This is a genomic window from Streptomyces sp. DS1-CR2 (assembly GCF_055760475.1).
On sequence record NZ_CM147085.1, the window covers coordinates 8,693,900 to 8,746,679 of the forward strand.

Annotated in this window: 60 protein-coding genes and 4 pseudogenes (1 of these 64 only partly in view); 25 read left to right on the forward strand and 39 right to left on the reverse strand. The window is 69.1% G+C overall.

Translation table 11 applies throughout. The features are described from left to right. Positions 1-16: 16 nt before the first annotated feature. Positions 17-646 (forward strand): TetR/AcrR family transcriptional regulator, encoded by a 630-nt coding sequence (locus tag ACY0PA_RS40670; protein ID WP_473082356.1) that lies wholly within the window; start codon positions 17-19, stop codon positions 644-646. Positions 647-665: 19 nt separating this feature from the next. On the opposite strand, the gene ACY0PA_RS40675 is transcribed toward ACY0PA_RS40670, so the two are convergent. Next, complete coding sequence (locus ACY0PA_RS40675) at positions 666-1,256, reverse strand: TetR/AcrR family transcriptional regulator (protein ID WP_473082357.1); 591 nt, start codon at positions 1,254-1,256, stop codon at positions 666-668. Between the two features lie 126 nt (positions 1,257-1,382). Between ACY0PA_RS40675 and ACY0PA_RS40680 the strand changes: the two genes are divergently transcribed. After that, complete coding sequence (locus tag ACY0PA_RS40680) at positions 1,383-2,327, forward strand: aldo/keto reductase (protein ID WP_473082358.1); 945 nt, start codon at positions 1,383-1,385, stop codon at positions 2,325-2,327. 142 nt (positions 2,328-2,469) lie between these two features. Here the strand turns inward: ACY0PA_RS40680 and ACY0PA_RS40685 are convergent, their stop codons facing one another. The 3 genes from ACY0PA_RS40685 to ACY0PA_RS40695 all read right to left on the reverse strand — a co-directional run bounded on the left by ACY0PA_RS40685 (position 2,470) and on the right by ACY0PA_RS40695 (position 4,271). After that, positions 2,470-3,567, reverse strand: a complete 1,098-nt coding sequence (locus ACY0PA_RS40685; protein WP_473082359.1) for an HAD family hydrolase — start codon at positions 3,565-3,567, stop codon at positions 2,470-2,472. Between the two features lie 96 nt (positions 3,568-3,663). Next, entirely contained in the window at positions 3,664-3,795 is a 132-nt protein-coding gene (locus tag ACY0PA_RS40690; protein ID WP_473086635.1) for a hypothetical protein, read from the reverse strand. After that, entirely contained in the window at positions 3,741-4,271 is a 531-nt protein-coding gene (locus tag ACY0PA_RS40695) for a GrpB family protein (RefSeq protein ID WP_473082360.1), read from the reverse strand. Before ACY0PA_RS40695 ends, ACY0PA_RS40690 begins: the two co-directional genes overlap by 55 nt. 85 nt (positions 4,272-4,356) lie before the next feature. Between ACY0PA_RS40695 and ACY0PA_RS40700 the strand changes: the two genes are divergently transcribed. Further along, positions 4,357-5,229 carry a class I SAM-dependent methyltransferase gene (locus tag ACY0PA_RS40700; RefSeq protein ID WP_473082361.1) on the forward strand — a complete coding sequence of 291 codons (873 nt, stop codon included), beginning with the start codon at positions 4,357-4,359 and terminating at the stop codon, positions 5,227-5,229. A 6-nt stretch (positions 5,230-5,235) separates the two neighbouring features. Here ACY0PA_RS40700 and ACY0PA_RS40705 read toward each other — a convergent pair whose 3' ends face one another. Continuing rightward, a complete protein-coding gene (locus ACY0PA_RS40705) occupies positions 5,236-5,922 on the reverse strand; it encodes an SDR family oxidoreductase (RefSeq protein WP_473082362.1) in 687 nt (228 codons plus the stop codon). 125 nt (positions 5,923-6,047) lie between these two features. Here ACY0PA_RS40705 and ACY0PA_RS40710 point away from each other — a divergent pair, with 125 nt between their 5' ends. Then, positions 6,048-6,608, forward strand: coding sequence for a TetR/AcrR family transcriptional regulator (locus ACY0PA_RS40710; RefSeq protein WP_473082363.1), 561 nt, complete (start codon positions 6,048-6,050; stop codon positions 6,606-6,608). 17 nt (positions 6,609-6,625) lie between these two features. Here ACY0PA_RS40710 and ACY0PA_RS40715 read toward each other — a convergent pair whose 3' ends face one another. After that, on the reverse strand, positions 6,626-8,578 hold the full coding sequence (locus ACY0PA_RS40715) for an APC family permease (RefSeq protein WP_473082364.1): 1,953 nt from the start codon (positions 8,576-8,578) through the stop codon (positions 6,626-6,628). 345 nt (positions 8,579-8,923) lie between these two features. On the opposite strand from ACY0PA_RS40715, the gene ACY0PA_RS40720 reads away from it, so the two are divergent. Continuing rightward, complete coding sequence (locus tag ACY0PA_RS40720) at positions 8,924-9,688, forward strand: DUF4118 domain-containing protein (RefSeq protein ID WP_473082365.1); 765 nt, start codon at positions 8,924-8,926, stop codon at positions 9,686-9,688. A gap of 21 nt (positions 9,689-9,709) precedes the next feature. Here ACY0PA_RS40720 and ACY0PA_RS40725 read toward each other — a convergent pair whose 3' ends face one another. The 3 genes from ACY0PA_RS40725 to ACY0PA_RS40735 form a co-directional block, all read right to left on the reverse strand. Then, positions 9,710-10,567 carry a class I SAM-dependent methyltransferase gene (locus ACY0PA_RS40725; protein ID WP_473082366.1) on the reverse strand — a complete coding sequence of 286 codons (858 nt, stop codon included), beginning with the start codon at positions 10,565-10,567 and terminating at the stop codon, positions 9,710-9,712. Positions 10,568-10,580: 13 nt separating this feature from the next. Further along, positions 10,581-10,718: a hypothetical protein gene (locus ACY0PA_RS40730; protein WP_473082367.1), complete on the reverse strand. Its 138-nt coding sequence runs from the start codon at positions 10,716-10,718 to the stop codon at positions 10,581-10,583. 322 nt (positions 10,719-11,040) lie between these two features. Next, positions 11,041-11,706, reverse strand: coding sequence for a maleylpyruvate isomerase N-terminal domain-containing protein (locus ACY0PA_RS40735; RefSeq protein ID WP_473082368.1), 666 nt, complete (start codon positions 11,704-11,706; stop codon positions 11,041-11,043). A gap of 518 nt (positions 11,707-12,224) precedes the next feature. Between ACY0PA_RS40735 and ACY0PA_RS40740 the strand changes: the two genes are divergently transcribed. Next, positions 12,225-13,133 carry a serine hydrolase gene (locus ACY0PA_RS40740; RefSeq protein ID WP_473082369.1) on the forward strand — a complete coding sequence of 303 codons (909 nt, stop codon included), beginning with the start codon at positions 12,225-12,227 and terminating at the stop codon, positions 13,131-13,133. A 52-nt stretch (positions 13,134-13,185) separates the two neighbouring features. Here ACY0PA_RS40740 and ACY0PA_RS40745 read toward each other — a convergent pair whose 3' ends face one another. After that, on the reverse strand, positions 13,186-13,536 hold the full coding sequence (locus ACY0PA_RS40745; RefSeq protein ID WP_473082370.1) for a hypothetical protein: 351 nt from the start codon (positions 13,534-13,536) through the stop codon (positions 13,186-13,188). A gap of 311 nt (positions 13,537-13,847) precedes the next feature. Here ACY0PA_RS40745 and ACY0PA_RS40750 point away from each other — a divergent pair, with 311 nt between their 5' ends. Together ACY0PA_RS40750 and ACY0PA_RS40755 are read left to right on the forward strand one after the other, a co-directional pair. Continuing rightward, positions 13,848-14,324, forward strand: coding sequence for a carboxymuconolactone decarboxylase family protein (locus ACY0PA_RS40750; RefSeq protein ID WP_473082371.1), 477 nt, complete (start codon positions 13,848-13,850; stop codon positions 14,322-14,324). Between the two features lie 139 nt (positions 14,325-14,463). Next, positions 14,464-15,267, forward strand: a complete 804-nt coding sequence (locus tag ACY0PA_RS40755; protein ID WP_473082372.1) for a VOC family protein — start codon at positions 14,464-14,466, stop codon at positions 15,265-15,267. 17 nt (positions 15,268-15,284) lie between these two features. Here ACY0PA_RS40755 and ACY0PA_RS40760 read toward each other — a convergent pair whose 3' ends face one another. Continuing rightward, positions 15,285-16,217, reverse strand: a complete 933-nt coding sequence (locus ACY0PA_RS40760) for an NADP-dependent oxidoreductase (protein ID WP_473086588.1) — start codon at positions 16,215-16,217, stop codon at positions 15,285-15,287. 126 nt (positions 16,218-16,343) lie between these two features. Here ACY0PA_RS40760 and ACY0PA_RS40765 point away from each other — a divergent pair, with 126 nt between their 5' ends. Further along, positions 16,344-17,348, forward strand: a complete 1,005-nt coding sequence (locus ACY0PA_RS40765) for a GlxA family transcriptional regulator (RefSeq protein WP_473082373.1) — start codon at positions 16,344-16,346, stop codon at positions 17,346-17,348. Between the two features lie 61 nt (positions 17,349-17,409). Here ACY0PA_RS40765 and ACY0PA_RS40770 read toward each other — a convergent pair. The 6 genes and pseudogenes from ACY0PA_RS40770 to ACY0PA_RS40795 form a co-directional block, all read right to left on the reverse strand. Continuing rightward, a pseudogene (locus ACY0PA_RS40770) lies at positions 17,410-17,837 on the reverse strand (substrate-binding domain-containing protein); the annotation flags it as partial. A 172-nt stretch (positions 17,838-18,009) separates the two neighbouring features. Then, positions 18,010-18,768 carry a dienelactone hydrolase family protein gene (locus ACY0PA_RS40775; RefSeq protein WP_473082374.1) on the reverse strand — a complete coding sequence of 253 codons (759 nt, stop codon included), beginning with the start codon at positions 18,766-18,768 and terminating at the stop codon, positions 18,010-18,012. A 258-nt stretch (positions 18,769-19,026) separates the two neighbouring features. Continuing rightward, a complete protein-coding gene (locus ACY0PA_RS40780; protein WP_473082375.1) occupies positions 19,027-19,710 on the reverse strand; it encodes a GntR family transcriptional regulator in 684 nt (227 codons plus the stop codon). Between the two features lie 64 nt (positions 19,711-19,774). Further along, complete coding sequence (locus tag ACY0PA_RS40785; protein ID WP_473082376.1) at positions 19,775-20,473, reverse strand: alpha/beta fold hydrolase; 699 nt, start codon at positions 20,471-20,473, stop codon at positions 19,775-19,777. A gap of 169 nt (positions 20,474-20,642) precedes the next feature. Beyond that, positions 20,643-21,149, reverse strand: a complete 507-nt coding sequence (locus ACY0PA_RS40790) for a hypothetical protein (protein ID WP_473082377.1) — start codon at positions 21,147-21,149, stop codon at positions 20,643-20,645. A gap of 160 nt (positions 21,150-21,309) precedes the next feature. Next, positions 21,310-21,735 carry a hypothetical protein gene (locus ACY0PA_RS40795; protein ID WP_473082378.1) on the reverse strand — a complete coding sequence of 142 codons (426 nt, stop codon included), beginning with the start codon at positions 21,733-21,735 and terminating at the stop codon, positions 21,310-21,312. Between the two features lie 140 nt (positions 21,736-21,875). On the opposite strand from ACY0PA_RS40795, the gene ACY0PA_RS40800 reads away from it, so the two are divergent. Next, complete coding sequence (locus tag ACY0PA_RS40800) at positions 21,876-22,601, forward strand: class I SAM-dependent methyltransferase (protein WP_473082379.1); 726 nt, start codon at positions 21,876-21,878, stop codon at positions 22,599-22,601. A gap of 67 nt (positions 22,602-22,668) precedes the next feature. Here ACY0PA_RS40800 and ACY0PA_RS40805 read toward each other — a convergent pair whose 3' ends face one another. Then, entirely contained in the window at positions 22,669-22,962 is a 294-nt protein-coding gene (locus tag ACY0PA_RS40805; RefSeq protein WP_473082380.1) for a hypothetical protein, read from the reverse strand. Here ACY0PA_RS40805 and ACY0PA_RS40810 point away from each other — a divergent pair. Beyond that, entirely contained in the window at positions 22,961-23,749 is a 789-nt protein-coding gene (locus ACY0PA_RS40810) for an oxidoreductase (RefSeq protein WP_473082381.1), read from the forward strand. The genes ACY0PA_RS40805 and ACY0PA_RS40810 overlap by 2 nt on opposite strands. Before the next feature lie 77 nt (positions 23,750-23,826). Further along, positions 23,827-24,063: pseudogene (locus ACY0PA_RS40815) on the forward strand (mycothiol transferase); the annotation flags it as partial. Between the two features lie 71 nt (positions 24,064-24,134). Here the strand turns inward: ACY0PA_RS40815 and ACY0PA_RS40820 are convergent. From ACY0PA_RS40820 to ACY0PA_RS40830, 3 genes are all read right to left on the reverse strand, one after another. Beyond that, positions 24,135-24,914, reverse strand: coding sequence for an SDR family NAD(P)-dependent oxidoreductase (locus ACY0PA_RS40820; RefSeq protein WP_473082382.1), 780 nt, complete (start codon positions 24,912-24,914; stop codon positions 24,135-24,137). Between the two features lie 57 nt (positions 24,915-24,971). Continuing rightward, the gene (gene cpt, locus ACY0PA_RS40825) at positions 24,972-25,505 is read right to left on the reverse strand and encodes a chloramphenicol phosphotransferase CPT (RefSeq protein WP_473082383.1); all 534 of its coding nucleotides are present in this window, start codon (positions 25,503-25,505) and stop codon (positions 24,972-24,974) included. A gap of 89 nt (positions 25,506-25,594) precedes the next feature. Continuing rightward, positions 25,595-26,077: a carboxymuconolactone decarboxylase family protein gene (locus ACY0PA_RS40830; protein ID WP_473082384.1), complete on the reverse strand. Its 483-nt coding sequence runs from the start codon at positions 26,075-26,077 to the stop codon at positions 25,595-25,597. Between the two features lie 121 nt (positions 26,078-26,198). On the opposite strand from ACY0PA_RS40830, the gene ACY0PA_RS40835 reads away from it, so the two are divergent. The 3 genes from ACY0PA_RS40835 (at position 26,199) to ACY0PA_RS40845 (ending at position 28,007) form a co-directional block, all read left to right on the forward strand. Beyond that, entirely contained in the window at positions 26,199-26,720 is a 522-nt protein-coding gene (locus ACY0PA_RS40835) for a pirin-like C-terminal cupin domain-containing protein (protein ID WP_473082385.1), read from the forward strand. 19 nt (positions 26,721-26,739) lie between these two features. Beyond that, positions 26,740-27,087 (forward strand): GNAT family N-acetyltransferase, encoded by a 348-nt coding sequence (locus tag ACY0PA_RS40840; RefSeq protein WP_473082386.1) that lies wholly within the window; start codon positions 26,740-26,742, stop codon positions 27,085-27,087. A gap of 263 nt (positions 27,088-27,350) precedes the next feature. Continuing rightward, on the forward strand, positions 27,351-28,007 hold the full coding sequence (locus tag ACY0PA_RS40845; protein WP_473082387.1) for a DUF4232 domain-containing protein: 657 nt from the start codon (positions 27,351-27,353) through the stop codon (positions 28,005-28,007). Between the two features lie 21 nt (positions 28,008-28,028). Here ACY0PA_RS40845 and ACY0PA_RS40850 read toward each other — a convergent pair whose 3' ends face one another. After that, the gene (locus ACY0PA_RS40850) at positions 28,029-28,289 is read right to left on the reverse strand and encodes a helix-turn-helix domain-containing protein (protein WP_473082388.1); all 261 of its coding nucleotides are present in this window, start codon (positions 28,287-28,289) and stop codon (positions 28,029-28,031) included. Positions 28,290-28,413: 124 nt separating this feature from the next. Between ACY0PA_RS40850 and ACY0PA_RS40855 the strand changes: the two are divergent. After that, positions 28,414-28,716 (forward strand): annotated as a pseudogene (locus tag ACY0PA_RS40855) (FAD-dependent oxidoreductase); the annotation flags it as partial. Positions 28,717-28,796: 80 nt separating this feature from the next. Here the strand turns inward: ACY0PA_RS40855 and ACY0PA_RS40860 are convergent. From ACY0PA_RS40860 to ACY0PA_RS40870, 3 genes are all read right to left on the reverse strand, one after another. After that, complete coding sequence (locus tag ACY0PA_RS40860) at positions 28,797-31,109, reverse strand: FdhF/YdeP family oxidoreductase (protein ID WP_473082389.1); 2,313 nt, start codon at positions 31,107-31,109, stop codon at positions 28,797-28,799. Positions 31,110-31,814: 705 nt separating this feature from the next. Then, positions 31,815-32,816, reverse strand: coding sequence for a cytochrome d ubiquinol oxidase subunit II (cydB, locus tag ACY0PA_RS40865; RefSeq protein WP_473082390.1), 1,002 nt, complete (start codon positions 32,814-32,816; stop codon positions 31,815-31,817). Positions 32,817-32,828: 12 nt separating this feature from the next. Then, positions 32,829-34,367: a cytochrome ubiquinol oxidase subunit I gene (locus ACY0PA_RS40870; protein WP_473082391.1), complete on the reverse strand. Its 1,539-nt coding sequence runs from the start codon at positions 34,365-34,367 to the stop codon at positions 32,829-32,831. Positions 34,368-34,567: 200 nt separating this feature from the next. Here ACY0PA_RS40870 and ACY0PA_RS40875 point away from each other — a divergent pair, with 200 nt between their 5' ends. Next, the gene (locus ACY0PA_RS40875; RefSeq protein ID WP_473082392.1) at positions 34,568-34,786 is read left to right on the forward strand and encodes a DUF1918 domain-containing protein; all 219 of its coding nucleotides are present in this window, start codon (positions 34,568-34,570) and stop codon (positions 34,784-34,786) included. An 81-nt stretch (positions 34,787-34,867) separates the two neighbouring features. On the opposite strand, the gene ACY0PA_RS40880 is transcribed toward ACY0PA_RS40875, so the two are convergent. Continuing rightward, a complete protein-coding gene (locus tag ACY0PA_RS40880; protein WP_473082393.1) occupies positions 34,868-36,049 on the reverse strand; it encodes a baeRF3 domain-containing protein in 1,182 nt (393 codons plus the stop codon). A gap of 215 nt (positions 36,050-36,264) precedes the next feature. Between ACY0PA_RS40880 and ACY0PA_RS40885 the strand changes: the two genes are divergently transcribed. Continuing rightward, positions 36,265-36,444 (forward strand): hypothetical protein, encoded by a 180-nt coding sequence (locus ACY0PA_RS40885; RefSeq protein WP_100593497.1) that lies wholly within the window; start codon positions 36,265-36,267, stop codon positions 36,442-36,444. Positions 36,445-36,472: 28 nt separating this feature from the next. Here ACY0PA_RS40885 and ACY0PA_RS40890 read toward each other — a convergent pair whose 3' ends face one another. From ACY0PA_RS40890 to ACY0PA_RS40920, 7 genes and pseudogenes are all read right to left on the reverse strand, one after another. After that, positions 36,473-36,850, reverse strand: coding sequence for an NUDIX hydrolase (locus tag ACY0PA_RS40890; RefSeq protein ID WP_473082394.1), 378 nt, complete (start codon positions 36,848-36,850; stop codon positions 36,473-36,475). A 125-nt stretch (positions 36,851-36,975) separates the two neighbouring features. Continuing rightward, positions 36,976-37,588, reverse strand: a pseudogene (locus ACY0PA_RS40895) (SAM-dependent methyltransferase); the annotation flags it as partial. Between the two features lie 202 nt (positions 37,589-37,790). After that, positions 37,791-37,997: a dihydrofolate reductase family protein gene (locus tag ACY0PA_RS40900; protein WP_473082395.1), complete on the reverse strand. Its 207-nt coding sequence runs from the start codon at positions 37,995-37,997 to the stop codon at positions 37,791-37,793. A gap of 86 nt (positions 37,998-38,083) precedes the next feature. Beyond that, positions 38,084-38,880, reverse strand: a protein-coding gene (locus ACY0PA_RS40905) for an IS5 family transposase (RefSeq protein WP_376692667.1) whose coding sequence is annotated in 2 segments (ribosomal slippage) — positions 38,084-38,545 and positions 38,548-38,880 — 795 coding nt in all. Because the reading frame shifts where the segments join, the coding sequence is not laid out codon by codon here. Between the two features lie 44 nt (positions 38,881-38,924). Then, a complete protein-coding gene (locus ACY0PA_RS40910) occupies positions 38,925-39,425 on the reverse strand; it encodes a hypothetical protein (protein ID WP_473082396.1) in 501 nt (166 codons plus the stop codon). Positions 39,426-39,490: 65 nt separating this feature from the next. After that, complete coding sequence (locus tag ACY0PA_RS40915; protein WP_473086589.1) at positions 39,491-40,279, reverse strand: ArsR/SmtB family transcription factor; 789 nt, start codon at positions 40,277-40,279, stop codon at positions 39,491-39,493. A gap of 112 nt (positions 40,280-40,391) precedes the next feature. Beyond that, positions 40,392-40,838, reverse strand: a complete 447-nt coding sequence (locus tag ACY0PA_RS40920) for an HGxxPAAW family protein (RefSeq protein WP_473082397.1) — start codon at positions 40,836-40,838, stop codon at positions 40,392-40,394. A gap of 100 nt (positions 40,839-40,938) precedes the next feature. On the opposite strand from ACY0PA_RS40920, the gene ACY0PA_RS40925 reads away from it, so the two are divergent. The 4 genes from ACY0PA_RS40925 to ACY0PA_RS40940 all read left to right on the forward strand — a co-directional run bounded on the left by ACY0PA_RS40925 (position 40,939) and on the right by ACY0PA_RS40940 (position 43,534). Further along, on the forward strand, positions 40,939-41,544 hold the full coding sequence (locus ACY0PA_RS40925) for a TetR/AcrR family transcriptional regulator (RefSeq protein ID WP_473082398.1): 606 nt from the start codon (positions 40,939-40,941) through the stop codon (positions 41,542-41,544). A 292-nt stretch (positions 41,545-41,836) separates the two neighbouring features. After that, positions 41,837-42,055: a hypothetical protein gene (locus ACY0PA_RS40930; RefSeq protein WP_473082399.1), complete on the forward strand. Its 219-nt coding sequence runs from the start codon at positions 41,837-41,839 to the stop codon at positions 42,053-42,055. Between the two features lie 32 nt (positions 42,056-42,087). Continuing rightward, entirely contained in the window at positions 42,088-42,588 is a 501-nt protein-coding gene (locus ACY0PA_RS40935) for a methyltransferase domain-containing protein (RefSeq protein ID WP_473082400.1), read from the forward strand. Between the two features lie 205 nt (positions 42,589-42,793). Further along, positions 42,794-43,534, forward strand: a complete 741-nt coding sequence (locus tag ACY0PA_RS40940; RefSeq protein WP_473082401.1) for a carbonic anhydrase — start codon at positions 42,794-42,796, stop codon at positions 43,532-43,534. 113 nt (positions 43,535-43,647) lie between these two features. Here ACY0PA_RS40940 and ACY0PA_RS40945 read toward each other — a convergent pair whose 3' ends face one another. Then, positions 43,648-44,766, reverse strand: coding sequence for an FAD-dependent oxidoreductase (locus ACY0PA_RS40945; RefSeq protein ID WP_473082402.1), 1,119 nt, complete (start codon positions 44,764-44,766; stop codon positions 43,648-43,650). A gap of 145 nt (positions 44,767-44,911) precedes the next feature. Here ACY0PA_RS40945 and ACY0PA_RS40950 point away from each other — a divergent pair, with 145 nt between their 5' ends. After that, a complete protein-coding gene (locus ACY0PA_RS40950; protein ID WP_473082403.1) occupies positions 44,912-45,583 on the forward strand; it encodes a TetR/AcrR family transcriptional regulator in 672 nt (223 codons plus the stop codon). A gap of 122 nt (positions 45,584-45,705) precedes the next feature. Here the strand turns inward: ACY0PA_RS40950 and ACY0PA_RS40955 are convergent, their stop codons facing one another. Continuing rightward, a complete protein-coding gene (locus ACY0PA_RS40955) occupies positions 45,706-45,978 on the reverse strand; it encodes an HPr family phosphocarrier protein (protein ID WP_473082404.1) in 273 nt (90 codons plus the stop codon). Between the two features lie 231 nt (positions 45,979-46,209). Here ACY0PA_RS40955 and ACY0PA_RS40960 point away from each other — a divergent pair, with 231 nt between their 5' ends. Further along, on the forward strand, positions 46,210-47,466 hold the full coding sequence (locus ACY0PA_RS40960; RefSeq protein WP_473082405.1) for an FUSC family protein: 1,257 nt from the start codon (positions 46,210-46,212) through the stop codon (positions 47,464-47,466). 17 nt (positions 47,467-47,483) lie between these two features. Here ACY0PA_RS40960 and ACY0PA_RS40965 read toward each other — a convergent pair whose 3' ends face one another. Next, on the reverse strand, positions 47,484-48,050 hold the full coding sequence (locus ACY0PA_RS40965; RefSeq protein WP_473082406.1) for a TetR family transcriptional regulator: 567 nt from the start codon (positions 48,048-48,050) through the stop codon (positions 47,484-47,486). A 104-nt stretch (positions 48,051-48,154) separates the two neighbouring features. On the opposite strand from ACY0PA_RS40965, the gene ACY0PA_RS40970 reads away from it, so the two are divergent. Then, positions 48,155-49,078, forward strand: coding sequence for an SDR family oxidoreductase (locus ACY0PA_RS40970; RefSeq protein ID WP_473086590.1), 924 nt, complete (start codon positions 48,155-48,157; stop codon positions 49,076-49,078). Between the two features lie 319 nt (positions 49,079-49,397). On the opposite strand, the gene ACY0PA_RS40975 is transcribed toward ACY0PA_RS40970, so the two are convergent. The 3 genes from ACY0PA_RS40975 to ACY0PA_RS40985 form a co-directional block, all read right to left on the reverse strand. Beyond that, positions 49,398-50,651, reverse strand: coding sequence for a wax ester/triacylglycerol synthase domain-containing protein (locus ACY0PA_RS40975; protein ID WP_473086591.1), 1,254 nt, complete (start codon positions 50,649-50,651; stop codon positions 49,398-49,400). A 170-nt stretch (positions 50,652-50,821) separates the two neighbouring features. After that, complete coding sequence (locus ACY0PA_RS40980; protein ID WP_473082407.1) at positions 50,822-52,108, reverse strand: glycosyltransferase; 1,287 nt, start codon at positions 52,106-52,108, stop codon at positions 50,822-50,824. A gap of 114 nt (positions 52,109-52,222) precedes the next feature. Continuing rightward, positions 52,223-52,780, reverse strand: the 3' portion of a protein-coding gene (locus tag ACY0PA_RS40985; RefSeq protein WP_473086592.1) for an alpha/beta fold hydrolase. The gene runs 414 nt beyond the window's last position; only the last 558 of its 972 coding nucleotides appear in the window; its start codon lies beyond the right edge, outside the window — the gene reads right to left on this strand; the stop codon is at positions 52,223-52,225.

A 52,780-nucleotide genomic window follows, 5' to 3' on the forward strand; every position in this document is an offset into this window, starting at 1 on the left:
GGCGGCGAGGGAATCCATGATCTCCAGCGGGACGACAGCAGCGCGCCTCACCGCGAAGGGTGCCGCCACCCGGCTGCGCATCGTCGAGGGCGCGGCCGCCGAGATCAGGGAGCGGGGCGCTGCCACGACCACGCTCGACGACATCCGCGCCCGCACCGCGACCAGCAAGAGCCAGATCTTCCACTACTTCCCGGGCGGCAAGGACGAGCTGCTCCTCGCCGTCGCCGCCCTGGAGGCGGAGCGGATCCTGGAGGACCAGCAGCCCCACCTGGACGACCTCGGCCGCCTTGACACCTGGCAGGCGTGGCGCGCCTGGCGCGACGCGGTCGTCCGGCGCTACGAACGGCAGGGCGTCAACTGCCCCTTGGGCGTGCTCATGACCGAGCTGGGCCGCAGAACTCCCGCCTCGCAGCAGCTGACCGGGCAACTGCTCGCCCAGTGGCAGTCCGCGCTGCGGGACGGCGTGCGGTGCATGCAGGGAAGCGGGCGGATGGACCCCGCGCTGGACGCCGACCGTACGGCGGCCGCCCTGGTCGCCACGGTGCAGGGCGGGGTGAGCGTCCTCATGGCCACCGGCAGCATCGCCCATCTGGAGGCGGCGCTGGACACGACGTTGGAGCTGCTGGGCCGGTTCGACGCGGAGTGACTCACCGGCCCCGTAGCCCCTATGGATGCGCCTTCGGCCGCACGGCGTCGACGACCAGGTCGAGCAGCCGGCCCGTCTGCTCCGGCGTGTCGCTGTTGGCGGCCGTCGACAGAAACGCTCCGAGGACGATCGCGGTGACGTCATCCGGGTCGACGTCCCCGCGCAGCGAGCCCGCTTCCGCTCCCGCGGTCAGGATCGTGCCGATCGCGGCCGTGATCCGTTCGCGCGTGGTCGGCGTCGTGATCCGTCCCGAGGCCCAGCCGGCGCGCAGCGTGTCGATCATCCCGCGCTTCGTCGCCGTGAACTTCGCGTAGTTGTCGAGCCAGGCGCGGAGCGCGACATCGGGCGGGAACTCCTCGAGCAGCGCGGGAGCGCTCGTGGTGACGGCGTCGAGCTCGGCGGCGTAGACGGCCTCGACGAGCGCCTCGCGCGTGGGGAAGTGGCGGTAGAGCGTGCCGATCCCGACGCCTGCCTCGCGGGCGATCCCCTCCAAGGCGACGGAGCCGTCGGCCGCGGCGAAGACTGCCCGCGCGACAGCGACGAGGTTCTCGCGGTTGCGCTGGGCATCGGCGCGCAGGCGGCGCTCGCCGCGCTCGGCAGGCTGAGGCATGTCTGCGGGCGCGCCGGTGGGCGTCGGTTCCGGCGGAGTCAAAGCGGAGGTCCCTCCGGTAGTGGTACGGTCAATAGAGCGGAGGTTCCTCCGCTTAAGCCAATCGTCCCACAGGAGCGACTTCCTATGACGACCGCCGGCACTCCCTCTTCCGACACCACGGCCACGGGCGCGGCACGCCCCGGCGGCCCCGGACGGCTCGCGGGCCGCACAGTCTCGCGCATCGGCTTCGGAGCGATGCAGCTCGAGCGCCTGCGCGACGACCGCCGCGCCGGACTTGCCCTCCTGCGCCGAGCCGTCGAGCTCGGCATCGACCACGTCGACACCGCCCACTTCTACGGCAATGCCTTCGTCAACGGGCTTCTGCGCGAAGCGCTCCGCCCCGAGGACGGCGTACTCGTCGTGAGCAAGGTCGGCGCTGACCCCGATCCGGGCGGTCGCATCCCCCTGCGCCCCGCGCAGCGGCCCGAAGAGCTCCGGGCGAGCGTCGAGGACAACCTCACATCCCTGGGTGTCGACCAGGTCCCTGTGGTGAACCTGCGGCGGCTCGACTCCGGACCCGGGCTCCGGGCCGAGGGCGACCAGGTGGTCGACATCGACGACCAGCTCGCGGCCATGACCGCGATGCGCGACGAGGGCATGATCGGCGCGATCGGACTGAGCAGCGTGACGGCCGAGGGCCTGCGCCGGGCGATCCCGGCGGGCATCGTGTGCGTGCAGAACGCGTACAGCCTCGTGGCGCGCGACGACGAGACCATGGTGGAAATCTGCGCCGCCGAGGGAATCGCCTGGGTGCCGTACTTCCCGCTCGGCAGCGCGCTCCCCGGCATGCCGAAGGTGACGGAGGAGCCTGCGGTCCTGGCCGCCGCGCAGTCCCTCGGCAGGACGCCGTCGCAGGTCGGTCTGGCCTGGCTGCTCCAGCACTCCCCGAACACGCTGCTCATCCCGGGGACCGCGGACCCCGATCATCTCGAGGCCAACATCGCGGCGGGCGCGATCGCACTCGACGAGGCGACGGTCGCCTCCCTCGACGCCGTTCCGTCGCGCTCGGCGGACGTACCCCTCGGCTGACCGACGCGCGCGCCGTCATAGGCCCACCGGACACGTGGGTCGAACTGCCGCAGCGCGACTACTGGAAGACATGACGCAGGGACCTCCCCGCCCGTCTCCCACCTGTGACCGACTGCTGTGACCGACCGCGTCTCGGCAGGCGTCAGCGGATCTGCTCCGGCGTCACCGTCAGCCACTGCTTGTCCGCCGTGACCTTCTGGCCGAGCTCCTTCTGCCGTTTCGCGCCCGCGGCCTTCATGCCGTCGATCTCCTTCATGTAGCTGTCCTTGCGGTTGACCCACACGCGCACGCCGCCGTGCTCCACGTCCGTCGACCGCAGCAGCATCGGGCCGTCGCTCTTCGGGGTGTCGCCCGCGGCCAGGATGGGCTTCTGCCAGGCGTCGATGTACGTGCTGATCGCGGCGGGCTTGCCCTCGTACCAGGTGGCCGGCGCCCAGAGGGTGGGCGTCAGTTCATGGCCGACGAGCTTCGCCTGGTCGTAGTGGCCGGCTGCGATCTCCTTGCGGGAGCTGGTCACTTCACCCGTCTTGCGGTCCTTGAGCAGGGCGGAGACGCCGAGTACGTTCTCGGGCCGGACGCTGTAGCCGTACTTGGGGTCGGCGAGCACCATCCGTACGAGGTCCTCACTCGCGGCGCTCACCACGTACACCTTGATGCCGTGCATGCCCAGCGTGCGGTAGAGCTCCTGCATGCCCGTCGAGAACTGCGGCGGCTTCACCCCGCCCGGCAGCGGCTTGTCGTAGGCCAGCAACTCGTCGATGTAGCCCTTGAGTTGCTTCAGCGTGAACCCGGAGAAGATCTGCGCGGCCCAGGGGTACGAGACCTGGTCGTCGATGTCGCACAGACGGGCGTAGTACTCGGTCAGCGTCTCCTTGTGCGTGGCCGTGTCCTTGAAAGGAATGATCTTCAAGGACGGGTCCATGGTGTCGCGCGTCAGGACGCCCTTCATCTCCAGGAAGGGGAGCAGGGCCTCTTCGAGGTCGTTGCGGTACGTGGTGTTGTCCGCGTCGAAGACCGCGTACGCACCCTGGTGGTCATGCGCGGCGATGACCTTGGCCAGCTTCTTCGCCACGGGCGCCGGCCAGTGCTTGAGCTCCGCCGTCACCGAACGCTGCTGTGCGCCGTCCGCCGCCGTGGCCTCGGTGTCCGGCCACAGGGCGCCCGCGGCGACCACCGCGCCGGTGAGGGCCCCCGCCGCGCCGAGGAGGACGAGCTTCTTGCGCATCAGGTGTCTGTTCACGGCGCGCAATGCTAGGGCGAAGCGCGCGGATTACCCATGATCGAAATCATGGAGTGGGGAGGCGGGGCAGGGGTAGGCGCCGCCCGCTACCCGTCATCACTCGGACGCCGTCGGGGTCTGCGGCGGCGGGACGGTCCAGGTGGTGTCCGTCGCCCACCGCTCGGCCGCGGCCATCAGGATCTCGGTGGCGGTCGCCTTGATCTGCCCGTGGTCGAACAGGTCGGGCACGCTCGCCGCCGGCCTCTGCTTGAACGCTCCCCATGCCCGCCGCGCCGGCTCGTCGGCTCGTCGGCTCGCAGATAGTCGCGGAACGGGAGCGCGTAGCGGGCGTTGGGCCCGGTGCTCTCCCCGAGATGGACGTTGCAGGGCCTGGCGCTGACGGGCGGTGCGAAGACGAGCTTGCGGCACGGGATCCCGCCGGAGACTTCTGTGCGCTTCCATGGCTCGGGCCGACACCGGAAGCCAATGGCCGGGAGCAGGGCGACATCGCGCGCCTGGTCGATCGAAAGCACTCGGATCTGGACGTCGATACAGTCCTTGGCTGCCGGCCCCGGCACCGAGGTGGACCCCACGTGATCGATATCCGCCGGCACCCCACCCATGGCCGCACGCAACCGCCGGGCCAACCGCTCGAACTCCAGCGGCCACTGCGGCCGGTAGCCGACGACTGCCAAGGGGCTGACGACCTCATCGGGAAACGGCATGCGACGAGACGCTACCGGCAGCCGGCCGTGGAATCATCGGCTCGCAGGACATGTACGTGAACTCTATGACAGGCGGTGGGTGGGGATGGGTGGTCGATGGGAGTGGGACGACACCCTGTTCGCAGGCACCGCTCGCTACTACCGGATGGGGCGATTGCCGTACGCCCCCGGGCTGGCGGACACACTCGCCGAGGTTCTGGGGCTTGACGGGCGCGGGAGGCTCATCGATGTCGGATGCGGACCAGGCGTCATCGCCCTGAGCCTGGCGCACCTGTTCAGCGAGATCGTCGGCGTGGACCCGGACCGCGGGATGATCGCCGAAGCCACGCGAGAAGCCGACGATCAGGGTGTGGCCGGGAAGACGCGGTGGGTCCAGGCCAGGGCCGAGGATCTGCCGGCAGGCCTCGGCACGTTCGACGTGGCGACCTTCGCCCAGTCCTTCCACTGGATGGACCGCGACCGGGTCGCGGCCATCATCAGGGGCATGCTCCGGCCTGGCGGGGTCCTCGCGCACATCTCCGACCTGAAGACGCAGAGGGAGACGGACACGCGCGCCGTCGATACGCTTCCGCACCCGGCGGTGCCCTGTTCGGCCATCGACGAACTGGTGAAGAAGTATCTCGGACCGGTCCGCCGGGCCGGTCGGGGCGTGCTGCCGCACGGGACACCGGGCGGCGAGGCCGCAGTGCTCACGCGGGCGGGATTTTCCGGACCGCAGCGCCACGTCGTGCCAGGCGGACAGCCATGGGAACGCACCGCTGACAACGTGGTCGCAGGCGTGTTCTCGATGTCGTTCTCGGCCCCGCACCTGTTCGGCACGCGCCTCGACGCCTTCGAGAGGGACCTACGCCAACTGCTGCGGGATGTCTCCCCGTCGGGCCGGTTCTCGGAGCGTCAGCCGGGCACAGAGATCTTCATCTGGCGCAATGACCCCAGCTCGGCCATGGCTGGGAGGTAATCGGCCTCATGCCGGATTCAGTGCGGTGGCCAGGCTCCGCTTGACCTGTCGGGTGACTTCGTCGGCGAGGATTTCGGGGAGGCCGTCCGACACGGCGTTGAGGGCCGAAGCCGCCACATCAGCGGGGTCGACCTTCTGGTCGGCGGGGACGCCGGCTGCCATGTCGGTGTCCATGTACGCCACGTGCAGAGCAGTGACCGCGATGCCGCGGGGGGCCAGTTCCTCCCGTACCGCGTTCGTCTGCGCCCAGGTGGCGGCCTTGGCCGCCGCGTAGGAGCCGAGACCGGCCGGGTGCAGCCAGGACAGCGCGGAGAGCACGTTCAGTACCGCGCCTCCGCCATTGCCCTCGATGACCGGGGCGAACGCCCGCGTCAGGGCGAGAGGCCCGAAGAAGTTCGTCTCCAGCTCGAGGCGTACGGCGTCCAGTTCGCCGGTGATGAGGGTGGTGCCGGTGGAGATCCCGGCGTTGTTCACGAGCAGGGTCGCGTCGGAGGCGATGCGAGCCGCCTCCCGGATCGACCCCGCGTCGGTCACGTCCAGGCGGAGCGGGGTGGCGCCCGCCAGGTCCACGCTCTCGGGGTGCCGCGCCGCCGCGTACACCTTCGCTCCCCGCTGGACGAGCTGCTCGGCCAGATGGCGGCCAAGCCCTCGGTTGGCCCCGGTGACGACTGCTACCGCGCCTTTGAGTTCCATGTCTGCTCCCAGTGATTCGGAGGCCCGGTGTCCGGGTTCCGCCAAGTAGATTACGAGCGCAATCTAAACAGGGTCTAGGATAGATGGCAATCGACATCCAATGGGGAGATATAGGGAGGTGGCCCATGGGTCGCGTATCGCAGGCGCAGGCGCTGGAGAACCGTGAGCGCGTCGTGGAGCACGCCTCCCGGCTGTTCCGGGAGAAGGGGACGCACGTCAGCGTTGCCGAGCTCATGAAGGCGTCCGGCCTGACCCATGGCGGTTTCTACAAGCAGTTCGCCTCCAAGGAGGCGCTCGTGGACGAAGCCACCGCCCACGCGTTCGACGAGCTCACTCGGCGTCGCGCGGACGGCCTCGAGCAAAGTGACGGGCAGCGCGATGCCGCGCAGCAGGCGTTGATCGACGTCTATCTCTCCGTCGCGCACCGCGACAACTCGGCGGACGGCTGTCCCGCCGCCGCACTCGCCACGGATATGGCACGCGGGTCGGGTGACCGTGAGGCCCGCCGCGTGTACAGCGAGGGAGTCGGCGACTTCGCCAACTGGCTGGCCACCGAGGACCAGGACGGCATGGCCCGGCTCTGCACGATGGTCGGCGCGCTCGTCCTGGCCCGCGCCACCAGGGAATTCCCGATCTCACAGGAGATCCTCACCGCCGCGCGCGAAGCGCTGACGGCAACCGACTGACGGGAGCGCCGGGGAGTTCAGCCCACGTGGACATGGGGCCGGCGGACGGGGTCGGGTTCGGCTTCGCGCAGGACCTCGCGGGTGACGGGGGCCACCTCGCCCTGGCCGAAGAGGAAGAAGCGCAGGAAGTTGGCGAGCGGATTGCCCTCGGTCCACTCGAAGTAGATGTGGGGAACCCGGCCGGTGGTGTCGCGGATGTGCAGGAGCAGCGCGGCCAGGGCGTTGGGGATCGAGGAGCCCTCCAGGGCCAGAACCCGGTAGCGGCCGTGCAGCACCTCGCCGCGCACGTTCAGGTCCCCCTCGAACTCCGACGGGTCGAGCACGGTGACCTCGACGAAGACGAAGTCCTCGTGTGCCGGGACGTCGTTGTCGTGGCGGATCTGGTCGATCTTCGCGCGGTACTCGGCGATGTCGCGGGTCTCGGGCTCGTTCGCGATGAACCTGACCTTGCGGCTGGCGATGTCCCGTACGAAACGCTCGGCCATGGAGTCGAACGTGACGTGGGTGACGCGCAGTTCGAAGGCGCGGGCCAGCCGGGAGAGGAGAGAGACGAGGATGATGCCGGCGATGAAACAGGCACCGATCTTCACACCGTCGGGGCGCTCGATGACGTTCACGACGGTGGTGTAGAGAAACACCGCCGAGATGACGGCGAAGCCGATCGTCCAGTGGCGCTGGCGGGCCTTTCGAGCGGCGATGGTGACGGCGATGGCGGCTGAGCAGATCAGGACGAGGACACCGGTGGCGTAGGCACCGCCCTGGGCGTCGACGTCGGCGTTGAAGATCCAGGTCACCAGGAACGCGACCAGGGTGAAGACGATCACCATCGGACGTACGGCGCGGGCCCAGTGCGGCGCCATGCCGTAGCGCGGCAGGTAGCGGGGCATCAGGTTGAGGAGCCCGGCCATCGCGGAGGCGCCCGCGAACCACAGGATCGCGATGGTGGAGATGTCATAGACCGTGCCGAAGGCGCTGCCGAGGTACTCGTGAGCCAGATACGCGAGCGCCCGGCCGTTGGCCTGGCCGCCGGACTCGAACTCCTTCTCCGGGATGAGCAGTGTGGTGATGAAGCTCGTGCAGACGAGGAACACACTCATGATCACGGCGGCCGTGGTCAGCAGCTTCTTGGCGCCCCGGATACGGCCCTTCGGCCGCTCCTCGGTGTCGGTGGGGTCGCCCTTTACGTGAGGCATGACCGCCACGCCGGTCTCGAAGCCGGAGAGGCCGAGCGCGAGCTTGGGGAAGACCAGCAGGGCAACCCCGATCATGGCGAACGCGTTGCCGTGTTCGGCGGTGAGTGCCGTGGACCAGTCGGTGATCACATGCTCCTTCGTGATCACGTGCCAGACGCCGGTCACCACCACCACGACGTTGAGCGAGAGATAGATGCCGACCAGGACGACGGCGACGCCGATCGCCTCGAGGAACCCTTTGAGGAATACCGCGCCGAGCAGGGCCACCAGTACAAGCGTGATGACCATTTGTTTGTTGTGCAGGGTGTCGGTCAGATGGGGGTTCTCGACGAGGTGGGTGGAGGCGTCCGCCGCCGACAGGGTGATGGTGATGAGGAAGTCGGTCGCGGCGAAGCCGAGCAGGGTGAGGACGAACAGCTTGCCCTTCCAGAAGGACAGCAGCCGCTCCAGCATCGCGATCGAGCCCTCGCCGTGCGGGCTCTCCTCCGCGACCCGGCGGTACACGGGCAGCGCACCCACAAGAGTGACGATCACCAGCACGATGGTCGCCACCGGCGACAGCAGACCGGCCGCGAGAGCCGCGATGCCGGGCTGGTAGCCGAGGGTGGAGAAGTAGTCGACGCCGGTCAGACACATCACGCGCCACCAGGCCTGCCCCTTGTGGGACGGCTCGGCGGCGGCGTCCGCCCCGTGCGGAGCGGTCTTCGCCATGTCGGACAGGCCCTCGAGCATCCACGCGCGCAGGCGACTCGTACGCGGCCCGTGGGTGGTGGCCATCGGTGTACTCCTGACGTGCTGCCCAGCCCGGGGTCCCGGCCATCACACGGACACCCGGACCGACGTCCACAGCTCGCGAGACCCGGGCCCACGCCCGGCTCCGCGCTGAGAGGAACGGCGCCGCTCGTCCGTGCCGCCCATTGTCACCAGCGGCCGGGGGATCGGCACGGCGACGGAGCGCATCCGGCGGAGGCTCCGGCCGGGGCGATGGACGGTGCCCACGCCGCGCAGCACACTTGAAAGGAAGGCAGGTCACGCGGCTGCCCCCGGGGTTCGCGGGGCGGGCGGAGCACCCCCGTGATACGTAGATCTGGGGGCGGTGCCCGAGAGCTGGAGGCGACACGTATGACCGGCAATCCGCTGACCGGCTACCCCGTGCGGGACCGGATCGCACTGGCCGCCGGCCTGGTCTGCCCCTTCCTCGTCGCGCTCGTGCTGGTGCCGTTCCGTACGGACCTCTCGTCCACCAACGCGGCCCTGATCCTGGTTGTGGTGGTCGTCGCCGTGGCGGCCGTCGGCAGCCGACTGGCCGGCGCCGTCGCCGCGCTCTCGGCGGCGGCCTGGTTCGACTTCCTCCTCACCCGCCCGTACCAACGGTTCAGCATCACCGACTCCGGCGACGTCGAGACGGCGGTGCTGCTCCTGGTCGTCGGGCTGATCGTGTCGCAGCTCGCGGCCCGCGCGCGCCGGCTGAAGGTGGTCACGGTGACCGACGCGGCGTACCTCGCGCGGATCCACGGAACCGCCGACCTCGCCCAGTCCTCCACCTCCGCGGACGCGGTCGTCGGCCATGTACGCGAACAGCTGACGGAGCTGCTCGGACTGCGCGGCTGCCGATTCGAGTACGGCACGCTCATGGGGCGGCCGCCGCGCCTGGAACAGGACGGCACCGTGGTGGTGGGCCGCAGGCGCTGGGACGTCGACAGCGGGGGCTGGCCGGACGGCGAGATCGAACTGCGTGCGTACGGCAACGGCCGCTACCTCGGCCGCTACATGCTCACGCCTGGGCCCGGCCGCGTCCCGCCACTCCAGGCGCGCCTCGTCGCTGTGACGCTCGCCGATCAGACGGGTGTGGCGCTGGACATCACGCCCCCGGCGACGGGCGGCTGAGGGGCGTGGGCCGCGGGGGTGTCAGGTCGTGGCCACCAGCAGATCCTCGCCGCTCGACGGGCGGAGACCGTCCGTCCGGTCGGTGAAGTAGCGGTCGGCCAGGGTGGTTCCCGCTACGTGCCGGACATCCTTGAAGCCGGCGTCGTGGGCCAGCTCCAGCATCTCCTTCGGGGTGTAGAAGCTGATGAACGGAGTTCCGGCTGCCTGCGCCTGCGGCTTGGTCGCCTCAAGTGCGGGGCGGTCGGCATCGTCGATGAGTTCGGCCGGCAACATGAACGTCATGGCGAGCGTCGACCCGGGGGCCAGCCCGGCGAGCCGGCGCAGGGTCGCCGCGGTGGCGTCCTTGGTGAGGTACATGGTGACGCCGGTGCACACGACGACCGCCGGGCGGGCGGAATCGAAACCGGCGTCCGACAGCTGCTCCCACCAGTCCCCGCCCGCCTCGAAGTCGACCGGCGTCAGCCGCAGCCAGTCGGGGACCCCGTAGCCGAGCTCGATCAGGCGCCGCCGCTTCCAGGACTGGGTCGCCGGCTGATCGATCTCGAAGACCCGCAGGCGTCCCGCGACGTCGGGCCGGCGCTGGGCGAACGTGTCGAGCCCGGCGCCCAGGACGACGTACTGCGTGATGCCGTCGTCGATCCGCTCGTCGATCAGGTCCTCGATGAATCGAGCGCGGGACACGATGGCCGCCCGGAATCCGCTGGTGGCGTGCGGGTCCATGTCCGGGCGGTCCTGCCATCCGGCTTCAGGGGCCGCCAGTTCCAGACCGACCTCGTCCTCGAACACGTGCGGTGGCGCGTCGATCCGCACATGCAACGCCCGCCAGAGGGCAACCCGTACGGCGCTGCTGTCCGGCACTTCGTTCCGCTCGGCTGCCACGTTGTCCCGCTCCTCACGGCCAGTACTTGTCGATACGACACCAGTATCCGAAGGTAATGCTGACCGTGACCGTGGCGCTGCGGATTCGGGCCATCGCCGAATGCGTCGCCGTGGCGCTGGGCACCTTCGCGCGCCGGGTCCTGCCGGCCATGGCGGTCACCCTCGCCGGATTCGCCGCCCTACGCATCGCCATCGAAACGCTCGGCCGATCCCACTACATGCCCGCCAAGACCCTCAACTACGGCCTGGTGAGTACCCCGGGGGCCGGACTCCGCGTCCAGCGACCGGATTCACGGCCAGGGGCTGCGCGCGGCGGCGCCGGGAAGCTCGTGAGGGAGAACGCCCAGGTGGGGTGCCCGCCTCCAACGAGGGTAAGGGCGGAGCGAGTTCGTGCCGCCAACGCTGGCGGGATTCGGACGTCGCGCTGCCGCGACGTCATGTCGCTCGCGCCCCGCCTCGTGGACAGAGCCCGCTCAGCCGATGACGAGCGGGAGCCTCGCGGCGAAGTCGCCCAGCGCGGCCTTCTCCTCGTCGGTCGGTGTGCGACGTCCGGTGCCGACCAGGAGCGCGTCCTTGTCGGAGAACGAGGCGGGGAACGGGGCCCCCGCGATCTTCTCCAGCGTCGCGCGAACCGCCGTGAGGGCCTCGGCGGGCGGCCCAGTGGGAGGCTGGGCGGCCGACGGAAGGTGGGCGATCAGGTCGAGGTGATGCAAGGTCCATTCGAGGACGTACGCGGACAGGAAGTCGCCGACGGTCAGCACCTCGTCGCGGGTGCTGACGCGGGCGGCGGGATCGGCGAGCTGGGCGGCGCGGCCCGCCGCGGAACCGACATCGTCGAAGTGGAACTTGAGCCACCGCGGCTCGCCGTAGGCGGCGGCCAGCCGGGGGATCAGCGCGTCGAGCGGGTCCTCGCCGGTCGGGGGTTCGACGATGCCCCAGTACGTGACGGCGTCCACGGTCGGTTCGGATTCCGCCGGCGTGACCAGGGTGATCAGGACGTCCTGGGCGCCGATGACCAGGTGGCACACGAGATCCCGCACGAGCCAGCCCGTACAGCCGGAGGGCCGCTCGAAGTCTTCGTCCGGGACTTCGGCGACGGCGGTGCGCAACGCCGCCCAGGAGCGTGAGAAGAGGTCCACCGCTGCACGGTATTGCGGGCCAGGAAGGGCGGACAAGCGTATTCGGGCGGGTGGTGCGTGTCGTCTTCGTGCGGGCGGTGCGTGTGCGGCCTGTTCAACCGCCCGTGCCGGTACGGCCTGTTCGACCACCCACAGGACGCGCTCTATGCGGCTCCCCTGCGCTCCCTCTTTGTCGATTGCCGCCCCTTTCGTCAATTCATCCATGAACAACATCACACGCCGCTAAAACGCCCATAGCGTGCATATCTACTCATCTTTCGCCCGGCCGCCGCCTCCGTCCCTGTAGCGTCGCCGTCATTCGGGATCGGGGCCATTCATCGGACGGCCGGCCGTCCGATGGGCGCGCGACGAAGCGCTGCTCACCGAGTGTGACGGACGGACTGTCCGCACCGGCAGGCGCGAAGCCCTGGTGTGGGCATCGGCCGTAGCCCCGACCTCGTCGCAGGACGTGGACCTCGCCGCTGACGGTCAGCACCGCTGCCGATGCGACCGCCGACACAGAGCAGGACGGAACATCCATGCTGGGAACGCACCTGCCGCTGCCGCGGCGCGCAAAGCAGGGACTTGCCGCGGCCTTGGCCGCCGGCTCGGCGCTCACCGCCTTCATGGCCGCCACCCCTGCACAGGCGAGTACCGCGGGTACGAGTACTGCCGCCACGAGCGTCGGAGGCTCCCCGGTGACGTGCACCTCGCACCAGTCCGGACTGGCGGACCGCCTGGAGCGCGACATAGCTACCGCTCTCCACGGGCACGGCAAGGCCTCGGCGCTCGCGCTCTACGACCGGACCACGGACACGTCGTGCGCGTTCCGGGCCGACACGGCCTTCGACTCGGCGAGCGTGGTGAAGGTCACGATTCTTGGAGCCCTGCTGCGCCAGGTCGTCGACGAGAACCGTCACCTGACCTCACGCGAGGTCGACCTGACCACCGCCATGATCACCAAGTCGGACAACGCCGCCACGAACGCCCTCTGGCACCAGGTCGGCCATGACGGCATCCAGCACTTCCTGAACCTGGCCGGAATGCGGGACACCGTGCCCGGCCCGAAGGGCACGTGGGGTCGCACCCGGATCACGGCGGGCGACCAGGTGAAGCTGCTCCGCTTGCTGACCTCGGACAACAGCGTTCTCGGCACGCGCTCCCGGAGCTACGCCCTGCGGCTCATGAACCGTGTCGTCCCGGATCAGCGGTGGGGGACGCCGGCCGGGGCGCCTAAGACGGCGACCGTTCACGTCAAGAACGGCTGGCTGGCGCGTTCGACCAACGGCTGGCGCGTGCACAGCGTCGGCGTGTTCACCGGCGGCGGTCACGACTACGGGATGGCCGTGCTCTCCCACGACAACCGCACCATGGAGAACGGCGTCGCGACCGTCGAGCGCGCGGCCCGCGCCATCAACCGCGACCTGAACCTGCCGAAGGCTTCGTAGCAGCTTCCCGCCCCGCCCCGCCCCGCCTGCTTCGTGCGCGCGCCGGCCGGACTCACATCCGGCGAAGTGCCGCCTCGACGCTGTCGCCGCCGTTCGTGTTGAACGCGACCGCGGCCTGGGGCGCATGGAGGCGGATCAGGTTCATGATCTCTTCAAAGAGCGGAAGTAGCTGCTCCGCCTTGCGGATCCCACCGCCGACGACCACCACGTCCCACGGGCGCTCCGTCAGCGCCGCAACGAGGACGGACTCGGCGGAATCGCCGAACACGACCAGCGCCATGGCCGCATCGATGCCGTGCTCGCCGAACCGGTCCAACTCCTCGTCAAGACCCTTGCGAAGGGCTCCCGCATCGACACCGGGAATCGCCTCCGGGTCGTAACCAACAACAAGTGCAGAGGGCATAGGGCCAAGCTACCGGGATCCGGCCGAGCGCGGTCTGCCGGACGGCGCTCGGCATCCGCTGACAACGGCGGCGCCCGGTATCGCTTTCTCTTCCCCCTCCTTCTCCTTCCCTCCCCGTGATCAGCGCTCCCGTCATGCGATACCTGGGCCGGACGTGCAGACTGCCTAACGGGACGCCGAGGGCGGGGCTCTCACCGCCGGCGCCCGGGCCTGGAAGGGCTGTGTGGCGCGCGTCACATCTGGACTCGTCACATCGTGCCGAGCCGCTCCGTCAGAGGGATGTAACCATCGGCACGAACTAGGAGCTCGCCATGGAAGAAGCCCGCCTGAACCTCTTCGCCAACCACGTCGGGGCCAAGGTCCTGAAGCACATCAACTCGGGCGCCAAGGTGGTGACGGACTCGACGCTTCCGGCTGCCACACAGGAGCTGGTGAAGATCCGCGCCAGCCAGATCAACGGCTGCAGTTTCTGCACCGACATGCACACCAAGGACGCCACGGCGGCCGGGGAGGACCAGACGCGCCTCAACATGGTCGCGGCGTGGCGCGAGGCGAAGGTGTTCAGCGATGCCGAGCGCGCCGCCCTGGAGCTGACCGAGCAGGGCACCCGTATCGCCGACGCGAGTGGCGGTGTCTCGGACGAGGCCTGGGCAAACGCGGCCAAGTACTACGACGAGGACCAGCTCACCGCGCTGGTGTCCCTCATCGCCCTGATCAACGCCTACAACCGCGTGAACGTCCTCGTTCAGCAGCCCGCCGGCGACTACCAGCCCGGCCAGTTCGGGTAACCGGCACCAGCGCAGGTCGCAGCCGCAGGTCGCAGGCACCGCCTGCGGCCTGCGGAGACCGTGCGCCGAGCGGCGATTGTCAGTGCGGGCTGCCATGCTGCGTTGCATCGGGATTCGTCAGTACACGAAAGGCGTGATCATGCTTTCGACGACGTACGTACCGGGCGCGCCGAACTGGCTCGACCTCGGTGTGCCGGACGTGGACGCGGCCGCCGCGTTCTACGGCGGAGTGTTCGGCTGGACCTTCCGGTCCGCCGGACTCGAGGGGGGCGGCTACGGGTTCTTCCAGCTCGACGGCAAGGACGTGGCCGCCGCCGGTCCGCTGACCGAGGAGGGCGCCTCCCCTTCCTGGACGATCTACTTCCACACCCCCGACGCGGACGGTGTCGCCAAGGCGGTGGAGACGGCCGGGGGCACGGTCCGCGTCCCCCCGGGCGATGTCTTCACCTCGGGGCGGATGGCTGCCTTCACCGATCCGGCCGGCGCGCAGTTCGCCGTCTGGCAGCCCGGTGACGTCGAGGGACTTGAGACGGTCATGCAGCCCAACGCCCTGTGCTGGACCGAGCTCTACACGACCGACGCCGGCGCGGCCAAGGACTTCTACCGCGACGTGTTCTCCTGGCAGTACCAGGACATGCCGTCGGGCGAGGGCGGCCCCGAGTACACCGTCGTCGCCCCGGCCGGTTCCGCGGACGTGGGCGAGGCCGGCCACGGCGGCTTCATGCAGCTCCAGCAGGAGAACCTCGACGCCGGGTCCGGCGCCGAGTGGCACCCGTACTTCGGCGTCGAGGACTGCGACGCGACCTACGCGGCTACCACCGAGCGCGGTGCCACGACGCTCTTCCCGCCCATGGACGTGCCCGGTGTCGGCCGCATGGCCATGGTCAAGGACCCGTTCGGCGCCACCTTCGCCCTCATCAAGGGTGACCCGACCATGGGCTGACCGAGGAGCGGACGTGATCAGCGCACGACGAGGACCAGCTTGCCGGTCGTCCGGCCGGTCTCGCCCAGCTCGTGTGCCTTGGCGGCCTCGGCGAGCGGGAAGGTGTCGGCGATCGTCGCGCGGAGCTTCCCCGTGGCGATCAGGTCGGCGATCGCGTTCATTCCGGCGTGATCGGCTTCCACGAGCATCTCCACGCCCCGCACGCCGAGCCGCTCGGCCTCCTCGGCCAGCTCCGTGGTGCCGGTCGGGAGGATGGAGACCAGCAGACCGCCCGGGCGCAGCGTGGGCAGGGAGCGGCTGCGGTAGTCATCGCCGATGGTGTCCAGGACGACGTCCACGTCGCGGACTGCCTCGGTGAAGTCGGTCGTGCGGTAGTCGATCAGTTCGTCGGCGCCCAGACCGCGTACGAAGTCGTGCTTGGCCGCGCTAGCCGTGGCGATCACGTACGCGCCGCGCGCCTTGGCGATCTGCACGGCGAGATGGCCGACGCCGCCGGCCGCCGCATGGATCAGGACGCGCTGCCCCGGCTGCACCTGAGCGGTGTCGACCAGGGCCTGCCAGGCGGTCAGCGCGGCGAGCGGAATGGCGCCCGCCTGCACGTGGTCGACCTCGGACGGCTTGTGCGCGAAGGCGCGGGCGGGCGCGGTGACGTACTCGGCGTGCGAGCCCACGCCGTGCGGGTAGGGCAGCATGCCGAACACCTCGTCGCCGGGCTTGAACAGGGTCACACCGAGACCCGTCTCCTCGACGACGCCGGACACGTCCCAGCCCAGGACGAACGGCGGTTCGCCGAGGAAGATGCCGTGCGCCCGGTGCTTCCAGTCGGTCGGGTTGACGCCTGCGGCATGGACCCTGATCAGGATCTCGCTCAGTCCCGGTGCCGGCCGCTCGCGCTCGACCTCTTTCAGTACCTCGGGGGCGCCGAGGGCGTCCTGGCTGACGGCCCGCATGGTGGGGGCGGCGGGCGTGGTGGATGGGGTGGGTGCGGTGGTCTCTGAAGTGCTCACGGCTCCAGCGTGCCGTGGCCGACCGCCCGAGAAAATGGCATGACTGCCACCATTCGATAGGATCGTGCCATGAGTGGTGGATGCGGTTGCAGGGGCAGTGGTGTCGGTGACGCCAGGGACGTCAGTGGCTCGCACAGGGTTGTGGTGCTGGCGCTCGACGGAGTCCACCCGTTCGAGCTGGGCATCCCGCGGCGGATCTTCGGCGCCGCGGACGGCCGGTACGAGATCCGCACCTGCAGCGTCGACGGCGGCCCCGTGCGCACGGACGCCGATTTCCTGATCACCGTCGAGCACGGCCCCGAAGCGCTGGGCGAGGCGGACACCGTGGTGATCCCGCCGGTCGACGAGTACCCGCCCAACGGCACCACGCTCCCGGGCCCGGTGGCCGACGCGCTCGCGCACATCCCGCCCGGCACCCGCATCGTGTCCATCTGCACCGGCGCCTTCGTCCTCGCGGCGGCCGGGCTGCTCGACGGCCGTCGGGCCACCACGCACTGGGTCCTGGCCGACCGCTTCCGGCGTCTCTTCCCGCAGGTGAAGCTCGACCCCGATGTGCTCTTCGTCGAGGACGGCGACATCCTCACCTCGGCCGGCGCGGGCGCCGGCGTGGACGTCTGCCTCCACGTCGTACGACAGGACTTCGGCGCCGAGGTGGCCAACCAGGTGGCGCGGAGGTGTGTGGTGCCGCCCTGGCGCGAAGGGGGTCAGGCGCAGTACATCGAGCAGCCCGTTCCCGAGGCGTCCGTCGCCGGTACGGCAGCCACCAGGGAGTGGGCACTCGACCACCTCGACCTGCCGCTGACGCTGGCCGAGCTCGCGGACCATGCGCAGATGAGCCTGCGTACGTTCGCCCGGCGGTTCCGGGACGAGGCCGGGATGAGCCCGGGCCGGTGGCTCACCCAGCAGCGGGTTGCGAGGGCGCGTCACCTGCTGGAGTCCAGCGATCTGCCGGTGGACCGGATCGCCGGCGAAGTGGGCTTCGCGACGGCCGCGTCACTGCGGCAGCATCTGCACGCCGCGATCGGCGTCTCGCCGCTGGCATACCGGCGCACGTTCCAGGCGGCGACGCGCTAGGGAAGCGGGACGGTCGCGGCCTCGAAGACGGCGCACGCATACGTGGTGGCGGCCCGGTTCGTCAGCCATTACGCGGCGGGCCGCTCGTCCCTCGTGCCACCGGCTTCGGATCGAGTACCGCCTCCGTCGGCGTCAACTCACCGTTCTCCAGGCGCTCCACGGCGAAGCGGACCGCGTGTGCGGCCATGAGGAGGGCGTCCTGGCGGACGGTCGTGAGGCCGATGGGCATCAGGTGGGAGAGATGGCTGTCGTCGTAGCCGACGACCGACACCTCGCCGGGAACGTCCACCCCCGTTCGCGCGAAGGTCATCAACAGGCGCATGGCGCAAGGTCGTTGGCGGCCAGGACCGCCGTCGGAAGTGCGGTGCCGCTGTCGCGTTCCGCCACGAGTTGGCGCCCCGCGGCAAGGCCTGACTCCTCCGTGTGGTTGCCGGGGATCACACGGATCTCGCTCCCCAGGCCGTGGCGGCGCATCACTGGCGTCACCGCTGTCACCGACATCGACGCGGAGCACGCCGCGCAGGCCGCGGCCGGTGTCGGCGCCCGGGTCCACGCGGACGGCGCCGCCCTCATAGCCGCCGACGCCGTCGACGCCGTCCTCGTCACCTCCTGGGGCCCCACGTCTCGTGAGAGGCGATCGGCCCAGCTGCTTGACGCTGAATCAGAGGTTGCGGCCCAGCAGGTCGAGCAGCGCGACCCAGTGCCGTTCCGCGGCCTCGGTGTCGAAGCGGTTGGTGTCCGCCATGGTGAAGCCGTGGTGGGCGCCCGTATAGACATCGGAGTGGTGGCGGACGCCTGCCGCGGAGAGCGCCTTGTCGAGGCGTTCGATCTGCTCGGGTGGCATGGACGGGTCCTGGTCGGCGTGACCGAAGTAGAGCTCCGCGGTGATCCGGCCGGCGAGGAGGTGGGGGCTCGTGGGGTCGTCGGTGGCCAGCCCAGCGCCGTGGAACCCGGCCGCCGCCGCGACCCTCTCGGGATGGCTGCCCGCGGTGACCAGGGCCAGGCGGGCGCCCAGGCAGTAACCGGTGACGCCGACGGGTCCGGCGGCGGCCGCGGGGCAGTCGGCCAGACAGGACAGGTAGGCAGCGGAGTCGCGTGCCACCGCGTCCGCGGTCAAGTCGCCCATGAGGGGGATGATCTGCTCGAACAGTGCCGGTCGCTCGGCGTCGCTGATGAAGCCGGGCAGCGCCACGACCGGCGCCCGGCCGTGACGGTAGAACACGTTGGGGACGAGCACGGTGTAGCCGTCCGCCGCGAGCCGGTCGGCCATCGCCCCGAGTTGAGGGCGCAGCCCGAAGGCATCCATGTAGAGCAGGACGGCCGGGTGGGAGGCGTCGTCGTCGGGGTGAGTCAGGTAGGCGTCGGCGGTGCCGTCCCCGATGGGAATCTCGACAGTGGTGCTGCGTGTGGCGGTGGTCATGACGTGCAGTCTCTCAGCGAGCGGCGTGGGGGATGTCCCTGAGGCCGAGTCGGTGCCAGTCGTTGCCCGAAAGGAAGTGCAAGTCCGGGCCACGGCCGATCACTTGTGTGTACTTCGGCGGGGGGTCACCGTTCGTTCGGCAGCACGATCTGGTACTCGGCTGTGATGCGGAGCTCTTCACTGTCGCGTTGGTACGAGGCTGATCCGATGCCGCGGGTCTGCGGTTCAGGACGCATTGGCTGGGCCACGGCACGCCACCTAGGTGCGCAGCTGAGCGTAGGAGGGGCCGGGCCCGGGCTGTGGCCAGCGGGGGCCGTTGGCGATCGCGCGCCGGCTGCTCTCCAGATGCTCGACGACGAGTTCCTCGACGAGTGCGACATTGCGGTCCTCGATGGCGCCGTAGAGCGCCTCGTGTTCCAACGCCACTGCCAGAAGGTCGTCGTGCTGGCCAAGGAGCCACCGCATCCGGCTGCGCAAGGTGACTTCGAGCTCGCTCAGCAACTCGTTGGCCGCCAACGACGTCACCGTCTCGTGGAAGTCGGCCGCCGCGCGCCGGGCGCGCACGGCGTCGCCTGCCCGGGCGGCGGACAGCTCCTCGTCCAGCTTCGTCCGCAGTTGCTCGAGCCCGGCACGGTCACGTCGTTGCGCTGCGAGACGGAAGGTCATCACCTCAAGGGCCTCGCGGACCTCGTTCAGATCCGCGATGTCCGTAGGTGTGAACTCCCTGACGACCGCCCACGTCCGCGGTCGCGGCGTGACCAGACCCTCGGCGACGAGCACACGCAGGGCATCGCGCACGGGTACGCGGCTCACACCTATCTGCGCCGCCAGCTCACGCTCGACGAGCTTGCTGCCGGGCTTGCGCACACCGTCGAGAATGTCGTCCCGGAGCTGCCGCGTAACCCGCTCCGACTCCGGCTCGAACTCCCCAGAACCTGCCATACCCCGAGTCTCGCACGGCAGCGGAAACCGTTTGGTGTGCGGTCGGGGTGCTGTGGACGGATCGTCAAGGTGTGCGGGCGAGCTCGATGAGGTGCTGTGCCGTGGCTTCGGGGGCGATGATCTGGTGGAGGTGTTCGCCCGGCAGGTGTGCCACGCGCCAGCCGCGTTCGCGGGCTTCGGCGGCGGCATCCTCGTACTGCGGGGCGAACAGCAGGTAGGAACACGGGTGGTCCTCCCACCCGTCCGGGACCGGGATGCGCTGCTCGTAGTAGGACAGCGGCAGGGTGGGCTGTTCCTCGACGACGGTCTGACGCATCGTCGGATCCGAGAACATGGGTGCCACGTCGGCCTCGTCCCACCAGTCGGTCCAGCGCGGCAGTCTGCCGTTCACGGCCATGGGGGTGAGGAGCTCCAGCAACTCCGGTGGTGCGACAGGAGTTGGTCCGATACGGGCCGGCAGCGCGGCATCGACGAAGATCGAGCCGGCCACCGGATGGTCGAGCGCCGCGCGGATCACGGGGAGGAACAAGCCCGCGTTGCTGTGTGCCACCAACGTGACCGGGCTGCCGTCCGGAACGTGCCGGAGGTCGTCGCGGACGGCGCTGACGACGCGAGGCCAGAAAGGCGGGGCACCGCTGCCGACGTGCAGGAGGGACGGCACCCGCACCTGGCGCCCTATCGCCTTGAGGTGCTCGGCTACAGGGCGCCAGGTGGACGGACCCACGGAGGGACTGTGTACGAGAACGAAGACCGGCTGCTGCATGCGACGATTCTGCCGCCCATGCGACACGGGACGTGAGGTGTTGGCCGAGAGCAGAAGACCTCATGTCGGCCCGGTGCACCGGCGACGCAGCTCATCCATCGGCCGCGAGTGGCAGGTCAACGCGAGCGAACGCGGTACGGGGCCCGCCTGAGAGTGAAGTGATGTGCCGTCAGGCATACGTCCAGCGCCAGGCGTTGGAGCTGTACACGCACCTGATGCGCGTGCCGCCCTCGTTGGTGGTGACGGCGCCGTGATCGCTGTTGCGGCAGAACTGGCCGGCCGAATAGCAGTTGCCCGCGTTGGAGACGATCGAGCAGGTGCCGGTGGTGTCCTGGCTGCCGCTTCCGCTGCCTGTATCGCTGCCGGTATCGCTTCCGGTGTCGGCGGCAGGCCGGGCGGTCTTGGTGACGGTGACCGTGGGGCGCGGCTTCGCCTTGGCCTTGATGGTTTCCGTGACGGTCGGCGCGGGCTCCGGCGTGGCGGTCACGGTGGCGGTGACGGTCGGCGCGGGCTTGGCCTCGGCGGCGACGGGCTGCTGATCGCCGTTCCCGGCGCCCACTATGAGCGCGCCGGTGAGAAGCAGACCTGATCCGCCCAGCCACACCCGCTTGCGCTTCCGCAGAGGCCGGGTGTCAACCGGGCGCGGCGCGGGCGGCGTTGTGTACGCGTTGGTCATGTTGTCCCCCCTGAGGTGTTACAGGTGGGGTGAGGCTATTACGTCGACGGACTGTGTGAAGGAAATATGAACAACAGGTGATTGATTTGTGACTTGGTGGATGAGGCCGTCGTGCACGGGTCCATGTCGACTCACAGCCAAGGCATCCGTGGACTGAGCGCTAACGACTCCCCAGCGCGGTTCGGGGATGGAGCCGGGTGATGGCGGCCGTTGCCGCGAGGGCGAGTGTGACGCCGACGGCGGCGGCGACGGTCGTGGCCCAGGCCGGGTCGAGGGAGTCGGACAGAAGGGCTTCGGTGAGCCGGCTCCCGCCGTACAGGAGGGCCACTGCCGCGAGTGCGGCCGACCAACGGTGCCGCACGCCCGTGATGATGTCGTCGATGACGTTCAGGACGACGATCACCGTCATGATGTCGGCGCCGCCGTACTCCTCGTACCAGCCGGCCGCGGTGACCGCCGTCCCGACGGCGATCGACGCCAGCCAGATCCCTGTCAGGCGCGCGTACGACGTGGGTTGATGCCGTTCTGTACCGCGCGGAAGCCAGAAGAACCGCGTGATGTGCTGTGCGACCGTGTATTTCCCCATGGTCCGCGTCCCCGTTCCCCCGTTACCGGCTCCTGCCGGCGTTCTGTGGTTGGACACATGAGGGCGGGCCGCGGTTGTGCCGATCGAACTGGCCGGAAGCTGTCGGGGGTTCACGGATCGTGCCCGGTACCTTCGGCCGCATGGCAGATGAGGGTTTTGAGCATCCACGGCTCGCCGCCGTATATGACGCACTCGATCCTGACCGCAGCGATCTCGACGCGTACGTGGGTATGGCGGCGGAGTTCGGGGCACGTCACGTGCTGGACATCGGCTGTGGGACGGGCGTGTTCGCGCTGCTGCTGGCCGCTCGGGGGATCGACATCGTGGGGGTCGACCCCGCGCGGGCGTCCGTCGATGTGGCCCGGGGCAAGCCCGGCAGCGAGCGGGTGCGCTGGATCTGCGGTGACGCGACAGCGCTCCCGCCCCTGCGGACGGATCTGGCGACCATGACGGCGAACGTCGCGCAGGCCATCGTCGATCCGACGGTCTGGCAGCGGACGCTGCAAGGGGCGTACGAGGCACTGCGGCCCGGCGGTCGCCTGGTGTTCGAGACCCGGGACCCGGCCAGGCGTGCCTGGGAGGAGTGGAACCGCGAGGAGTCGTACTCAAAGACGCGGATCCCGGGAGTTGGTGTGGTCGAGAGCTGGGTCGAGGTGACGGACGTGAGTGGACCCCTGGTGACCTTTCGGGGGACGTACGTATTCTCTGAGGACGGTGACGTGCTGACGTCCGATTCCACGTTGCGGTTCCGCGAACGGCCGGAAGTCGAGAGGCAGTTGGCCGCGCACGGATTCGTGGTCGACGATGTCCGTGACGCCGCTGACCGTCCCGGTAGGGAGTTCGTCTTTGTGGCACGGCGTCCGTAGGGGCCACCGCATGCCCCCACGGCTCACGGGCGCCTGAGCCGGCCCCGAACCGGCCTCGGCGCCAGATTCACACCGGGTCCAGCCACTCCGCGGCGGCGTCGAGCAGATGCGTGACCCCGTTACGCAGCGCGGGATCCGCCACCGGTGCAGTGAGCAGCGCTCGTGACCGATTCCGCTCCGGCCGTGCAGGCCGGACCAGGGCCTGGGCGACGATGCCGTTCTCACGTTGAAGGTGCCCCCCGTTCGGCGCCGCATGGCGTCGCCGCGCGTCGCGCCGTGCACGCCGCCGGAATCCGTATGGTGAAACGCCGTCCCGTTTGCGCGGTTTTCGTTCGCCGCCCGGCGCAGAAAGGCGTTCCATGGAATTGAAGCTGCAGGGCAGAGCCGCGGTGGTGACCGGTGCGAGCAAGGGCATCGGGCTGGCCATCACCAAGGCCCTCGTGGCCGAAGGGGTCCGCGTGACGGCCGGGGCGCGCCACGTGGGCGCCGAACTGGCCGACCTCGCCCGCACAGGATCCGTAAGGGCCGTCGAGGTGGATCTGGCGACTCCGGAAGGGTCCGCCGCGCTCGTCTCGGCGGCGGGCTCCGCCTTCGGGCCGCCCGACATCCTGGTCAACAACGTCGGTGCGGTCCGGACACGCACCGGTGGCTTCTCGTCCGTCACCGACCAGGACTGGACGACCACCCTGGACATCAACTTCCTCGCCTCCGTACGCGCCACCCGTGAGGTGCTGCCGCTGATGCTCCAGCGCACCGCCGGGTCGATCATCACGGTGGCGTCCATCAACGCCCGACTGCCCGACCCGCTCGTGATCGACTACTGCGCGGCGAAGGCGGCGCTGCTGAGCTTCAGCAAGTCGCTGTCCAAGGAGCTGGGGCCGAGCGGCATCCGCGTCAACACGGTCAGCCCGGGTCCGGTCGCCACGGATCTGTGGCTGGGCAAGGACGGCGTAGCGTCAACTGTCGGTCAGGCCGGGGGACTTGAGGCGGACGCGGTCATCGAACACGTCGCGCGGGACGCCGCGACCGGCCGCTTCACCCACCCCGAGGAGGTCGCCGAGCTCGTACTGCTTCTGGCCTCCGACCGAACCGCCAACGTCACCGGCTCCGACTTCGTCATCGACGGAGGCATGATCACCACGGTGTGATGCCACCGGGAGCGGGACCATCGGTGGCATCGCGGTCACGTCGTGGGTCTCAGGGTGCGATGCCCACGCCGTCGATCGGGCTGCCGTGGTGGCCCAGCGGCAGGGACAAGGTGACGCTGCATCATGCCGTCGTACGCGTCATCGCCGATACGCATCGCCACGCCGGCCACGCCGACATCATCCGCGAACTCGTGGACGGCGCCGCGGGGATGAACAAGGGCAACGACAGTATGGCCTCGGACGACCCGGCCTGGTGGGAGGACTATCGAGGCCGGGTAGAGCGTGCGGCTCGGGAAGCCGACCAAGGGGCGTAGTTTCAACTGATGTGACGTGTGACGTGTGACGTGTACGGCAGTTGATCCCATCCTGATCCGCCGGACAGCCCCTAGTGAACCGAGAATCCGCCGTCGACGAAGATTGCCTGGCCGGTGACGTAGGCGGACGCCGGGCCGGCCAGGAACACCGCGGCTCCGGCGAAGTCCTCGGCCAGGCCGTTGCGGCCGACCATCGTGCGGGCGGCCAGCGCGGCCACCTTTTCCGGGTCGGACGACAAGCGCGCGTTGAGCGGGGTCATGACGAAGCCCGGCACGAGCGTGTTGCAGGTGACGCCGTGGGGCGACCACGCCTCGGCCTGCGAGCGGGCCAGGGCCTCCAGCGCGCCCTTGGACACCCCGTACGCGCCGCTCTGGACGAACGCCCGGTGCGCCTGCTGGGAGGTGATGTGGATGATCCGCCCGAAGCCCCGCTCGGCCATGCCGGGTCCGAAGCGCCGGCCCAGGAGGTGGGGCGCCTCCAGGTTGACCGCCATCGTGGCGTCCCACACCTCGTCGCCGAGCTCGCTCATCGGGGGTCGCAGGTTGATCCCGGCGCTGTTGACGAGGATGTCGGGCTCGCCGAACACCCCGGCCGACTGCTCCGCCGCCGCGCGCACCCCGTCGCGGGTGCTCAGGTCCGCGCTCACCCAGGCCGCTCGGCAGCCCTCCGCCGTCAACTCGTCGACGATGGCGGTGAGTTCGGCCTCCTTGCGGGCCACGATCACCACGCTCGCCCCAGCGCGGCCGAGCGCCCCGGCGATGGCTTTGCCGATACCGGAGCTGCCACCGGTCACCACAGCGGTCCGGCCGTCGAGCGAGAACAGTTCGGAGAGGTAGTTCTGCGAGGTCATGACCGCACCCTAAACGGCACCGTCATGGTGACAGCACCCGGGCCGACCTGCGGAAAATCACTTGACCTGGGCGGCGATGGCCCGCGCGCACTCCAGGGACTCCGTGTGCGTGGTGTCCACCTCGAGGTCGTAGACGACGCCCCGGTGGACCGTCTCCGCCTGCGCCGCGGCCATCCCCTGGGCGCGGTCCCCGCGGACGATCTCGCGGCCCGCGGCGACCTCGCTGTCGCACCTGACCCCGACCCACAGCACACTGAGTCCGCCCAGAGCTTTCTGCCACCGCTGCTGGGACTCCGTCCCGCCGAGGAACACGTCATCGATGACGATCCGGGCGCCTGCACCGGCCGTCGCGGCGACCCCCTCCATCCATGCTGCTTGCAGCTCCCGGAACACCGCTCCGACGCTCACTGCGCCGGCTGAAGTGATCTCGATTCCTTCGCCCGATGCCTTCATGGACGCGGGCATCGCCTCGATCAGCCGGTCGATGCCGAAGGCGAGCCATGGATCCGGCAGTACCGCTTGTAGGCACCGGACGATCCCGGACTTGCCCGAACTGGACCCGCCGTTCAACACGATCACCTGAGTCGTCACCGGGTCAGGGTAGAGGCACCCACCACGGCACCCGAAGCGAATTTCGGCAACCGTCTGAATGACCAAGGAGGTGGATGTCTGAGGTTGCGTCAACCATCGGCCCGTACAGGGTGTCTGCTGAGGATCGATACGCGGTTGAATGCGTTGATCGTTATCGCGACCCAGATCACGGCGGCGATCTGATCCTCGGTGAGCTCGGCCCGGGCGGCGGTGTAGGCGGATTCCTGCGCGACGGCGTCGGACGGCGCGGTCGTCGCCTCCGCCAGTCCCAGGGCCGCTCGTTCCGTGGGGCTGTACAGTTCCGTGTCCCGCCACGCCGACAGCACACCCAGCCGCTCGGTCGTCTCGCCGGCGCGCTGCGCCGCCCGGGTGTGTACGCGCAGGCAGTAGGCGCAGCCGTTGATCTGTGACACACGGAGGTTGATCAGTTCCACCAGCCTGCGGTCGAGGCCCGCGTCCGCGGCCGCCGCTCGCACCGCCTCCGACGTCTGCACGAGTGCGTGGTAGGCCTTGGGGCTCTGCTTGTCGATGAAGATCCGCCGAGGTGTGGATCCCGCCGTCGGCTGGTTCAACGTGGACTCCTCCGGGCCGCTCGCGGGCCTTTGCTCCGATGTGTACATGGGCCGTCTCGTGTTCTAAGATCAAGGCGAGTTGTTGAATGTAAAACTATCATGACTGGAGGAGGTGGCCGAGATGAGTAACGCCGAAGCAGGTCCGGTCGGAGTGCATGGCGGCTCCCGGGTGGCAGGCGAGCCGTCGGCCGAGGGCCAACGGGTCGACGTGCTCGCCCCGCGCGACGTCCCTCTGGGCGGGCCGCGGGCGATGACCGTGCGACGTACGCTCCCGCAGCGATCCCGGACCCTGATCGGTGCCTGGTGTTTCGCCGACCACTACGGCCCCGACGATGTCGGCCGCACAGGCGGTATGGATGTCGCCCCGCATCCCCACACAGGCGCCGACACCCTGACCCTCGTCAACGAGTCGGACGAGACGGCCCGGACCGTCCTTCTCGGCGGAACGCCGTTCGAGGAGGAGATCGTGATGTGGTGGAACTTCATCGGCCGCAGTCACGAGGACATCGTGCGGGCGCGAAAGGAATGGGAGAGCGCCTCGGAGCGTTTCGGCGCTGTCGAGGGCTACCCCGGAGACCGTCTCCCCGCCCCTGCTCTGCCCCATGCCACCATCGCGCCGCGCAAGAACCCCCCGCGTCGCTGATCTCTTCCAAAGGAACCCGATGACCCAGCCTTCCTCCGTTCCCTCCGTTCCCTCCGTCGAGCGGAACGATGAGCGCCACCGGTACGAGATCCTGGTCGACGGCGCACGTGCCGGCCTGACCGCCTACCGCGACCACGGTGTGCAACGCGTCTTCTTCCACACGGAAGTTGACGATGCGTATGCCGGTCAGGGCCTGGCCGGCCGGCTGGTCCAGCAGGCGCTCACCGACGTGCGCGAGCTCGGCAAGAGGATCGTCCCCGTCTGCCCCTACGTGGCCAAGTTCCTCAAGAAGCACGAGGAGTTCGCCGACATCACCGACCCGGTCACCCCCGAGGTCCTGCAGTGGCTGGACGCCGAACTGGCCTGATCCGTCGGGTCGGCCGCGTTCCGCCGAATCCACTCCCTCTGTTCTGGGCGGGCGCACACCGCGTATGGCGGATCCCGCCCGCCAGGGCGTCTGTAACAGCCATGTATTAGAGGACGGTTGAACGGAACGGCCCCCGCGCAGCCAGGGTCTCAATGATCAGCAAGCGATCGACAGCCGATCAGGAAGCGATCGGCGAGCGATCAATCAACGATCAGTACGGCTCGCTCAAGACGATTGAGCGGACACCCTGAAAGGGACCCCCCATGCGCGTCCAGAAGCTCTCCCTCCTCGCCGTCGCCGTCGCCGCGAGCCTCTCGCTCACCGCCTGCCAGAGCGGCGACGACTCCTCGGCCGGGTCGGACGACTCCTCGTCTTCCGCCCAGAGTTCCGGTTCCCAGAGCTCCGGTTCCGAGAGCTCCGGCTCGCAGGACTCCGGCGGCAGCAGCGCATCGACCGGGAACGGCGCCGGCACGGCGGGATCCGACGCGAGCACCGGGGGTTCCTCCAACGGCGGTTCCGGAACGGGTACGGGTGCCTGCCAGACCTCCCACCTCGCCTTCAGCAGCTCCGGCGGCATGGCCGAGGGCACGCTCATCGTGAACCTCAAGAACACCGGTTCCGCCCCCTGCACCCTCAAGGGTTTCCCCGGAGCCGACCTGAAGGGTAAGGACGGCACCGTCAGCGCCGAGCGCAGCAAGCTCGCCCCGCCGAGCGTCAGCGTCAAGCCGGGCGAGGAGACCCGCTTCACGCTCCACTACCCGTCGAACGACTCCGGCGGCTCCGGCGTCACCTTCAGCAGCCTCGTCGTCACCCCGCCCAACGAGACCCACTCCCACACCCTGCCCGTCACCATCAACGTTCCCGCCACCGACGGCTCCGGCCCGGCCATCACGGTCGACCCCGTCGGCACCGGCAAGTGACCGGCGGGCGCGAGGGATCCGTCACGGAAGGACCGCACTCCCCAGCCAGTACGCGGCGAGCAGCGCGGCGCGGACGTGGAAGTCGTCGTCGAGGCTGTGGGCGCCGTCCGGCAGCAGCGCCGTCGCCTGCTGCACCCGGTGCTGGACGGAGTTGCGGTGCAGGTTCATCGCCTGTGCCGCGGCCGCGTAGCTGCGGTGGTGGGTGAGGAACGTCCGGAGCGTCTCGCGCGGGGTGGCACCGCGTGGCTCGGTCTGCGCCAGTTCGCCCAGCGTGGCCGCCACGAAATCGTGTACGGCCAGAGGTCAGCGGCCGGCGGGCGGCAGGTCGTCCCATCCACCGGCAGACTCAGACATATGAGGTCCACGACGCCGCCCTCGGCCTGCTGGAACACGGACACGTCAAGGCGCACGACTCGAGCGATTTGCCCCCGGCGTACGCGAACGCATCGTGGGCCGGCGCATCACCCGGCCCGCCGACTTCGCCGCGGCCAACCCCAACTTCGTCGGAGGCGACATCGTCACGGGAGCCAAGACGGTCCCGCACCTCCTCCTCGGCCCGAGCCCCGCGGCCGACCCCTACGGCACCGGCCTGCCCGGCGTGTTCATCTGCTCGGCCGCCCCGCCGCCCGGCCCCGGCGCACACGGCATGTGCGGCGCCGGCGCGGCGAGGTCCGCTCTGAGGCACCTCGGAGTCCGGCAACCCGCCTGACGCCGTGCCACGAGTGAACGCGACGGGGCCCCGACCGGTCGTCAGCCCGGCCGGGGCCCCTCCTTCGCGCGACTTCCTGCTCAGGTGGCCGCTTCGATGGTCACCTTGACGTGCTTCATGATCGGCTGGTCGCTCTGCGTGCTGTAGTCGACGAGCGCGCACAGCACGTTCATCTCGGGCATGTACCCGGCCGCGCAGCCGCGCGGGATGTCGTACGGGATGGCGAGGTAGCCGTTGAGGTAGCGGTGGCTGCCATCCCTTGCCGTGCTGGTGATGTCGACGGGATCGAATTCGGAGATCCCGCGCTCGCGGATGTCGTCCTCGTTCATGAAGACGAGCTCGCGCAGGTTCTTGATGCCGCGGTAGCGGTCGTTGTCCGAGTAGATCGTGGTGTTCCACTGGTCGTGGGAGCGCATGGTGCCCAGGGCCAGGGTGCCGGGTGCCGGTACGACGTCGGGCAGGGCCGCGTCGGAGAACTCCGCGCCTCCGGACGGGGTCAGGAAGACCAGTTCGCGGGCGGGCTGCTTCAGGCGGAAGCCCAGGGGCAGGCGCACGCGGCGGTTGAAGTCCTCGAAGCCGTCCAGGACTTGCGACATGGTGTCGCGGATGCGGTCGTAGTCCTCGATGTACCACTCCCACGGGGTGGGGCTCGCGGGCAGGGCCGCGCGGGCCATGCCTGCGACGATCGCGGGCTCGGACAGCAGGTGCGGCGACGCGGGGCGCTTCATGCCGACGGACATGTGCACCATGCTCATCGAGTCCTCGACGGACGTGCTTTGGACGCCCTTGCGCTGGTGGTCCTTCTCGGTGCGGCCGAGGCACGGCAGGATCAGCGCCTGGCGGCCGTGCACGAGGTGGCTGCGGTTGAGCTTGGTGCTCACCTGGACCGTGAGGTCGCAGTTGCGCAGGGCCTCGTACGTGATCGGCGAATCCGGTGCGGCGAGGGCGAAGTTGCCGCCCATGCCGACGAACACCTTCACATCGCCCCGGCGCATGGCCTGGATGGTGCCGACGGTGTCCAGGCCGTGCTCACGCGGCGGGTCGATCTTGCAGTACTCGGCCAGGCGGTCGAGGAACTCGTCGTCGGGTCGGTGATCGATGCCGCAGGTGCGGTTCCCCTGGACGTTGCTGTGACCGCGTACGGGGGAGGGGCCGGCCCCTTCACGGCCCAGATTGCCGCGCAGCAGAAGGAGGTTGATGATCTCGCGGACGGTGTCGACGCCGTGCTCGTGCTGGGTCACCCCCAGGCACCAGCTGACGATGCTGCGGTCGGCTTCGCAGTACACGCGCGCCGCTTTGAGGATGTCGTCGCGGCTGACCCCGGACTGGCTCTCCAGCTCCTCCCACGATGTGCTCTCGCACAGCTCCCGGTACGAGTCGAAGCCCGTGGTGTGCCGGTCGATGAACTCCTGGTCCAGCGCCTTGGGGTCCAGTTTGGACTCCTCGATGACCGCCTTGGCCATGCCGCGCAGGAGCGCCAGGTCGCCGCCGATCCGCGGCTGGATGTTCAGGGTGCTGGTCTTGGTGGTCTTGAACAGCGCCATGTCCATGAAGTCGTGCGGGACGATGGTGCGGGTCGCGGCCGCTTCGACGAGCGGGTTGATGTGCACGATCTGCGCGCCGCGGTGGTAGGCCTCGGCGAGCGCGGTGAGCATCCTGGGCGCGTTGGAGGCGGCGTTGACCCCCATGATGAACAGCGCGTCCGCGCTCTCCCAGTCCTTGAGGTCGACCGTTCCCTTGCCGGTTCCGAGCGACGCCGTCATGGCGCGGCCGCTGGCCTCGTGGCACATGTTCGAGCAGTCGGGCAGGTTGTTCGTGCCCAGCTCACGGGCCATCAACTGGTAGAGGAACGTGGCTTCGTTGCCGAGCCGGCCGGATGTGTAGAAGGAGGCCTGGTTCGGGTTCTCCAGGCCGCGCAGGGTGCTGCCGACCAGCTCGAACGCGTCCTTCCAGCTGATGGGGACGTAATGGTCCGTGTCAGGGTTGTAGACCATCGGCTCGGTCAGCCGGCCCTGGTCCTCCAGCTTGAAGTCGCTCCACTCGAACAGCTCGGTCACGGTGTGGGCGGCGAAGAAGTCGCGCTCGACGCGCTTGCGCGTCATCTCCCACGTGACGTGCTTGATGCCGTTCTCGCAGATGTCGAGCTTCAGGCCCTTGGTGTCGTCCGGCCACGCGCAACCCGGACAGTCGAAGCCCGTGTTCTCGTGGTTCATCTTCATGATCGCCCGCGGGCCGTCCACCAGTTCGCGCTCGCGCACGAGGAACTGGGTCACGCTCTTCGCGGCACCCCAGCCGGCAGCCGGGTGGTGGTAGGGGTGATACTCCGGATCCTCCTTGGGGACCGGCCCCACACTGGGTTCCAGTTCCTCCGGCGCCTCACTGTCGATGCTCAAGACAATCAACCCTTCGACCATGCGATTACGGGCATAAGCCGACAAAATCCTAGTTTCAGTCAGGCTATGCCGGTTGATCAATGGGCGCCACCTGCCCGGGGACCCCGTCGCCCGCGGCAAACAGGGCCCCCGCCCGCCGCTTACCGGCACGGTCGACGGCCCCGGCCCCGGCCCCGACGGTGACGGCATCCGAGGTCTGGTCGAGGAACCGGAGCAGTACGAGGGCGAGAGTGGACTTCCCGGAGCCGGACGGCCGTGGGCATGCCCGCGACGGCCTCGAAAGCGGCGAGAGGGGTGAGCACGACGACGGCCCGACACACGCCCGGGAGCGCGCCCCCGGCCACGCCCTGGATGCCCAGCCCGGCGGTGGCGGCGAGGTCAGCCAGGTGATCAGGGCGGTCAGGACCGCCGAGAGCGCGGGGGTGGCCGCCGAGCGGGCGGCGAGGCGGTCAGGCGCAGGTCGGCGGCGCGGACCCTGGCCAGACGGGCCGGCAGGGCCCGGTGACGATCAGTTCGGCGGTGCCGGTGAACGTGTCGACGACCCGGGCCGTCAGCTCGCCGCGGGCCGGAGACTGCTGCCGTTCCGCCCGTCCGGAGATCCTGCTCGCCAGGCCGCGCCCACCCCGCCGAGGACCACGGATCCGGCGAGGAAGGCGCGGGCGGTGCGGGCGTACGACAGTCGCCGGGGATCGACAGGGCGCATGATCAGTGACCCGCCGGGATGTGCTGGACGCCGATCCGCCGACGGAAGACCCAGTACGTCCAGGACTGGTAGATCAGCACGACCGGCGTGAACACCGCCGCGACGATCGTCATCACCTTCAGCGTGTACGACGACGAAGAGGCGTTGGAGGCCGTCAGCGACCAGTCGGGGTTGAGCGTCGACGGCATGACGTCCGGATACAGGGCCAGGAACAGCATCGCGAACGCCGCCACGACGGTCAGCCCCGACAGCGTGAACGCCCAGCCGTCACGGCCGAGCCGGGTCATGACCAGCGCCCCGATCAGTGCCAGGAACGCCACGATCATCACGCCCAGACTCCGGCCGTTGCCCGACTCCACCTGCGTCCAGATCAGGAACGCCAGCATCAACAGGCCTGACAGCGTGCCGAGTTGAGTCACCTGCGTCCTGGCCCGGTCACGGATGTCCCCGAGCGTCTTCAGGGCCGCGAAGACCGCGCCGTGGCAGACGAACAGCACCAGCGTCATGAAGCCCCCGAGGATCGCGTAACCGTTGAACAGGTCCCCGAGGCCGCCCACGTACGACTTGTCCGCGTCGATCGCCAGGCCGCGGACGATGTTGGCGAAGATCACGCCCCAGAGGAACGGGGGCAGCAACGACGTCCAGAAGGTGGCCTCCTCCCAGTTGCGCTGCCAGCGCGCACCGGACTGCTTGGCCCGGTATTCGAAGGCCACGCCCCGCACGATCAGGCAGAACAGAATGATCAGCAGCGGAATGTAGAAGCCGCTGAACAGCGTGGCGTACCAGTCGGGGAAGGCCGCGAAGGTCGCGCCGGCGGCCGTGATCAGCCAGACCTCGTTGCCGTCCCACACCGGGCCGATGGTGTTGATCAGGACCCGGCGCTCGGTGCTGTTCCGGGCCAGCGACTTGGTGAGGACGCCGACGCCGAAATCGAAGCCCTCGAGGAAGAAGTAGCCGATCCACAGGACGGCGATCAGGATGAACCAGAGATCGTGGAGGTGCATGACGATCCGTCCTCAGTACGCGTGGGCGAGGGGCTGGTCGGCGTCCTTTGCGGAGGGCCCGCGCAGGGTCGGGTCCTTGGTCGGCGGCTGCTCACCGGAGTCCGGGCCGGCCATGGCGTACTTGGCCATGAGCTTCACCCAGATGACCGCAAGTACCGCGTAGAGCATGGTGAACGCCGTCATCGAGCCGATCACCGTGCCGGTCGTCACGCGGGGGGAGTCGGCTTCGGAGGTGCGCATCAGGTGGTAGACCACCCAGGGCTGGCGGCCCATCTCGGTGAAGATCCAGCCGAAGCTGTTGGCGACCAGCGGGAACGCCATGGTGAGGATGCCGACCCGCCAGCTCCACTTGGTGAAGAAGGCGTTCATCTCGACCTTGTTGGTGAGCATCAGCATCGGCGGCTCGTCGTCGTCGGTCTTGCGCGCCTGCGTGAGCCAGAACTTCCGCCGCGTGGTCCACAGACCGATCAGACCGACCACGAAGCTGGTCATCCCGAAGAAGATCATCAGGCGGAAGCCCCAGTACGTCATGAAGATGTTCGGGATGTAGTCCTCCGGCTCACCGCCGAACTCGGCCGCCTGGTCACGGGCCCTGTCGTTGATGCCGGGGACAGGGGAGTGGAAGTTGTCCTTGGCGAGGAAGGACAGCAGGCCCGGGATCTCCAGTGCGACGGTGTTGTGGCCCTCGGAGACGTTGCCGACCGAGAAGATCGAGAAGGGGGCGGGACCCTGCGTGTCCCAGAGCGCCTCGGCGGCAGCCATCTTCATCGGCTGCTGATCGAACATGACCTTGCCCAGCCGGTCGCCGCTGAGCGCGGTGCCCAGTCCTGCCACCACCGCGATGATCAGGCCGACCCGCAGTGAGGTCCGCATCGGCGCGATGTTCCGGCGGTTCGTCTCCTTGCCGCGCTTGGCGCGCAGCAGGTGGTACGAGGAGATACCGATCACCAGCGCGGAACCGGTGAGGAACGCGGCGGTAACGGTGTGGAACATCTGCACCTGCGTGGTGTTCTGGAACAACACCCGTCCGATGTCGGTGAGTCGGGCCCGCCCGGACTCCCTGTCGATCCGGTAGCCGACCGGGTGCTGCATAAAGGAGTTGGCCGCCAGAATGAAGTACGCGGAGAGGAGGGTGCCGACGGCGACCAGCCAGATGCACGCGCAATGCAGCTTCTTGGGAAGCCTGTCCCAGCCGAAGATCCACAGGCCGATGAACGTGGACTCGAAGAAGAACGCGATCAGTGCCTCCATCGCCAGCGGGGCACCGAAAACGTCGCCGACGAAGCGTGAGTAGTCGGACCAGTTCATCCCGAACTGGAACTCCTGGACGATGCCGGTGACGACACCCATCGCGATGTTGATGAGAAAGAGCCTGCCCCAGAACTTCGTGGCGTGGAAATACTTTGCGTTGCCCGTCCGCACCCAGGCCGTCTCGAAGCCCGCCACGATGGAGGCCAGACTGATCGTCAGCGGTACGAAGAGGAAGTGGTAGACGATGGTGATGCCGAACTGCCATCGCGCCATGGTCTCTTGAGCGATTGCTAGTACCACTGCACCTTCTCTCGGCCGGAGTTCCTCGCATTCGGGCAAGAGCTATCTTTAGCACAGAGCGGCATCGGGCCGGGCGGAGCTGGTACCGGGTGAAGGCGGCCAATTTCCGCTCCGCTTGCGGATCGGAAACCACCGGGATTGAGTGGATATGGTGCCCCCATCAGAGGCGTCGAAATCTGTCAGCATTAGAGGCTGATCACATGGAAGCCAAGAAGGGCGATTATCTGACCCTGCACGGCCTCGGGGGTGACAGGATCGTGAGAGTTGAGGAGATCATCTCTGATACGAATCGCGATCTCTACCAAGTGGCCTTTTCGGACGGCCACACTGCTGTGGTCGCGCCGGGGCCGGACGTGGAAAAGGCACACCACAAGCGCCACACACACGTGGTCGATGTATCCGGTTCGCCGTATCTCTAGATTGCGCGGAAACAGACACGAGAGACGGGAGCCCTCACTGAGGCTGAGGGCTCCCGTCTCTCGTGCTCCCGTACGTGAAGATCAGTAGCGCAGCAGCGCCGCCACGCCGCCCGCCTCCGGGAGCGTCCCGTCGGGCACGAACAGAACCCGGGCGTCGGCCGCGATCGCGTTGTCCACGAGTCGCTCGACGACGTCGGTGGCCACACCAAGTGCGTGCGCCGACGGTTCCATGTCCTTCTTCGGGTCCGGCAACGTCACCGGCTTCGGTACGTCCACGAGCTCCAGGACGCGGTCGTCCTCGGTGATGCGGCCCGCCAGCATCAGCCCCTCTTCCACCAACAGGCGGCGCACGCGCTTGTCGGCGACCGAGGTCCACACCTCCGGCGCCCCGCCGACGTACTTGCCCTGTCCACGCGCTTCGCTCAGCTCGGAGACGGCTTCGGCGACCTGCTTGGCGTAGAAGTCGGCGAGGACCGGCTGAAGCCGCTTCTCCAGATCCTGGGCCGATTCCTTGTCCATGCCCGCGAGCGGCAATGTCCCGGCGATCAGATTCCCGTAGCGGGTGATGCTCTTGAACGTCGAGAGGATCTTGTCGCCGCCGATGACGAACAGCGGCAGTCCGTCGTGCTCCTCGAAGGACTGCCCCAGTCGTTTGTCCACGGTCCGCAGGTACTGCTCGACCCGCTCCTCATGCCCCTCGTACGGCGTGGAGTGGGGGATGGACCCCGGAATCGCGTCCTCGGGGGACGGGATCTGCGGCTTGTCCGGCCATCCGTTCTTCTCCACTTCCTGCAGTCGTCGTACAGACCCGTGGTACAGACGGCACGTCTCCTGGTCGAGGACAAGAACCAGGTACGGGCGGGAGCGCTGCTCGGCAGCCACCAGGTACCGCGTCAGGAATGCCGTGGCGAATTCCACGCGGGGTTCCACCGGTGCGAGCGATGTCATCCGCCATACCTGGACCGGTTCGTTCACGGCCACATAAACAACCATGGCGTCGTCCGGGTGGAAAGGATCGGTTGCGCGTTCGATCTCCGCGGGATCCAGTAGTTGATCCCGCAGCTCCAACCTCGTCTCCCGCTCCACGTCCGGGTCGTCCATCAGCCGCCGCTTGGCCTCGGTGACCAGGTCGCGGATGAGGATTCGGTCCTTGTCGCTGAAGGGGAAATCCGGATCGGTCGGCGTGACCAATGTGATCGCGGGATACGGCCGCTCCTTGCTCAGGGCGGCACGGATTTCGGGAGTCAGATCGGAGGTATGCACGATTTCAGCGTCGCATTGATCACCGGGACACGCAGGGCGGAGACGGCCGACCGACGGGTAACGGGTCCCTGCCCTTCGGGGTGGGTTCGTCTCGACCGCCGTCACCGTCTCGACCCGCCGTCATCGTCAGGTGCGGCGTACCGTGAAATCTACGGAATCGCGACCGGGGACTTCCGGGCCCGCGAAGCCGACGTGAGAGGGCGAGGTGCCGAGTCATGAGCAAGAACTCACCGGCGAAAGGGCACCACGGCATAGGTGCACGAGGGCAGGGCAAGCTGCTGTACTTCCACTCGCAGATCCCGCAGGCGGCCGTCAAGCAGGCGAAGGACCAGCTGCCCGGTAAGTCCCAGCAGCCCCACGATCATCGCAAGGCCAACGGCCGCTGGGCCCCGTGACGAGGTCCGGCAGACCAGTTGGAGGGCCTCACGCGGGCGTGTGGCCCTCCAAATAGTTGCGCACGGCTCCCGGGGGCGTGGCGTCGACGGCCGCCGCGACCGGAACCCAATGGATCTGCTCCGGCGTGAGCCGCGCCCCGTCCGACGGGCCCTCGGTCAGCAGCTGACACAGGACGGCCGGCCCGGGATCTTCCTGAGCCGCCTGCGGTTCGAGTGTCGATGAACCGTCGACGAGATAGCCGGTGAGTTCGTACACGAGGCGCGCGGCGGTGGCCTCCGCCGACTCGGCGGGGTCGGGAATGCCGGACGGCAGCCCGGTGCCGTCCGGCTGATCCACCAGCAGCAGGCGCCCGTTGTGGATGACGACCGCCTGCACCACGCCTTGGGCCGCCTGCTCCAGCGCCATGATCCGACCGCCCTCTCCCTGTTCCGCGTGATCCGTCCGCCCGGTGTGCGGGCCTTGCTTTCCTACCCCACGAAGGTCGGTTCACGCTGGCGCCGTCCGGATCAGGGATCAGGGCGGGGACGGAATCAGACGCGGTCGGCGACGATCACCAGGTACTGGAAACTGTCGTTCTTGTACGCGGTGAAGGAACGTGTCCTCGATGCCGGTGACCAGATGGTCGGCCTGCTTGCGCCGTTCCCAGTACGGCAGCGCGGCCTCGGTGAGGTCCTCGACGTGCACGGGGACCAGGCGGTTGCGGGCCATGGCGCGGAAGTGCTCCGACCGTGGGTGGATGTCGCAGATGTAGTGGGCGTTGATCAGGGACACCTCGCGCGACGCCCGGCCGTAACTGTCGTTGGAGCAGCCGGTGATGACCACGTACCGGCCGCCGCGGCGCAGCAGCCGGGCGTGTTCGGCGAAGGGCAGCTCCAGCTCGACGTACATGGTCGACTCGTTGTTCCACGACGCGCCGAACGCGCCGGTCGGCAGACCGGTGTCGAGCATGTTGCGGTGGTGGTGGCGGATCTGGCCGCCGATGCCGCGCTTGGCGGCCTGGGCGTTGGCGAAGTCCGCCTGCTTGGCCGAGATGGTGACGCCGTCGGTCTGGTGGCCGTACCGCAGATGCGCCACGACACTGCCGCCGCCGGGTCGGGAGCCGGCGTCGAAGGCCCGGTCGGTGGCGGTGAGCGGCCCCGTCCGAGAGCCGGCTCGCCGAGACGCTGGGCGTCAGCCGCCTGTTGGTGCGCGAGCCGTGCGCGTCCTGGTGCACTCGGGCCTGCAGGAAGGCCATCAAGAACTGGCCGCCGCGGGCCGCCTGAACAAGAGGCCGGGGCCGGATCCGCCCGGCGATCCCCGGGGAGGTCGAGGCGGCTCAGCCCGGTTGAGCCGTCATCGGGTGCTGTCAGCGGACGACGTCAAACGCCTGCTTCTGCAGGCCGTTGGCGTACGCCTCGCACTCGACCAGCTTGAGCTTCTGGGTGTCCTTGTCCGTGTCGCTGAACAGCCGCTTGCCCGCGCCGAGCAGCAGCGGGAAGACGAGCAGGTGGTAGCGGTCGATGAGGCCGGCGTCGGAAAGGACTGAATGACTGCGGAGCCCGCACAAAATCATCGACGCGCGCCGGGCCGCTCAGGTGTTGGTGTCCGACGACGGAGCCACCTGGGGAAGGTGGCAATTGGCCCCCCTTAGAGATCATCTCAATTGGTGAGTCTGCGGTAGCAGATGAGGGTGCAGGCGATGCTGGTGAAGGCCAGGAAGTGGATGGCCTGCCGCTCGTAGCGACGGTGGAGACGTCGGCAGCCGGCGAGCCAGGCCATGGTGCGTTCGATGGTCCACCGGTGGCGCCCCAGCTTCTGTGACGTCTCAACTCCCTTGCGGGCGATGCGCGGTGTTATGTGGCGTAGGCGGAGCCATTGCCGCAGGTGACGGTTGTCGTAGGCTTTGTCGGCGTGAAGCTTGGCGGGGCGCCGACGGCGTGGACCGCGCCGGGATCTGATCGGTGGGATGCCGCGCACGAGCGGTTCGAGGGCCTGGCTGTCATGAAGGTTGGCGCCGGAGATGCCGACGGAAAGCGGCAGTCCGGTCCGCTCGGTGATCAAGTGGATCTTCGAGCCGTACTTGCCCCGATCTACAGGATTCGGACCCGTCAGGTCCCCTTTTTCAGGGCCCGCATGTTCACCGAGTCGATTGCGCATCGTGACCAGTCCAGCTCGCCTCGCGCCCCCAGCTCGTCCAGGACCAGACGATGCAGTTTCGCCCAGACCCGTTGTCGGCTCCACTCCATGAACCGGCGGTGAGCCGTGGCCCCCGATGGCCCGAACACGGGCGGGACCTGCGACCACGTGCACCCGGTCGTGGCCACGAAGACAATCGCCGCCAACACCTCACGGTCCCCATGACGGCGCCGGCCACCACCCTGCGGCCGAGTCGGCGCCTCCGGCACCACCCGCTGGAACAACTCCCACAGCCCATCTGGGACCAGACGCTCAGTCAGCAACACAGCACCAGACTACCGGCATCACCAATTGAGATGATCTCTTAATTACCAGTTGCCGATGGCGGCACCAGGGACAGGAGTTGCCGCGTGTGGCCGGGCAGTTCCGCCTCCGCCAGACCAGTGATGAGGTCCCTGAGCGGGAGGGGCTGATTGACCTGGACCTTGTCGTGGGACAGCAGCAAGGTGGGCACCAGCGTGTCGAGTTCGGTCTCGCTCAGCATCGGCCCGCCGAGGGCGCAGAGCGCGTCCGCCTGGAGGCGGACGCGCTCACGGAGCCCTGCGTTGCCGCCGGCGAGACCGATGACGCGCTCGATGGTCCAGGTGTCGTGTGCCGTGCGGTTGTCGTACGTGGTGGGTGCTCCCGCGGACGCGGCGGCGACGGTCGCGATGGTGGTGGCGTTGACGATGGCGACGTGCGCCAGGATCTGGTCGGCGTTCCACTCGCCGGTGGGTGGGACGGGCATCGTGTCCCCGGAGCCGGCCACTGTGGCGGCCGTGTCCAGCAGCGTGCGGTAGGCGTCCCGAAGAGGGATGGTGTCCATCACGTCTTCTTTCTTCAGTCCTGCGCGGGGTGGCTGGGGAAGGAGGGGGCGTCGGGCCTGCCGCTTCAGGCGTGCGTGCCGGCCATGTCCCACGGTGCCTGCGGGAGCACCTCGCCGGTCTCGAGCAGCGACTTGAGGTTCGCCAGGACGGCCGGCCATCCCTGTGAAATGCCGTTCAGCATCTCCGTGTTGGGAAGGTTCTCGTGGGTCACGGTGAGCCGGACGATGTCTTCGTGCGGCTCGACGAGGAAGGTGACGACGGACGGGTCGCGCGGCGCCTGGGCGTCCGGGGTGTCCTCGAACGTGATGACCAGGCGCGTCGGAGGCTCGGCCTTGAGGACCTGACCGACGACGTCGACGGCCCCCGATCCGTCGACGCGCCGGTGCTCCCAGGCCGAGCCCGGCTCCCAGTCGGACACGTTGGCGTGTCCCCAGTAGCGCGCTGTCAGGTCTGCGTCCGTCAGCGCCTGCCACACCTGTTCCGCGCTGGCGCGGATGTAGGTGACGTAGACGTAGGACGGTACGGATGCTGATCCGCTGGTCATGGCGTACTCCTCTGCCTGGTTCTTGATGGCACTGATCGCTTGCAGCCGGGGCTTGTCGAACTCGGAGATCCAGCGTTCCTCGATCTCGTGGATCGGGGCCGGATTGAGGTAGTGAAGCCGTTCGCGTCCGCGTCGGACGACGGTCACGAGGCCGGCCCGCTCGAGGATGTCGAGATGCTGGGTGGCCGACTGGCGCGCCATGTCCAGACGGTCGCACAGCTCGCGCAACGTCTGGCCGTTGTGCTCGCGCAGACGGTCGAGCAGCCGCCGCCGGGTGGGGTCGGCCAGCGCCTTGAAGGCCCGGTCCATCGCAGTCGCCTCGAAACTCACACTGGCATTATGCAGGCATTCACCTGCATAATGCCAGCGGTGGTGAGGAGCGGGTTCATGTACGCCCGGTGTGTCCTGGTCGTCTCCCGTGTCAGAGGTCGGCGGGGGACGGTGCTTGTGCGGGTGTGGTGGTGGGATCGGGGGTGGATTCCGGGCGTATCGGAACGCCGCGTCGTCCCGCCAGTCGGCACCCGAGGCAGTCCGCGTGCCCGTCGCGCGCGGCGCGGTCCCGGCCTCTGAGGTCCGAAGGCCGAGGGCCCGGCGGCTTGCCCCAGCCCGCGATGTGCAGACCCCATGTGACCGGCGCCGCCGTGGCCAGGACGCAGATCCCCAGCCAGATCCCCGGGCGCCAGCCGCAGATGCCGAGCCCGGTGACGATCGCCCCGGCCGTGGCAACCGCGAAGCCGGCCCATCCGGCGACGGTGTGCCCCTCGTCGTGGCGGTGCGCGGTGAGCTGCCCGCTGGGATGCCTCTTCGGCTGCCCGTTCAGTTTCCCGTTCAGGTGTCCGTCCAGCTGCCCGTCGAGATGCCGGTTCATGGGCTGAGGGCCTCCCTGATTGAGTCCGCTATTTGTTGAGTGAGCGATCAAGAAAGGACCGTAGCATGAGTTTTTGAGTGAACGCTCTAGAATGGTGAGCATGAGCAAGGCACGAGGGCGTCCGCGCACGTTCGACCGGGACGCGGCGCTGTGGGCGGCCATCCGGCTGTTCTGGGAACGCGGCTTCGAGGCGACGTCTCTGGGTGAGCTGACGGTGGCGATGGACATCCGCCCGGGCAGCCTCTACGCGGCGTTCGGCGACAAGAAGGCGCTCTTCAGGGAGGCCGTCGAGGTGTACGGGCGGTCGCCGGTGGGGTCCTTCCCGGCGCGTGCGCTGGCCGAGGAGCCGACGGCCCGCGGGGCCGTGTCCCGGATCCTGCGTGAGGCGGCGGCGATCTATGCGGATCCGTCGCACCCGCCGGGCTGCCTGGCCATCAGCGCGGCCACCAACGTCACCGTGCATGACGAGGAGATCGCGAAGTTCCTGCGCGACGTGCGCAACGCGGGCGTCGCTGCCATCGAGGAGCGGCTGCGCCGGGCTGAGGGAGAAGGGGAGCTGCAGGCTGGGACCGATGCGCCGGCCCTGGCGTCCTACTTCGCCACGATCGTGCAGGGGCTTTCGCAGCGCGCACGGGACGGAGCCGATGTGGACGAGCTGTCCCAGGTGGCCGAGCTGGCGCTGGCCGCATGGCCGAGCGTCGATTGACGGTCTCTCGCCGCCGCTGAGCCGCCGGGCCATTCGAGCCCGTATGCCCTCACGCAGCCGAAGCCCGCTTGTGCCCAGCGCATCGCCTTGTCCTGCGCCTGCTTGCGCCAAGCACCTCGCCGTGTCCTGCGCCCGGTTGTATCCGGACACCGCGTCGATGCTCGGATCTTGTGGTTTCTGCCAGTACGACCGTCTGCCGAGGTGCGGGAAGACTTCCCGCCAGTGGCCGCGGCGTTTCCGGGGAACGGGGGCCGGGCCAAGGGGATGACCAAGCGCAGGGGAGGACATCACGGTGAGCGTGCAGCAGCAGTACGACGAGATCGGTGAGGCGTTCGAGGGGTTCAAGGCCCTGCCGCTGGCGCAGTACGGGGAGGTGCCCAGCTTCCTGAGCATGGTCGGGGATGTGCGCGGCAAGTCGGTCCTCGACCTGGCCTCCGGTACCGGCTTCTACAGCAGGGAGTTCAAGTGGCGCGGGCGCCACGGAGGTGCTCGGAATCGACATCTCCGGTGAAATGGTCGCCGTGGCCGCGAGGTTGGAGCAGCGTGATCCGCTGGGCGCGCTACGAGGTGGGCGATGTGTCCCAACTGCGGCCCCTCGGGCGGCGCTTCGACATCGCCACGGCCGTCCAGCTGCTCAACTACGCTGAGGACATCGCCGCCTTCGGGCAGATGTGCCGCAACGTGCACCGCAACCTGGCGCCCGGCGCCGAGTTCTTCCTGCTCGACCAGACACCCGACTACCGCTTCGACGGGACGTCACTCGACAAGTACGGCTTCCGCTCCGAGCTGACCGGCGAGGAGGCCGAGACCGGCCCGCGCGGGCAGATTTCGGCGCTGCTCGACCCGCCGGTCGGGCCGATCTTGTTCGTCACCACGTGCCCGCGCCGCGAGGTCTACGAAGAGTGCCTGGGGGCGGCCGGATTCGGCGAGGTGACCTGGGTCCCGCTGAAGGTGTCCGACGCCGGCGTGCGCGAGTTCGGCGCGGACTTCTGGGCGGACTTCCTCGCCAACCCCCCGCTGGAGATGCTGCGCTGCCGCGCCTGACGACCGACCGGATCCCCGAGGCAGCCGCCTGAGCCCCTCTGCAGCCAGCACATCTCGCATGGCCCGCCCTGTAGCCCGCTCGGTGGCAAAGTGCCGCGCGCCCGCTCGTGCCTGTCGTCAGGTCACCCACACCTGGCAGCACAATCGCCCCTGTCAGAACGCATGCGCGTGTGTGAGCGGCACGCGGCACCGAGGGGAACGACCGATGGACACAGCAGCATCTCCGGACCGCAGACTTCTGCTCGCCGGCGCACTCGCGAGCGCCACGGTCGCGCTCGCGGGCTGCGCACCGACCAAAGCCGTCACAGCACCGGCCAACAGCAGTACCACGTCGATGCCGAGGCCCTCCACGCCCGCGGCGGCATTCACGAGACTGATGGAGGGCAACCTGCGCTGGGTGAGCGGAGACCTCCAGCACCCCGACCGGGATCCGGACCGGCGCGAGCTCGTGGCTCAGCAGCAGGAGCCGTACGGATCGGTCCTCGCGTGCATCGACTCCCGCGTACCGCCCGAGCTCCTCTTCGACACCGGGCTCGGCGACCTCTACGTCATGCGCACGGGCGCCGAGGCGGTCGGGCCCGTCGTCACCGGGTCCGTCGAGTACGGGCCCCTGACGAGCGGCACCCCGCTCATCGTGGTCCTCGGCCATCAGCGCTGCGGAGCCGTCAAGGCGGCGTACGAGTCCCTGCGCGACGGCAAGCCGCTGCCGGGCAACCTGCAGGCGATCGTCAAGGCTCTGCAACCGGCATACAAGCAGGCAGTCCGCACGGGCGGCGGCGACCCGGTCGAGACCATGGCCCGCGCGCAGGTCACCTTGACCGCGGCCGATCTGCGCACCAACAACGACCTCGCCCCTCTCGTGAAGAAGGGGGACCTCGCCGTTGTGGGCGCCTACTACTCACTCGACACCGGCAAGGTGGAAGTCCTGGCCGGCTCCCCCTCCTGAACAGATCCGCCCTGAACAGACCTGCTCTGAACAGACCTGCTCTGAACAGACCTGCTCTGAACAGACCTGCTCTGAACAGACCTGCTCTGAACAGGCCTGCGCCGCAGACCACTTCAGCCGGTGAGGAAGTCGATGAGGCTGTGCGGTGCCCGGTCGTCGAGGCAGAGCGCTATGAGCAACTGCGCATCCACGGCCTCCGACTCGCTGCGCGGGAACATCGCCTCTTCGTAGGTGGCGAGTGCCCCTTCGATGTCGTCGGAGTGCGCGGCGATCGACTTCCCGAGCTCGGCGCCGTCGAACATCGCCAGGTTCCCGCCCTCGCCGGACGGCGGCATGAGGTGCGCGGCGTCACCGAGGAGCGTCACCCCGGGCACGCGGTCCCACCGGTGCCGGGTCGGGAGCGTGTGGATGGCGCGCGGGACCGGTGCCGTCTCGCCGTCGGTGATCAGCGCGGTGAGCTCCGGTGCCCACCCGTCGAACTCGGCCGCGACGCGAGCGGTCGCGGCGGTGGCGTCGGTGAAGTCGATGCCCGAGATCCACTCGGCGGGGCAGTTCAGCTGGACGTACGTGTGAAGGATGTTCCCCGCCTCGCGGTGCGCGGAGATCCCCTTGCCCGGGGCGGGCGCGAACATCCCGCCGTCGCCGACCGCCTCGGCCGCCGCGGAGTGCCGCTCGTCGGCGTCGTACAGGTAGGTCTCGATGAACGTCGTTCCTACGTACTCGGGCTTGGCGTCGGAGAGCAGCGGCCTGACCCTTGACCAGGCGCCGTCCGCGCCGACGAGGAGTTCGCTGCTCACGCTGGAGCCGTCCGTGAAATTCAATATGTGCCGGCCGTCACCGAGAGACGAGACGCCGGTGAGCTTCTTCCCCCACTGGACCGTCCCCGCGGGCAGGGAGTCGATGAGGATGCGCCGCAGGTCCCCGCGGAGCACCTCGGGCCGCCCGCCGTTGCCGTCGTCGGGTTCGTCGAGGAGCACCTTGCCGTGCTGGTCGAGCACGCGCGTGGCCTCGCCGCCCTCGTGGATGATCGCCCGGAATTCGTCGGTGAGGCCGGCCGCCTCCAGCGCCAGCTGCCCGTTGTAGTCGTGGATGTCGAGCCGGCCGCCCTGTGTGCGGGCTTCGGCCGAGGGCTCCGCCTCGTAGACCGTCGCGGGGATGCCGTGGACGTGGAGGACGCGGGCGAGGGTCAGCCCTCCGAGGCCGGCGCCGATGATCGTGACGGGTGTGGTCATGGTGGTTCCTTGCCTGTCGCACGCCTGCCGGGCGGGTGCTCGGCGGTCATCCCATCTCTGGAATGTTGTTCCAGCACGAGCCTGGAACCTTGTTCCAGAGATGTCAAGCTGGAACGGGGTTCCAGGCGTGTGTCAGGATGTGAGTATGGCAACCAGGACGCGTCGTCCAGAGCGACGAGAGAAGCCGCTCTCCCGCGAGCGCATCGTCGAGGCCGCGATCGTTCTTCTCGACACGGCGGGCGAGGGCGGGCTCACGTTCCGCGCGCTGGCCGAGCGCCTCGCCACCGGGCCCGGCGCGATCTACTGGCATGTCGCGGGCAAGGGCGAGCTCCTCAGCGCAGCCACCGATGCCGTCGTCGTCGGCGCCATGACAGCCGACACCGCCGATTCCACCCCGCAGGACGCGATCCGCGCCCTCGCGCTCGGCGTGTTCGACGCCGTCGACGACCACCCGTGGATCGGCGCCCAACTCGTCCGGGCCCCGGGCCGGTCGCCGATGCTGCGGGTCTTCGAACACATCGGGCGCCAGGTGCAAGCGCTCGGAGTGCCCCCCACCGCCCAGTTCACCGTCGCGTCCGCGCTGTGGAGCTACATCCTCGGAGTGGCCGAACAGAACGCGGCCAACGCCCGCTCGGTCCAGCCGGACACGGACCGGACCGAGTTCCTGACCGCCGTCGCGGACACATGGGCAAGCCTCGATCCCGACGAGTACGGGTTCATCCGCAGCGTCGCGGGCCTGCTGCGCGACCACGACGACCGGGCGGAGTTCCTCTCCGGCATCGACCTCATCCTCACCGGAATCACCGCCGGTCAATAGTCGACCGACCGGCGCCGGCCATTGACAGCCCCTACCCGACGTGCCCGAGCTTGCCGGGGTTGAGGATCGCGCGGATGCCGTCGATGCGTCCGTCCCGCACGGAGATGGCGACGGCCTGACTGTTACTCCCTGGCGTCGAGGTCGGTCGCCACGAGCGCGGCCAGTTCGTCTATGGCGGCGTCCGCACCGTCGCCCTCGGCTGCGAGCACCACGGAATCACCGTGCTTCACCGCGAGCGCGAGCACGGACAGCAGGCTCCGTGCGTCGACCGGGCTCTGCCCCTCACGGGCCACCGTCACCTTGACCGGCTGCTTCGAGGCGGCCTGGACGAAGACGGAAGCCGGGCGGGCGTGCAGCCCTGTGCGTGATCCGATGATGACAGTGCGCTGCGGCATGAGTTGACCCTCTTTCTGGAGGCAAAGGGTGAGAGGCTCTCCACGGATGTGGATTCACGTCCGTTTGATGTCCGAGACTCTGCGTTTTCGAGGATGTTACGGGGATGGCGCGGCGAAGTAAACAGATATGGGCATGAAGTGCTGGCGCTGAGCGCTCTCGATCTCGTCCGGCATGACCCGGGCGGTCTACGCGGCCGGGAGGTGCCGCATGGATCGGGGAAGGGACTGAAGATGCGTCTGGTACCCGAGCGGCCGGAGAAGCTGCTGAGCCGTGTCCCCAGTGGCAGGCGGCTCGTGAAACGGCTGAGGCATCCGGTCGCCGTGCAGACGCTACGGGCCACCGTCGCCGCGACGATCGCCTACGTCATCGCCCTGCGCCTCAGCCGCGAACCGGTCCCGCTGACCGCGCCCCTGACCGCTCTCCTCGTCGTGCAAGTGACCCTTTACGCGACCGTGAAGATGAGCCTCCGCCGCATCAACGCCGTGGTCGTCGGAGTGTTCATCGCCATCGGGTTCAGCGCCTTGGTGGGGCTGAGCTGGTGGAGCCTGGGGCTGATCATCCTCGCATCCCTCACCATCGGGCCCTTCGTCCGCGCGGACGAGTTCGTGCCCGAGGTGGCGATCAGCGCCATGCTCGTACTCGGCGTCACTCAAGTGGCATCGAGCGCATGGGACCGCGTACTGGAAACCCTGATCGGAGCCCTGACCGGGCTCGCCTTCAACCTGTTCTTCGCCCCGCCCCTCTGGGTGGACACGGCGGGCGACGCCCTGGAGGACCTCGCCCGCCGCATGCGCCGCCTGCTCCTCGAACTCAGCGACCAGCTCGACGCCGAGACCCCCTGGCCACTCGCTGCGGAACGACTCCACGAGGCGCGACGTCTTGATCAGGACATCGCCGACGTGGACGCCTCCCTGCGGCAGGCCGAGGACAGCCTCCGGCTCAATCCGCGCGTACGGGAGGGGCGACTGCATCGCGTGGTCCTGCGGACCGGCCTCGACACACTCGAAATCTGCACCGTCGTGCTGCGCGTCATCGCCCGGACCCTGACGGACCTGGCCAAACAGCGTGAAGAGGAGTGGCTGCTCGAACCCGAGGTGTCGATGGCGATGCGCGATCTGCTCGGGCACGTCGCGGACGCCCTGGTCAGCTTCGCCGTACTCGTCTCCACCGGAACCAGTTCGGAATCGGAAACGGCCGAGGACCGCCTGGTCAGCCATCTCGGCGCCGCCAATGCCCAGCGCGAACACGTCGCACGACTGCTTCTGGACACCGTCCAGGAGGACCCGCGCCAGTGGCAACTGCAGGGGGCCCTGCTCACCGAGATCGACCGCATCCTCGCCGAACTCGACACGGAGCACCGCTCACAGCGCCTCATGGAGGAACTCGACCGCAACGCCCAGCAACTGCATGAACGCTTCCCAGTACTCGCCGACGTACTGAGATGGGCACGCAAGCACAATCTGCGTGTACGCCGGAAAGGCGCGTGACAGAGAGAAGAGGCGGGCTAGTTGCCCGTCAGCGCCGTCCTGAGCTCGTGCAGTGATTCCCGCATGAACTGCGACATCTCACGTTCCTCGGCCGCGCCGATCCACCGCTCGAAACCCACCTTGAAGACGGCGACGCCCGCCTCGGCGGTCAGACTTGCGGCCGGTTCCGCCACGCCGCGTCGGCGCAGGGTGTCGGCGAGCGCGGCCGACATCGAGGCGAGCTTGATGAGCTCGCGCTCCTGGAGTTCCGCGGTCGCCATGATCACGGCCTGACGCTGCCGCGCGAAGTCGCGGCGGTCGGCGAAGAACTCGGCGACCGTGTCGAGGCCCACGGCCACCGCGTCGATCGGCGCCGCAGACTTCGGAACGTCGGCGACCGCGTTCACGAGCGCCTCCTCCAGCTGGCTGGAGCCGGCGAAGAGGACCTCGCGCTTGTCCGCGTAGTGCCGAAAGAACGTGCGCTCCGTGAGTCCGGCCCGTTTGGCGATCTCCGCCACGGTCGTCTGCTCGAACCCGCGCTCGCTGTAGAGCTCCAACGCCGCGTTCGCCAGACGCCCACGCGCGTTCGGCTCCCATCTACCCATGGGCAGATCTTACGTGATGACAGTGAATGACATCAGGTGTAGCGTTGATGACAGGCACTGACATCAGTGTGGTGCCACCTGCCATCGACTCCTTGGGGTTTCTCATGCGCATCTTCATGACCGGCGCGTCCGGCTGGATCGGCTCCGCCGTCGTTCCCGAGCTCATCGACGCGGGGCACGAGGTCGTCGGGCTGGCCCGCTCCGACGCCTCCGCGGCCGCGCTCACCGCCGCCAGGGCGGAGGTCGTGCGCGGCACCGTCGACGACCTCGACGTACTGCGTGACGCGGCCGCCGCGTCGGACGGGGTGATCCACCTGGCCTTCAAGCACGACATCGCCTTCACCGGCGACTTCCGGGGGGCCGCGGAAGCGGATCGCCGCGCCGTAGACACCATCGGCGCGGCGCTCGTGGGCACCGACCGGCCCTTCGTCATCGCCTCCGGCGTGGCCGGCCTCGCGCCCGGGCGGGTGTCGACCGAGCACGACAAGGCCACGAACGACGGCTCGCCGATCTCCCTCCGCGTGGCCACCGCGGATGCGGTGCTGGCACTCGCCTCGCAGGACGTGCACTCGTCCGTGGTGCGCCTCTCTCCCACCTGCCACGGCGACGGGGACAACGGGTTCATGGCGGCGCTGGTCGCCACTGCCCGCGCCAAGGGGGTCTCCGGCTACCTCGGCGACGGCGCCAACCGCTGGCCGGCCGTCCACCGGCTCGACGCCGCCCACCTGTTCCGCCTCGCGGTCGAAAAGGCCCCCGCCGGATCGGTGCTGCACGGCGTCGCGGAGGAGGGCGTCGCAATCCGCGACGTCGCCGAAGTGATCGGCCGTCACCTCGACGTGGCGGTGACCTCCGTGGCTCCCGAGAGCGCCGCCGAGCACTTCACCTGGCTCAGCGCCTTCGTCGGGATCGACGCTCCGGCGTCGAACGCGCTGACCTGCGAACTGCTGGCCTGGGAGCCGACTCGGCCCGGCCTCCTCGAAGACCTCGACAAGGGGCACTACTTCCAGGCGCCGGCGGCCACTTCCTGACGCGAGCCGCGGGGACGGCGCCGACGAGGGGGCCGCGACTCAGCCGCTCACCGCATTCGGAGCACACCAGTCTGTCGAGCGTGGTGTCCACCACCCGCCAGTCATGACGGTCGGGTTCAGCCGCCACCGCGGTCCACCAATTCGCGGCAGGAGGCACAGGCGGCGCACCGCCGTACTCGTATCCACTGCATTGGGCGCACCGCCGCAAGTCCCCCGACCTCAGGTATCGCCACGTCCCACTCCTCACGGCCGCTGGTTTCCGCCGACATCCGTCACCTCGACTCCACCGACGCGGGCAGACGCCTCTTCTTGGAGTCGTTCAGTTGGCCAGGGCGCGGATTTCGTCGTGGATTCGTTGAGCGAGTGCTTCGGCCAGGTGGCGGTGGTTGTGGTCGGTGATGGCGGTGACGACCGACGTGCTGCCGTGATGGATGGCGGTGACTGCGAGGGGGTGGCCCGGGCCAAGCGGTGGGATGCCTGCCATCGCGGTGAGTCGCGCCGGTCCGAGGGTGAGTTCTCCGGCGTGTGTGGACACGCTGCTGCAGAGGAGGGAGAAGTAGCAGGGTGAGTCGACGTAACGGCCGGCTGCGTTGCTCAGAGGGGTGATCTTGCGTGGTCGTGATGAGACCACGGCGGCCTGGGCGCGTGCCCTGGCGCCGATGGCACTTCGCCGGATGAAGGAGTCGACGGCGGCGAGTCTCAGCCGCGCGTCCCGTTGCCGGGGGAGCGGCACCCGGACGGTGGCGTAATGGTTGCCGAGGAGTTGTGATTCCTCATTGGTGCGTACGTCGACGGGGACCAGGGCGCAGATGCCGGGCAACGTCGGCAGTGGCCGGCCGGTGAGGCCCATCGTTCGCAGCGCTCCCGCCGTGGCGGAGAGGAAGACCGCGTTGGTGGAGGCGCGTTCGGCCGACCCGGCGGAGCCCAATGAGTCGCGGGCGGCGTCGAGTTCCTTGCGCGGCACCTGGCGGAAGGACAGGACGCGGTGAGGGTCCACCGGACCGTGAAAGGGCAGTGGGCATGCCTTGGGGAGCAAGTCGCCGAAACTCCAGGCGAGTTGACGGGCTCGGGAGGGTGCGTCCGCTGTCGCCGGGCCGCCGACTCGCGGAGGGCGCAGGGCGCCGGTTTCGTCGAACAGGGCGCGGAGCAACGTGGCGATCGATCTGCCGTCGAGCAGTGCGTGGTGGGCGCGGAACAGGAGGACGAAGCCGCCCGTGGTGGGGATGAGGTGCAGCTGCCATGGCGGGCGGCGTGGGTCGAGTGGTGTGGTGAACAGGGCTGCGATGTGCGCTTCGAGCACGGTCGTGGTGACGTCGGGGCTCTCGGAGATGTGGTGATCGGCCTCGAAGGGCCCGCCGGTCGACCACTGCGGCCAGATGTCGCAGGTGGGGCCGGTCTCGGGTGCGCTCGGCATCTGCCGTAGCCGCTCGTAGCGCGCAAGGCGGTCACCGGCCAGGCGGCGAAGGGCTGACAGTGTGGGCACAGGGCCCTCGAACCAGGCGAGCAGCGCCGCCGTCATGTTGGAGCGGCCGCTGCTCTGCTGGCGGTGCATCCAGGCGTCCAGCGGTGGCATTGGGGTGCCGGCGTGCGAGGTGTTGTGTTCGGGTGATGCCAAGGGCGTGGCGAGGTGTGGTGGCGGGGCTTGTTGCGTCACAGGGAATCCTCACGCTGATGTTGGCGGTGGCCTGCTCCGTTCGGTGCGTCCGGCGAGCGCCGGGCCGGCGCACGCACAGATGACCCGGATCAGCCGAGCGCGGCGACCGCGCGGGCGACGGCCCCCGCTCCGTCCTCCCCCGCCAGTCGAACGGCCGCTGCCGCGGCGTTCCGCGACAGCGCACCGTCCTGGGTCGCGCGGGTGAGCGCGTCGGCCAGCCGCGCGGCGGTCAGTTCGGTGCAGGGGACTGCGTCCGCACTCACCCCGAGCTGGACGAGCCGGGCGGCCCACCAGGGCTGGTCGGTCATGATCGGGACAGGCACCGCCGGAACCCCCGCCCGAAGACCGGCCGCGGTGGTGCCCGCGCCCGCGTGGTGGACCACCGCGGCCGTCTGCGGCATCAGCCAGCTGTGCGGGATCTCGCCGACAGTGATGACGTCGTCGTCGACCACAGAGAGACCGGCCCAGCCCGACTGGACGACCCCACGCAGCCCCGCGCGCCGAAGAGCCTGCGCTGCGATCTGGCCGAGCTCCTCGGGGTCACCGGGCATCATGCTTCCGAAACCGATGAGTACCGGGGGTGGTCCTGCGGCCAGGAACTCCCTGACCAGGGCGGGTGGTTGCCAGTTCGGGCACTCGTGCGGCCACCAGTAGCCGGCCACGTGCAGCCCTTGCCGCCAGTCCACCGGGCGTGGAACGACCCAAGGGCTGTAGCCGTGCCAGATCGGCCACTGGTCGCGCTCGCGGACGCTGCGCAGGCGATGGGCGCTGCGGTGGTCGACACCCAGGCGGGCGTGGAGGGCGCGATGGGCCGTGCGGTACAGGGTGTCGAAGAGGGCGTTCGCTGCGTGGCCCCGCAGACGGTTGGTGCGGCCCGGGCTGTGCCAGGCCATCGTGCACGGGGCGAACTCAGTTGTGGGTACGTCGGGTTGAAGGAAGACACCCATGGTGGGAATGCCGTGGTAGTGCGCGATGGCCGCGCCGATCGGGGCCGCGATGGTCGACAGCAGGATGAGATCGGCCTTCGGATCCACTGCGGCGAGGATGGCGTCCACCAGCGTGAGCATGGCCTGTTCGGTCGACCGGACGAGCGATCGTAGCGACTTGAGCGCCTGGAGCTGAAGCGAGCGGGGAGCGCTCGACGGATGCGCTGCGCCTCGGGCGCCGCCGTTGGCGCGCCCGTGGGCGCCGATCAGCGCCTCAAAGGGGTCGGCTTCGAGCGGCTCCATGCGAAGTCCGCAACAAGTAACCATCGGGGCGAACTTGGCGTGAGTGACGATCTCGACGGTGTGCCCGTCGGCCAGCAGCCGATGTGCGAGGCCGGTGTACGGGGCGACCGAACCGGTCGAACCCACCGTGATGACTTGGATGCGCATCGAGTGCGGGTCCCCTTTCAACCGGAGTCGCGCAACCCGGGATTCCTGCCAGTTCGTTGGGCTGCCGCGACTCGCGTTTTTCCATACGCCACCAACGAGCACGCGGACCGGGAGTCACATGATCAAGTACTGCCCGGGACGCCGCCGGGCGTGCTCACCGTGCCGGGCAGGGCAGGGCAGGGAAGTCCGCTCGACTTCGCGGCAGTACGCGAGCTGTTCCAACGCCTCGCCCGCCAGGAAGTGTGTGATCAGATCGGCGAGTTCGACCGGCCGCTCCAGCGGAAGCATGTGGTCGGCGTCCGCGACCTGCGTGAACCAGCTGTCGGAGCACGTGGCGGCGAGGTGTCTGCACAGGTCCGGGGTGGTGAACGTGTCGTGCTCCCCGGTGGCGACCAGCACCGGCATGGCCGGAGGCCGGCTCGTGTCGAGCATCTCGTGCCTGAGCAGACGCATCGTGTTGGTGAGGTGCTTCGCGACGTCCTCCTCGCTCAGGTTGAGCATCCGGCGCATCAGGAAGCGGCGAACCCGGGATCCTGCGGTGACGGAGTCGATCCGGTCGGCGTTGACCATGAACGCGACCGTCTCCTCGGCGAACTCCTCCATACGTCGCTCCACGAGCAGGTCCAGAGTCCGGCGCATGGCTACCTGGGCGTGCCCGGGAATGGACGTCAT

Coding starts and splice junctions, on each gene's coding strand:
- ACY0PA_RS40790 (WP_473082377.1), bottom strand. CDS start 21,149: ATGACCAACGCGTACACAACGCCGCCCGCGCCGCGCCCGGTTGACACC.
- ACY0PA_RS40715 (WP_473082364.1), bottom strand. CDS start 8,578: ATGGCCACCACCCACGGGCCGCGTACGAGTCGCCTGCGCGCGTGGATG.
- ACY0PA_RS40775 (WP_473082374.1), bottom strand. CDS start 18,768: ATGACCACCGCCACACGCAGCACCACTGTCGAGATTCCCATCGGGGAC.
- ACY0PA_RS40745 (WP_473082370.1), bottom strand. CDS start 13,536: ATGCCCTCTGCACTTGTTGTTGGTTACGACCCGGAGGCGATTCCCGGT.
- ACY0PA_RS40705 (WP_473082362.1), bottom strand. CDS start 5,922: ATGGAACTCAAAGGCGCGGTAGCAGTCGTCACCGGGGCCAACCGAGGG.
- ACY0PA_RS40675 (WP_473082357.1), bottom strand. CDS start 1,256: ATGCCTCAGCCTGCCGAGCGCGGCGAGCGCCGCCTGCGCGCCGATGCC.
- ACY0PA_RS40920 (WP_473082397.1), bottom strand. CDS start 40,838: ATGAACCGGCATCTCGACGGGCAGCTGGACGGACACCTGAACGGGAAA.
- ACY0PA_RS40960 (WP_473082405.1), top strand. CDS start 46,210: ATGCGTCTGGTACCCGAGCGGCCGGAGAAGCTGCTGAGCCGTGTCCCC.
- ACY0PA_RS40945 (WP_473082402.1), bottom strand. CDS start 44,766: ATGACCACACCCGTCACGATCATCGGCGCCGGCCTCGGAGGGCTGACC.
- ACY0PA_RS40940 (WP_473082401.1), top strand. CDS start 42,794: ATGGACACAGCAGCATCTCCGGACCGCAGACTTCTGCTCGCCGGCGCA.
- ACY0PA_RS40970 (WP_473086590.1), top strand. CDS start 48,155: ATGCGCATCTTCATGACCGGCGCGTCCGGCTGGATCGGCTCCGCCGTC.
- ACY0PA_RS40710 (WP_473082363.1), top strand. CDS start 6,048: ATGGGTCGCGTATCGCAGGCGCAGGCGCTGGAGAACCGTGAGCGCGTC.
- ACY0PA_RS40980 (WP_473082407.1), bottom strand. CDS start 52,108: ATGCGCATCCAAGTCATCACGGTGGGTTCGACCGGTTCGGTCGCCCCG.
- ACY0PA_RS40910 (WP_473082396.1), bottom strand. CDS start 39,425: ATGGACACCATCCCTCTTCGGGACGCCTACCGCACGCTGCTGGACACG.
- ACY0PA_RS40680 (WP_473082358.1), top strand. CDS start 1,383: ATGACGACCGCCGGCACTCCCTCTTCCGACACCACGGCCACGGGCGCG.
- ACY0PA_RS40955 (WP_473082404.1), bottom strand. CDS start 45,978: ATGCCGCAGCGCACTGTCATCATCGGATCACGCACAGGGCTGCACGCC.
- ACY0PA_RS40800 (WP_473082379.1), top strand. CDS start 21,876: ATGGCAGATGAGGGTTTTGAGCATCCACGGCTCGCCGCCGTATATGAC.
- ACY0PA_RS40750 (WP_473082371.1), top strand. CDS start 13,848: ATGGAAGAAGCCCGCCTGAACCTCTTCGCCAACCACGTCGGGGCCAAG.
- ACY0PA_RS40845 (WP_473082387.1), top strand. CDS start 27,351: ATGCGCGTCCAGAAGCTCTCCCTCCTCGCCGTCGCCGTCGCCGCGAGC.
- ACY0PA_RS40700 (WP_473082361.1), top strand. CDS start 4,357: ATGGGTGGTCGATGGGAGTGGGACGACACCCTGTTCGCAGGCACCGCT.
- ACY0PA_RS40730 (WP_473082367.1), bottom strand. CDS start 10,718: ATGGCCGGCAGGACCCGGCGCGCGAAGGTGCCCAGCGCCACGGCGACG.
- ACY0PA_RS40740 (WP_473082369.1), top strand. CDS start 12,225: ATGCTGGGAACGCACCTGCCGCTGCCGCGGCGCGCAAAGCAGGGACTT.
- ACY0PA_RS40875 (WP_473082392.1), top strand. CDS start 34,568: ATGGAAGCCAAGAAGGGCGATTATCTGACCCTGCACGGCCTCGGGGGT.
- ACY0PA_RS40760 (WP_473086588.1), bottom strand. CDS start 16,217: ATGCGGGCCGTCAGCCAGGACGCCCTCGGCGCCCCCGAGGTACTGAAA.
- ACY0PA_RS40780 (WP_473082375.1), bottom strand. CDS start 19,710: ATGGCAGGTTCTGGGGAGTTCGAGCCGGAGTCGGAGCGGGTTACGCGG.
- ACY0PA_RS40785 (WP_473082376.1), bottom strand. CDS start 20,473: ATGCAGCAGCCGGTCTTCGTTCTCGTACACAGTCCCTCCGTGGGTCCG.
- ACY0PA_RS40915 (WP_473086589.1), bottom strand. CDS start 40,279: ATGGACCGGGCCTTCAAGGCGCTGGCCGACCCCACCCGGCGGCGGCTG.
- ACY0PA_RS40885 (WP_100593497.1), top strand. CDS start 36,265: ATGAGCAAGAACTCACCGGCGAAAGGGCACCACGGCATAGGTGCACGA.
- ACY0PA_RS40820 (WP_473082382.1), bottom strand. CDS start 24,914: ATGACCTCGCAGAACTACCTCTCCGAACTGTTCTCGCTCGACGGCCGG.
- cydB (WP_473082390.1), bottom strand. CDS start 32,816: ATGCACCTCCACGATCTCTGGTTCATCCTGATCGCCGTCCTGTGGATC.
- ACY0PA_RS40805 (WP_473082380.1), bottom strand. CDS start 22,962: ATGGAACGCCTTTCTGCGCCGGGCGGCGAACGAAAACCGCGCAAACGG.
- ACY0PA_RS40720 (WP_473082365.1), top strand. CDS start 8,924: ATGACCGGCAATCCGCTGACCGGCTACCCCGTGCGGGACCGGATCGCA.
- ACY0PA_RS40950 (WP_473082403.1), top strand. CDS start 44,912: ATGGCAACCAGGACGCGTCGTCCAGAGCGACGAGAGAAGCCGCTCTCC.
- ACY0PA_RS40900 (WP_473082395.1), bottom strand. CDS start 37,997: ATGATTTTGTGCGGGCTCCGCAGTCATTCAGTCCTTTCCGACGCCGGC.
- ACY0PA_RS40765 (WP_473082373.1), top strand. CDS start 16,344: ATGAGTGGTGGATGCGGTTGCAGGGGCAGTGGTGTCGGTGACGCCAGG.
- ACY0PA_RS40810 (WP_473082381.1), top strand. CDS start 22,961: ATGGAATTGAAGCTGCAGGGCAGAGCCGCGGTGGTGACCGGTGCGAGC.
- ACY0PA_RS40925 (WP_473082398.1), top strand. CDS start 40,939: ATGAGCAAGGCACGAGGGCGTCCGCGCACGTTCGACCGGGACGCGGCG.
- ACY0PA_RS40840 (WP_473082386.1), top strand. CDS start 26,740: ATGACCCAGCCTTCCTCCGTTCCCTCCGTTCCCTCCGTCGAGCGGAAC.
- ACY0PA_RS40890 (WP_473082394.1), bottom strand. CDS start 36,850: ATGGCGCTGGAGCAGGCGGCCCAAGGCGTGGTGCAGGCGGTCGTCATC.
- ACY0PA_RS40835 (WP_473082385.1), top strand. CDS start 26,199: ATGAGTAACGCCGAAGCAGGTCCGGTCGGAGTGCATGGCGGCTCCCGG.
- ACY0PA_RS40695 (WP_473082360.1), bottom strand. CDS start 4,271: ATGCCGTTTCCCGATGAGGTCGTCAGCCCCTTGGCAGTCGTCGGCTAC.
- ACY0PA_RS40795 (WP_473082378.1), bottom strand. CDS start 21,735: ATGGGGAAATACACGGTCGCACAGCACATCACGCGGTTCTTCTGGCTT.
- ACY0PA_RS40965 (WP_473082406.1), bottom strand. CDS start 48,050: ATGGGTAGATGGGAGCCGAACGCGCGTGGGCGTCTGGCGAACGCGGCG.
- ACY0PA_RS40975 (WP_473086591.1), bottom strand. CDS start 50,651: ATGCCACCGCTGGACGCCTGGATGCACCGCCAGCAGAGCAGCGGCCGC.
- ACY0PA_RS40755 (WP_473082372.1), top strand. CDS start 14,464: ATGCTTTCGACGACGTACGTACCGGGCGCGCCGAACTGGCTCGACCTC.
- ACY0PA_RS40670 (WP_473082356.1), top strand. CDS start 17: ATGATCTCCAGCGGGACGACAGCAGCGCGCCTCACCGCGAAGGGTGCC.